The sequence below is a fragment of the Paenibacillus sp. cl6col genome (assembly GCF_900102125.1).
In the GTDB taxonomy this organism is placed as follows: domain Bacteria; phylum Bacillota; class Bacilli; order Paenibacillales; family Paenibacillaceae; genus Paenibacillus_B; species Paenibacillus_B suaedae.
Genome location: NZ_FNAZ01000004.1, coordinates 288,357 through 346,027, shown reverse-complemented (window position 1 = coordinate 346,027; position 57,671 = coordinate 288,357). Strand labels below are relative to the sequence as shown.

The 57,671-nt window shown below is 48.2% G+C and carries 50 protein-coding genes (2 of these 50 cut by a window edge); 13 read left to right on the top strand and 37 right to left on the bottom strand.

The genetic code is table 11. The annotated features are described in order from the left end of the window. Positions 1-478, bottom strand: the 5' portion of a protein-coding gene (locus BLS15_RS13405; protein ID WP_028533583.1) for a TetR/AcrR family transcriptional regulator. Its footprint begins 449 nt before the window's first position; 478 of the gene's 927 nt are visible here — the first part of the coding sequence; it begins with the start codon at positions 476-478; its stop codon lies beyond the left edge, outside the window. A 236-nt stretch (positions 479-714) separates the two neighbouring features. On the opposite strand from BLS15_RS13405, the gene BLS15_RS13400 reads away from it, so the two are divergent. Continuing rightward, positions 715-2,337, top strand: a complete 1,623-nt coding sequence (locus BLS15_RS13400; RefSeq protein WP_090511973.1) for an MDR family MFS transporter — start codon at positions 715-717, stop codon at positions 2,335-2,337. A gap of 220 nt (positions 2,338-2,557) precedes the next feature. Here BLS15_RS13400 and asnB read toward each other — a convergent pair whose 3' ends face one another. Next, positions 2,558-4,408 carry an asparagine synthase (glutamine-hydrolyzing) gene (gene asnB, locus BLS15_RS13395; RefSeq protein WP_021256184.1) on the bottom strand — a complete coding sequence of 617 codons (1,851 nt, stop codon included), beginning with the start codon at positions 4,406-4,408 and terminating at the stop codon, positions 2,558-2,560. Positions 4,409-4,994: 586 nt separating this feature from the next. Here asnB and BLS15_RS13390 point away from each other — a divergent pair. Beyond that, positions 4,995-6,062, top strand: coding sequence for an alpha/beta hydrolase (locus tag BLS15_RS13390; protein ID WP_021256186.1), 1,068 nt, complete (start codon positions 4,995-4,997; stop codon positions 6,060-6,062). A gap of 172 nt (positions 6,063-6,234) precedes the next feature. Here the strand turns inward: BLS15_RS13390 and BLS15_RS13385 are convergent, their stop codons facing one another. The 4 genes from BLS15_RS13385 to BLS15_RS13370 all read right to left on the bottom strand — a co-directional run bounded on the left by BLS15_RS13385 (position 6,235) and on the right by BLS15_RS13370 (position 10,770). After that, a complete protein-coding gene (locus tag BLS15_RS13385) occupies positions 6,235-7,977 on the bottom strand; it encodes a glycoside hydrolase family 35 protein (protein WP_090511969.1) in 1,743 nt (580 codons plus the stop codon). Between the two features lie 187 nt (positions 7,978-8,164). Next, complete coding sequence (locus tag BLS15_RS13380; RefSeq protein WP_090511964.1) at positions 8,165-9,439, bottom strand: methyl-accepting chemotaxis protein; 1,275 nt, start codon at positions 9,437-9,439, stop codon at positions 8,165-8,167. 35 nt (positions 9,440-9,474) lie between these two features. Then, the gene (locus BLS15_RS13375; RefSeq protein ID WP_021256189.1) at positions 9,475-9,891 is read right to left on the bottom strand and encodes a disulfide oxidoreductase; all 417 of its coding nucleotides are present in this window, start codon (positions 9,889-9,891) and stop codon (positions 9,475-9,477) included. A 78-nt stretch (positions 9,892-9,969) separates the two neighbouring features. After that, the gene (locus BLS15_RS13370) at positions 9,970-10,770 is read right to left on the bottom strand and encodes a DsbA family protein (RefSeq protein ID WP_231515200.1); all 801 of its coding nucleotides are present in this window, start codon (positions 10,768-10,770) and stop codon (positions 9,970-9,972) included. A gap of 245 nt (positions 10,771-11,015) precedes the next feature. On the opposite strand from BLS15_RS13370, the gene BLS15_RS13365 reads away from it, so the two are divergent. Next, entirely contained in the window at positions 11,016-11,804 is a 789-nt protein-coding gene (locus tag BLS15_RS13365) for a class I SAM-dependent methyltransferase (RefSeq protein ID WP_090511961.1), read from the top strand. Positions 11,805-11,968: 164 nt separating this feature from the next. On the opposite strand, the gene BLS15_RS13360 is transcribed toward BLS15_RS13365, so the two are convergent. Next, a complete protein-coding gene (locus tag BLS15_RS13360; protein ID WP_021256192.1) occupies positions 11,969-13,291 on the bottom strand; it encodes a cell wall-binding repeat-containing protein in 1,323 nt (440 codons plus the stop codon). Between the two features lie 205 nt (positions 13,292-13,496). Between BLS15_RS13360 and BLS15_RS13355 the strand changes: the two genes are divergently transcribed. Continuing rightward, positions 13,497-14,054, top strand: coding sequence for a GNAT family N-acetyltransferase (locus BLS15_RS13355; RefSeq protein ID WP_021256193.1), 558 nt, complete (start codon positions 13,497-13,499; stop codon positions 14,052-14,054). Positions 14,055-14,162: 108 nt separating this feature from the next. Here the strand turns inward: BLS15_RS13355 and BLS15_RS13350 are convergent, their stop codons facing one another. The 10 genes from BLS15_RS13350 to BLS15_RS13305 form a co-directional block, all read right to left on the bottom strand. Next, positions 14,163-16,484, bottom strand: a complete 2,322-nt coding sequence (locus BLS15_RS13350; RefSeq protein ID WP_021256194.1) for a heavy metal translocating P-type ATPase — start codon at positions 16,482-16,484, stop codon at positions 14,163-14,165. Beyond that, positions 16,456-16,896, bottom strand: coding sequence for an ArsR/SmtB family transcription factor (locus BLS15_RS13345; protein WP_036592279.1), 441 nt, complete (start codon positions 16,894-16,896; stop codon positions 16,456-16,458). The genes BLS15_RS13350 and BLS15_RS13345 overlap by 29 nt, the downstream gene beginning before the upstream one ends. Before the next feature lie 438 nt (positions 16,897-17,334). Further along, positions 17,335-18,273, bottom strand: coding sequence for a PD-(D/E)XK nuclease family protein (locus BLS15_RS13340; RefSeq protein ID WP_021256196.1), 939 nt, complete (start codon positions 18,271-18,273; stop codon positions 17,335-17,337). A gap of 273 nt (positions 18,274-18,546) precedes the next feature. Beyond that, positions 18,547-19,221, bottom strand: coding sequence for an SOS response-associated peptidase (locus tag BLS15_RS13335; RefSeq protein ID WP_090511958.1), 675 nt, complete (start codon positions 19,219-19,221; stop codon positions 18,547-18,549). Positions 19,222-19,309: 88 nt separating this feature from the next. Beyond that, entirely contained in the window at positions 19,310-22,336 is a 3,027-nt protein-coding gene (locus BLS15_RS13330; RefSeq protein ID WP_090511953.1) for a DEAD/DEAH box helicase, read from the bottom strand. Continuing rightward, the gene (locus BLS15_RS13325; RefSeq protein WP_090511949.1) at positions 22,333-23,961 is read right to left on the bottom strand and encodes an SWIM zinc finger family protein; all 1,629 of its coding nucleotides are present in this window, start codon (positions 23,959-23,961) and stop codon (positions 22,333-22,335) included. Before BLS15_RS13325 ends, BLS15_RS13330 begins: the two co-directional genes overlap by 4 nt. Before the next feature lie 243 nt (positions 23,962-24,204). Next, complete coding sequence (locus BLS15_RS13320) at positions 24,205-25,260, bottom strand: PTS sugar transporter subunit IIC (RefSeq protein WP_021256200.1); 1,056 nt, start codon at positions 25,258-25,260, stop codon at positions 24,205-24,207. Between the two features lie 149 nt (positions 25,261-25,409). Beyond that, positions 25,410-26,729, bottom strand: a complete 1,320-nt coding sequence (locus BLS15_RS13315; RefSeq protein WP_021256201.1) for a Ger(x)C family spore germination protein — start codon at positions 26,727-26,729, stop codon at positions 25,410-25,412. Further along, positions 26,713-27,828 carry a GerAB/ArcD/ProY family transporter gene (locus tag BLS15_RS13310; RefSeq protein WP_021256202.1) on the bottom strand — a complete coding sequence of 372 codons (1,116 nt, stop codon included), beginning with the start codon at positions 27,826-27,828 and terminating at the stop codon, positions 26,713-26,715. Before BLS15_RS13310 ends, BLS15_RS13315 begins: the two co-directional genes overlap by 17 nt. Before the next feature lie 26 nt (positions 27,829-27,854). After that, positions 27,855-29,492 (bottom strand): spore germination protein, encoded by a 1,638-nt coding sequence (locus BLS15_RS13305; RefSeq protein ID WP_090511944.1) that lies wholly within the window; start codon positions 29,490-29,492, stop codon positions 27,855-27,857. A 221-nt stretch (positions 29,493-29,713) separates the two neighbouring features. On the opposite strand from BLS15_RS13305, the gene BLS15_RS13300 reads away from it, so the two are divergent. After that, positions 29,714-30,589 carry an AraC family transcriptional regulator gene (locus tag BLS15_RS13300; RefSeq protein ID WP_090511940.1) on the top strand — a complete coding sequence of 292 codons (876 nt, stop codon included), beginning with the start codon at positions 29,714-29,716 and terminating at the stop codon, positions 30,587-30,589. Positions 30,590-30,644: 55 nt separating this feature from the next. Here BLS15_RS13300 and BLS15_RS13295 read toward each other — a convergent pair whose 3' ends face one another. Together BLS15_RS13295 and BLS15_RS13290 are read right to left on the bottom strand one after the other, a co-directional pair. Beyond that, positions 30,645-31,832: a stalk domain-containing protein gene (locus BLS15_RS13295; RefSeq protein WP_090511935.1), complete on the bottom strand. Its 1,188-nt coding sequence runs from the start codon at positions 31,830-31,832 to the stop codon at positions 30,645-30,647. A gap of 120 nt (positions 31,833-31,952) precedes the next feature. Then, positions 31,953-32,756 (bottom strand): DUF2935 domain-containing protein, encoded by an 804-nt coding sequence (locus tag BLS15_RS13290; protein WP_021256205.1) that lies wholly within the window; start codon positions 32,754-32,756, stop codon positions 31,953-31,955. A 292-nt stretch (positions 32,757-33,048) separates the two neighbouring features. Here BLS15_RS13290 and BLS15_RS13285 point away from each other — a divergent pair, with 292 nt between their 5' ends. Continuing rightward, positions 33,049-33,408 (top strand): hypothetical protein, encoded by a 360-nt coding sequence (locus BLS15_RS13285; protein WP_021256206.1) that lies wholly within the window; start codon positions 33,049-33,051, stop codon positions 33,406-33,408. A gap of 176 nt (positions 33,409-33,584) precedes the next feature. Here the strand turns inward: BLS15_RS13285 and treC are convergent, their stop codons facing one another. The 14 genes from treC to coxB all read right to left on the bottom strand — a co-directional run bounded on the left by treC (position 33,585) and on the right by coxB (position 48,265). Next, positions 33,585-35,285 carry an alpha,alpha-phosphotrehalase gene (gene treC, locus BLS15_RS13280; protein WP_302848147.1) on the bottom strand — a complete coding sequence of 567 codons (1,701 nt, stop codon included), beginning with the start codon at positions 35,283-35,285 and terminating at the stop codon, positions 33,585-33,587. 76 nt (positions 35,286-35,361) lie between these two features. Beyond that, positions 35,362-36,774, bottom strand: a complete 1,413-nt coding sequence (gene treP, locus BLS15_RS13275; protein WP_021256208.1) for a PTS system trehalose-specific EIIBC component — start codon at positions 36,772-36,774, stop codon at positions 35,362-35,364. A 243-nt stretch (positions 36,775-37,017) separates the two neighbouring features. Beyond that, complete coding sequence (gene treR, locus BLS15_RS13270) at positions 37,018-37,734, bottom strand: trehalose operon repressor (RefSeq protein WP_090511931.1); 717 nt, start codon at positions 37,732-37,734, stop codon at positions 37,018-37,020. 405 nt (positions 37,735-38,139) lie between these two features. Next, positions 38,140-39,426: an ABC transporter permease gene (locus BLS15_RS13265; RefSeq protein WP_090511927.1), complete on the bottom strand. Its 1,287-nt coding sequence runs from the start codon at positions 39,424-39,426 to the stop codon at positions 38,140-38,142. Continuing rightward, positions 39,419-40,324: an ABC transporter ATP-binding protein gene (locus BLS15_RS13260; protein WP_021256211.1), complete on the bottom strand. Its 906-nt coding sequence runs from the start codon at positions 40,322-40,324 to the stop codon at positions 39,419-39,421. Before BLS15_RS13260 ends, BLS15_RS13265 begins: the two co-directional genes overlap by 8 nt. Further along, a complete protein-coding gene (locus BLS15_RS13255) occupies positions 40,321-41,226 on the bottom strand; it encodes an ABC transporter ATP-binding protein (RefSeq protein ID WP_090511923.1) in 906 nt (301 codons plus the stop codon). The genes BLS15_RS13260 and BLS15_RS13255 overlap by 4 nt, the downstream gene beginning before the upstream one ends. 29 nt (positions 41,227-41,255) lie before the next feature. Beyond that, the gene (locus tag BLS15_RS13250) at positions 41,256-41,648 is read right to left on the bottom strand and encodes a GntR family transcriptional regulator (protein ID WP_021256213.1); all 393 of its coding nucleotides are present in this window, start codon (positions 41,646-41,648) and stop codon (positions 41,256-41,258) included. A gap of 36 nt (positions 41,649-41,684) precedes the next feature. Next, a complete protein-coding gene (locus BLS15_RS13245) occupies positions 41,685-42,410 on the bottom strand; it encodes a hypothetical protein (RefSeq protein ID WP_021256214.1) in 726 nt (241 codons plus the stop codon). Between the two features lie 346 nt (positions 42,411-42,756). Further along, positions 42,757-43,221, bottom strand: coding sequence for a DUF420 domain-containing protein (locus tag BLS15_RS13240; protein WP_021256215.1), 465 nt, complete (start codon positions 43,219-43,221; stop codon positions 42,757-42,759). 87 nt (positions 43,222-43,308) lie between these two features. Beyond that, positions 43,309-44,217: a cytochrome c oxidase assembly factor CtaG gene (gene ctaG, locus BLS15_RS13235; RefSeq protein WP_028533568.1), complete on the bottom strand. Its 909-nt coding sequence runs from the start codon at positions 44,215-44,217 to the stop codon at positions 43,309-43,311. 117 nt (positions 44,218-44,334) lie between these two features. Beyond that, positions 44,335-44,655 (bottom strand): cytochrome C oxidase subunit IV family protein, encoded by a 321-nt coding sequence (locus tag BLS15_RS13230; RefSeq protein WP_021256217.1) that lies wholly within the window; start codon positions 44,653-44,655, stop codon positions 44,335-44,337. Positions 44,656-44,659: 4 nt separating this feature from the next. Beyond that, positions 44,660-45,280: a cytochrome (ubi)quinol oxidase subunit III gene (locus BLS15_RS13225; RefSeq protein ID WP_021256218.1), complete on the bottom strand. Its 621-nt coding sequence runs from the start codon at positions 45,278-45,280 to the stop codon at positions 44,660-44,662. Then, the gene (gene ctaD, locus BLS15_RS13220) at positions 45,277-47,127 is read right to left on the bottom strand and encodes a cytochrome c oxidase subunit I (protein WP_051250016.1); all 1,851 of its coding nucleotides are present in this window, start codon (positions 47,125-47,127) and stop codon (positions 45,277-45,279) included. Before ctaD ends, BLS15_RS13225 begins: the two co-directional genes overlap by 4 nt. Positions 47,128-47,191: 64 nt before the next feature. Further along, positions 47,192-48,265, bottom strand: coding sequence for a cytochrome c oxidase subunit II (gene coxB, locus BLS15_RS13215; RefSeq protein WP_021256220.1), 1,074 nt, complete (start codon positions 48,263-48,265; stop codon positions 47,192-47,194). A gap of 546 nt (positions 48,266-48,811) precedes the next feature. Between coxB and BLS15_RS13210 the strand changes: the two genes are divergently transcribed. Continuing rightward, entirely contained in the window at positions 48,812-49,570 is a 759-nt protein-coding gene (locus BLS15_RS13210; protein ID WP_021256221.1) for a hypothetical protein, read from the top strand. A gap of 144 nt (positions 49,571-49,714) precedes the next feature. Here BLS15_RS13210 and map read toward each other — a convergent pair whose 3' ends face one another. Both map and BLS15_RS13200 read right to left on the bottom strand, forming a co-directional pair. Then, positions 49,715-50,503 carry a type I methionyl aminopeptidase gene (gene map, locus BLS15_RS13205; RefSeq protein ID WP_021256222.1) on the bottom strand — a complete coding sequence of 263 codons (789 nt, stop codon included), beginning with the start codon at positions 50,501-50,503 and terminating at the stop codon, positions 49,715-49,717. 220 nt (positions 50,504-50,723) lie between these two features. Then, entirely contained in the window at positions 50,724-50,912 is a 189-nt protein-coding gene (locus BLS15_RS13200; protein WP_021256223.1) for a hypothetical protein, read from the bottom strand. 258 nt (positions 50,913-51,170) lie between these two features. Between BLS15_RS13200 and BLS15_RS13195 the strand changes: the two genes are divergently transcribed. The 4 genes from BLS15_RS13195 (at position 51,171) to BLS15_RS13180 (ending at position 54,708) form a co-directional block, all read left to right on the top strand. After that, positions 51,171-52,199 carry a serine hydrolase domain-containing protein gene (locus tag BLS15_RS13195; RefSeq protein ID WP_090511919.1) on the top strand — a complete coding sequence of 343 codons (1,029 nt, stop codon included), beginning with the start codon at positions 51,171-51,173 and terminating at the stop codon, positions 52,197-52,199. Positions 52,200-52,277: 78 nt separating this feature from the next. Then, positions 52,278-53,453 carry an MFS transporter gene (locus tag BLS15_RS13190; RefSeq protein WP_090511916.1) on the top strand — a complete coding sequence of 392 codons (1,176 nt, stop codon included), beginning with the start codon at positions 52,278-52,280 and terminating at the stop codon, positions 53,451-53,453. Positions 53,454-53,635: 182 nt separating this feature from the next. Continuing rightward, the gene (locus BLS15_RS13185; protein WP_021256226.1) at positions 53,636-54,241 is read left to right on the top strand and encodes a TVP38/TMEM64 family protein; all 606 of its coding nucleotides are present in this window, start codon (positions 53,636-53,638) and stop codon (positions 54,239-54,241) included. 182 nt (positions 54,242-54,423) lie between these two features. Next, positions 54,424-54,708, top strand: a complete 285-nt coding sequence (locus BLS15_RS13180) for a hypothetical protein (protein WP_021256227.1) — start codon at positions 54,424-54,426, stop codon at positions 54,706-54,708. Between the two features lie 147 nt (positions 54,709-54,855). On the opposite strand, the gene BLS15_RS13175 is transcribed toward BLS15_RS13180, so the two are convergent. Then, on the bottom strand, positions 54,856-55,638 hold the full coding sequence (locus BLS15_RS13175) for a sporulation protein (protein ID WP_090511911.1): 783 nt from the start codon (positions 55,636-55,638) through the stop codon (positions 54,856-54,858). 306 nt (positions 55,639-55,944) lie between these two features. Here BLS15_RS13175 and BLS15_RS13170 point away from each other — a divergent pair, with 306 nt between their 5' ends. Beyond that, the gene (locus BLS15_RS13170; protein WP_051250017.1) at positions 55,945-56,868 is read left to right on the top strand and encodes a diacylglycerol/lipid kinase family protein; all 924 of its coding nucleotides are present in this window, start codon (positions 55,945-55,947) and stop codon (positions 56,866-56,868) included. A gap of 73 nt (positions 56,869-56,941) precedes the next feature. Continuing rightward, on the top strand, positions 56,942-57,421 hold the full coding sequence (mscL, locus tag BLS15_RS13165; protein ID WP_021256230.1) for a large conductance mechanosensitive channel protein MscL: 480 nt from the start codon (positions 56,942-56,944) through the stop codon (positions 57,419-57,421). A 133-nt stretch (positions 57,422-57,554) separates the two neighbouring features. Here mscL and BLS15_RS13160 read toward each other — a convergent pair whose 3' ends face one another. Then, positions 57,555-57,671, bottom strand: the 3' end of a protein-coding gene (locus BLS15_RS13160) for a dipeptidyl aminopeptidase (protein ID WP_090511905.1). It continues 195 nt past the right edge of the window; only the last 117 of its 312 coding nucleotides appear in the window; the start codon falls outside the window, past its right edge; the stop codon is at positions 57,555-57,557.

Genomic DNA, 57,671 nt, shown 5'->3' with positions numbered 1-57,671 from the left:
TCATGAACTCAATGGTCATACCACTAATAATTGTCGCTAAGTCCATCCAATAAGGCTCCGCTTCCTGACCGTAAACTTCAGCAACTACTTGGCGGAAGGTAAAGAAGCGCTTTGCACGGAAATCGAAAACCATATCCCGAATTTCCCGCTTCTTATATAGGTGTGCTTCCTTGCGCTGCAGGGTAAGGAACAACTTGAATCTGCCGAACTGCTCCAGAGAAATGTGAATGAGCTTGTTCAGCTTCTGGCGAGCTGGCAAATTGTCAGCGAGTGTATCCCGCGCTAATTCATACATCATCTGGTGATAATGGTCGAATATTGTGAACAATATTTCTTCCTTCGAACGAAAGAAGGAATAGACTGAGCCCTTGGCAATTCCGATACGTTCTGCAATTTCTTGAATCGAGGTTTCATGATAACCCTTTTCAGCGAACAGCGAGAGCGCTGTTTCCATGATGAGACGTTTTTTCTCTTCCATGTTCCGTCCTCCGTATGTCATGACTTTCGGTTCAGCCCTTTTTGACCGCCTAGTCAGCATCGTTTGTTACGTTATTCCTACCATACCACAAACATAATATTATGAAAAATATTTTAGTTCCAAAACAATTGACTTCGCGGTCAATCGGGATTATAGTATCAACATGCTATTTTTTGACCCGAAGGTCAGTCGTTCACACAACATATAAACGAGCATGAAAGAAAGGTGATTAATAAATGGCCACAGTGAAAGACCATACGGCATCTCGCCGCAATATGGTACTATTCGGTCTGATTATGGGGATGTTCTTCAGTTCCCTGGAACAGACGATCGTCGGCACGGCCATGCCAACGATAATTAAGGATCTCAATGGGTTCGCCATCTTCGCTTGGGTAACAACCGCTTATATGATCTGCTCTACAGCAGTCATCCCGCTTGCCGGGAAATTAGCGGATTTGTTCGGAAGCCGATTCATCTACCTGACTGGTTGGCTTATCTTCGTTGTTGGTTCAGGCTTATGCGCAACGGCAGTGAATATGGAGCAGTTAATTATTTATCGGGCGATCCAAGGTATCGGCGGCGGTATGCTGATGCCGATGTCCCAGACGATTATTGGTATGATGTTCAGTCCGCAGGAACGCGCCAAGTGGCAAGGGGTATTCGGGGCCATCTTCGGTCTTAGTTCCGTCATCGGTCCGTTCTTTGGCGGATTTATTGTTGATAATATCAGCTGGCACTGGATTTTCCTTATTAATGTTCCGTTCGGTTTATTGTCAACGATCTTAATCTTTATTGGCATGAAATCAATTGATGAGCCTCGAGACAAGAGCAAAAAAATCTCGATCGACTGGCTCGGAATTTTCACTCTTATCCCGGGTATCGTCTTATTGCTGCTTGGGCTGTCGCTCGACCATAACAAGTATGCATGGGATTCTCCAACAAGCATTCTCGTGTTTGCTGGTGCATTGGTGCTCTTCGTTCTGTTTGTCTTCGTTGAGCGCAGAGCAGCAGAACCAATTATTGATATGTCACTCTTCAAAAGCCGTATCTTCAACGTATCTGTAGCACTCGGCTTCCTCGTTGGTCTTGGCATGTTCGGTGCCATTATGTTCGTGCCAATGTTCATGCAAGGGGTGCTTGGCGTAACACCGACACAAGCAGGCTCTACGATGACACCAATGATGATTGCCTTGATTATTGCAAGCATCTTGGCTGGACAGCTGGTTCTGCGCATGCGTTATCGTGCGGTTATGACGATGGGCATGATCATTACGTCCATCGGTTTCTGGCTCATGAGTACAATGGGTGTCAGCACTTCAACTTGGATAGCTTATTCGTTCATGGTTGTACTTGGCTTTGGTATCGGTATGGTTATGCCAATTATTACGCTGGTTGTACAGAATGCATTTCCACGCGAAAAGCTGGGTACAGTCACTTCCGCTACGACGTTCTTCCGTTCTATCGGATCGACGATCGGGGCAACCTTGTTCAACGTTATTATGAACAGCGTCATTGCAACAAATATTGCGAATGCAACTGCTAGTGCTGATCCAGGAACGCAAGCCGTTCTGAGCAAGACCGGTACAGATTCCAATACGCTGTATCAGTTGCTGATTAACAGCGATTTGCTGAAACAGCTTCCTGAGGACTTGAAAGTGAACGTGTTAAATACGATCAAGGATGCTTGGTCTGCTTCCTTCTCCACTGTCTTCTTGACAGGTCTCGGCTTCATCGTGGTCGGTATCTTCGTTGCATTGCTTATCGGCAACGGACGTATCTCCCGTGAGGCGATGCAGAAGCGCAAGCCAGGCGAGAGCTCTGACGATACAATGACACAGCCACAAGCTTCTTCGAAATAATTTTCGCCAACATGCGAAATAGATGAAAAGATGAAAAGCAGCAAGCCTTTCCCATCACGGGAATCAGCTTGCTGCTTTTTTTAGCATTTTGATACAACGTTTGTTGCCATATGCAGATTAGTTATACATAGGGTTCGCAAGTATAATGCCCTTCCCATTTAACTTGAACGCAAAAAAGCAACCCCTGCTTAACAGGAGCTGCTTATCTAAATCCACTATTTTATTGCTGTTTCATGTATGTGCGGTGCCAGAGGGCGAACACATGCAATGTCCAAATCTTGCGGGAGTAGTCTCCTTGTCCATTCTTGTGACGGCGGAACATATCTTCAACAGCCGTCAAATTGACGAGGTGGTCAATACCGCTTGCGGACAACTCTTCCCACATGATGTTTGCACGTTCCGTGCGCAGCCAGTCGCGCATTGGTACCGGGAAGCCAAGCTTCGGACGGTTCAATACCGAATCTGGGATAATGCCCTGCATCGCTTTGCGAAGCGCATATTTCGTCGTACCGTCAGCAATGCGGTAATGGGCTGGGATGCTGCGGGCCACGTCGAATACTTTGCGATCCAAGAACGGAACGCGCAGTTCGAGCGAGTGCGCCATCGTCAGCTTATCCGCCTTCATCAGGATATCGCCAGGCATCCACAGGTTCATATCGATATATTGCATCCGGGATACAGGATCCAGGTGACGTGTACGGTCATAATAAGTACGGGCGATATCAAACGGCTTCGTGAAGTCAGCAATCTCAGACTGTGTCGCACGCAGCAGTTCTACCTTCGCATCATCTGTCATAATGTTCGCGTTGCCGAGGAAGCGTTCTTCAAGCGGCGTCGTTCCACGAAGCAAGTAGTTCTTGCCATAGAAGTTGAACGGAACGGACTGCACCATCTTGTGCATCGCACGCTGCATGCCTTCAGGCATCCATGACAGATAACGAAGGGAATGCGGTTCGCGATATATGCGGTATCCACCGAACAATTCATCCGCGCCCTCACCTGACAATACGACTGTAACATGCTCTTTCGCTAAGCGAGCAACCTCATACAAAGCAATCGCGGATGGATCCGCTACTGGCTCGTCCAAATGCCAAATTGCCCGAGGCACTGCGTCGAAGTACATCTCCTGTGTAATCATGCGATCATAATGCTCCGTATCCAGCTGTCTAGCTGTATCCCGAGCAATTATCGTCTCATTGTTCGCACCTTCGAAGCCCACACTAAATGTCTTGATCGGCTCCATCGAACGCATCAAAGTAGATGTAATCGTCGAGTCAATCCCACTGGAGAGGAAGCAGCCGCGTTCCACTTCACTATGAAGATGGTGTTCTACGGAATCGCGCATAACATCGCGAATTTCCTCGATAATTTGTGTCAATGGACGATCCACAGGCTCGAACATTGGATCCCAATACTTCTCGATGATCGGCTTCCCGCCGAACGGGATCGTGATAGAGTGCGCAGGTGGCAGCTTATGAATCCCTTGATACATTGTGTTCGGATCAGGTACGTATTGGAATGTTAAATAATTATAGAAGCTGTTCATGTTCACTTGGCGCTGAACACCAGGAACCGCCAGCAAGCTTTTAATTTCCGAACCAAAGACGAACATCTCGTCATTTTGATAATAATATACAGGCTTAATCCCAAAATGGTCACGCGCAATAAACAGCTCCTGCTTGTTGCGATCCCAGATAGCGAAGCCAAACATACCGCGAAGATGATGTACACACTTCGAACCATGCTCTTCGTACAGATGAATAATTACCTCTGTATCCGTATGTGTCTTGAATTGGTGCCCGCGATGGATCAAATCTTCACGCAGCTCTTGATAATTGTATATCTCCCCGTTGAAAATAATCCAAATTGAATCATCCTCGTTGCTGAGCGGCTGCGCTCCAACTGCGACGTCGATAATGGACAGACGGCGGAAGCCTAGTCCAACACGATCGCCAATCCACAGCTTCGCGTCATTCGGTCCGCGATGGTGGATCAAGTCCATCATCGAGCGTACTACTTGTTCAGAAGGTTGTTGATCATGAAAATGATATATACCAGCAATGCCACACATAATTGTTCCAAATCCTTTCGCTCGTTGCATATGGCGTAGAACGTACTCAGTTCCCGCTCAGAACAAGGCAACACCCCGCAGAGGCGGGGCTTGTCTATGCAATCATTATAAACGTTTTTGACGAAATGTGACACAGGCTTGCAGCTAAATCAGCGGCATTTCTGTGTGTAATGTTCATGAAAGTACGAATAATCAGCCTGCAGCCATTTGTTTTGCCGCATTGTTCAAGCTTTCTTATGTATATAATTCCGCTTCGGAATGTTATTCGACCCTCGAGTTCGTTCTTTCTCTTACCCCGTTCCATTGTAACGGACAATGGCTCCGAAATCCAATCCATCCTGCTCCTGCAATTCATACCACTTCACATACAGGTATATATGGTCATAGTCTATATTGATAAGCCCATTACCCGTTCAGGCATGACACGAATCTTTCCTTAGCTATTAGGTCGATGCTTCAGTACTGGAAGCATTACTTGCAACGGTTGCTTGGAGTCCGGTTAAATCGACATCAATCTGCACATCCTAATCCGTATCCGCGGACAACATGCTTGACTAATGTATACGTGATTGGAGGTCTGACAGCAATGCTGACACCGATTGCATTTGGCATTATTATCTTTTTGTTACTGTCTGCTTGGCTCATTCCCCATTATGCTGTTCACTATATGACGCGCTCCAAATGTTCCACCTACGAGCGTTGTCTGGAGATGCTTGAACAGCAAGGGGTCTTTACTCGTGAACAATTTGAAGCTTGCCGCAAAGAAGAAGTCACTATCCGAAGCCATGATGGCATTAAGCTGCATGGCTATTATATGGAGAAATTTCCGAATTCACGCCGGATTGCGCTAATTGTTCACGGCTATACAGGAGCTCTTCCTTGGTCAGCTCAATTTATGGATATGTTCACCGAGCAAGGCTTTAATGTACTACTTATTGATCAGCGCAGGCATGGTCAGAGTGAAGGCAAGTACACAACCTTTGGCTACAAAGAAAAATACGATGTGCAAATGTGGGTGGACTGGATTGTTGAACGGAAGGGGAAGGATTGCATCATTGGATTGCATGGTCAATCACTTGGTGGGGGAACCGTGCTCGAATACGCAGCAATCCGCAGGCCACAGGTTCAATTCATTGTGGCTGACTGCCCTTACTCAGATTTGACACAGCTCATTCATTATCAAGTAACGAAGCTGAATCAAATGCCTGCATGGCCTACTATGGCACTCATTAATCGATTGCTTCTGAGCAAGGCAGGATTCCGCATGGAGCAAGTAAGTCCATTACGAATTATGAAGACGTGCCCCCTTCCCGTCTTATTCATTCATGGCAAGGAGGATCGTTTCGTGCCGACATGGATGAGTGAGCAACTGCATGAAGCGAAGCATGATACATCTTCCTTGATCCTCATTGAGGGAGCCGGCCATGGTACCGCTTATTCCGTCGATCAAGAACGCTACCGGCAAGGAGTAACAACGTTCATACAGACAACTGTTGGATCTCCAAATCATGAAGAAGTGGCAGAACCATTGTCCGATGCAGTTCAAGATACAGTCGAAGTGGTAGAAGAACCTAGTTCCGTACTGGAACCCGGAATCGATCTCATTCCTGATCTCGTTCCTGCTGAAGCCGACAACATGCTTCCGGTCATTTGATTAACTTTGATCGACTTAGGCCGTAATTAACCTTATTCACACACTGCACAACATGTTGTGCTGTTCGAATGGCAATTATTTTTTATCAACCTTGTTGTGAAGCAAAATAAGTGAGCAGCCCTTCTCGGAAGAAGAAAGGCTGCTCTGTATTTCCGACAATCTACATATGGCATTATAAGGACGGAACCGCTTCAAAAATAAGCTTGTCCCCCGGTGTGTGCAGCTCAAATACGACAATTTGGTTTTCTCCTTGGCGGAGTATTGGTGCTGGAACATAGAGTGTCTGCTGCGGACCAACTTCCCAGTAACGTCCAAGATTGAAGCCATTTACGAACACTACGCCCTTCTTCCATCCATCCAAGCGAAGAAATGTATCCTGCGGCTGCTCTTGAATCGATAGCGTAGCCTCGTAGAATGCCGGCTGCTCTCCCTCCAGCCCAGAATCAGCTGTTTTGAATTGCAAGCCACTCAGAGTCTCCAGCTCCAAACTGCGCACTTCCCAATGGAACAGAAATTGCCCATTCAATCGAACGCCATGCGTAATCCCTTTGCGATCATACAGCTCTGATCCATAGTTGACACGCCCCATATTTTCTACAAAAATATCAAGCCGCGCTCCACCCTCTGGAATCGTCACCGCCAGCTTCTGGGGATCCCAGCGCTCCACTATGCCGATTAGCTTCTGATCCAAGAATACATGAGCACGATCGTGAACATCCTGAATCGTAAGCGTGCATTCTGTGCGTGGACCAGACACTTGAGTGGAGTACAAGATAAAGCCATTATTCTGATCATACATTTCCATTGGCTCCGGGCATATACTCATCTTCACATCCGTCATAGACGCAAGCGTATCGAACAGCTTCACAGCTCGGTTCACTGAGATTTCACCGTACGCTGTCTTAGGCATATTCTCAGGCAGGTCACCTTCAGGCAGCGATACATACTTACCGATTACCTCTCGGAATAACCGATACTTCGGTGTAATATCTCCTGCTTCACTAATCGCACTATCATAGTCATAGCTGGTTACCGTTGGCTCGAAGCGTCCCCCGTGATTAGCTCCACTGCCAAATCCGAAGTTCGTACCCCCATGCAGCATATAGAAGTTCACCGATGCGCCCATTCCCAGCATCTCATCCAGCACCTGCGCTGCATCTTCTGCGCTGCGCGTATGATGCTCTTCGAACCAGTGATCGAACCAACCGTTCCAATACTCCATACACATAAGCGGCGCATCTGACTGATACTGTTTCAGCTTGTCAAACGCTTCCTTCGGTCTCGAACCAAAGTTGACGGTCGCGAGCACGCCATCGGCCATCCCACCCTGCAGCATATCATCACCAGGACCATCTGAAGTGAATAATAGGACATCGATGCCACGTTCTACCAACATGCCGCGCAAAGCTTGCAAGTAAGCCTGATCATTGCCATAGCTGCCATACTCGTTTTCAATTTGCACGGCAATAATTGGCCCCCCTGCTGTCGCAAGCAACGGCTTCAATTGCGGGAGAAGGGCATCATAGTATGCGGATACCTTCTCTAGGAATCTAGGATCACTGCAGCGCAGCCGCATATCTTCCTTCAGCAGCCAAGCCGGCAGCCCCCCGAACTCCCATTCCGCACATATGTAAGGGCTTGGGCGCACAATAACGTACAGACCTTCGCGCTCTGCAATGCGGACAAACTCCGCAATGTCAGCCATTCCTTTGAAGTTGAACTGACCTTCTCGCGGCTCATGCACGTTCCAAGCAATATATGTCTCTACGCAGTTGCAGCCCATCGCTTTCACCTTGCGAAGCCGATCTGTCCAGTATTCAGGCACAATGCGGAAATAATGAACAGCACCAGAAATAAGCAGTGTAGGCTTGCCTTGAAGCATAAATTGCTGACCTTCATATGAAAGCGTTGTCAAGATTTGTTCTCCTCCTGCCTTATACCGTTTATTGTGAAGCACTTATATCTCCATCATATCAATTTCGCCGCAAATGAACATGTATTTTACATACCAGTTTATGAACAAATGTCACAAGAAAAGACTTGCATCCATTTGGCTGATGCAAGTCTACGTTCAATTGACATTAATTAGGTGATTTCCTATTTTAATTCTTAAATGCCGATGTCTGCGCCTGCAAACGAGTCGCTTGATCTCGTAGCACATCAGAGGAGGCAGCCATTTCTTCCATGACAGCTGTCTGTTCTTGTGTCGCACTCGCTACCTGACGAGTGCCTTCCGCCATCTCATTGACAATGGAAGCCATCCTCCGTGTCTGCTCCAGCGTAGTTGCGAAGCGCTCTGTCTGCTGCTCTACTTCACTTGCAATATCATGAACGGCCTTCGAAGCCTGCTTCGTTACATGTGCGATAGCACTCAGGGCATTTGCAGCTTCATCCTTCTTCGCCGCTTCAACACTTACGATGTCGACTTGCTTCGTAATCAAGCGAACAGCCTGCTCCACCTGAGACTGCATCAGAACGATGCGGTCATTAATATTATTCACCGCAGAAGCACTCTGCTCCGCCAGCTTCCGAACTTGGGATGCGATGACGGCAAATCCAGCACCATGCTCTCCTGCTCTAGCCGCTTCAATCGAAGCATTCAGGGCAAGCAAATGCGTCTGATCAGCAATTTCTCGCACCGTAGTCGAAATATCTCCAATCTGTTCCGCCTGCTCGCTGAGCCGCTGTACCGTGTCTATCGAGGCCTGTCCAGATTCAGCCGCCATCAGCATGCCATCAATGATCGACTTCAACATCTCCTCACTGTCTGCAAGCGTTCCAAGCATATCTTGAGTCATACGCTCCGTCTCTTCCGCTCTTTCCTGAACGGCAGCAGCTGAGGCGTGAATCTGTTCCACCGATTCAGCTGCTGAGGCAGTCCACATCGCCTGCTGCTCCGCTCCGCGATTCATCTCGTCAGCCGCGCAGGAGATTTGTTCGATCTGGTGAGCAGCTTGAGTCATGGCACCACTTAATGTTGAAGTATTTTGCGTCGTAATATCAACACTGCTTTTAATTTCCGTAATCATATGCTGCAAATTGCGTACCATTTGGCCAAAAGAAGCAATCAGAACATTGACCTCATCATGGAAATGGTACGACGGTAGGCTCACATTCAACTTTCCCTGCGCCGCCTCGTCTGCCGCCTTCGTCAATTGAATAATCGGCTTCACAATGAGGCGTGCTGCAAGCCAACCTAGCAAGCAGGTCCAGAATATGCCGAGCAGGAAGATGATGCCGTCATACAACAGTTCATTCATTCCCGGTGCTAAGTACGGCTTCAGCACGAAGATGAAAAATCCGCTTGTCGCATAGGTAACGCCCGACACCACCAGCATGCCAACTACCATTTTCATTTGCAATCCGAATTTCATCATTTCCTTCTCCCCCACCTCGTCGACAACCCTACGCCTTATTCCTCTGGCTCGTTTTTGCGTGCGATGATCAGCAGAATCGTGATGAGTAGAAATGCGATAAACGCCAACAACGGAATTGTAATCCAGCCTTCCATATAATCGTAATTACACGGAACCCCAGAGCGGCAAGGAGTTAAGCTTGCCATCCCCGGTACCTTCTGCAGCAAATAATGATAGGTTGATACTGACCCGCCGATAATCGATAGCGGGAGTGTATACCGAACGATACTGCGGTCATTGCGGTATGCAGCAATCCCCAGCACAAGGACGAGCGGATACATGAATATCCGCTGAACCCAACACAATTTGCACGGTTCCCACAACAATAGTTCACTCATATACAAGCTTCCACAAGTTGCAATCAGGGAGATGATCCAAGCAACATATAATGCATAACGCCGGATTACAGACATATATCATTACCTCCTGATTTAAAAGAATAACACTATTAACGAACGAATCACTTACCGCTTGTATACTCGTTGTAGATGCTATTTCGCTTCATTTAATACGTTCTCGATGAACGCTTTCAATTCACTGTAGCTGTCCCATTGACCTGTAAACTCTTTGCCATTCACATACACAGATGGCGTACCTGATACCTTCGCAAGATCCTTTAACTTCAAATCCTGCGCGATAGCGTCTTTGTGCGCCTGCTTCTCAATTGCATCTTCCAACTTCGCTACATCGATGTCTGGCGACACCTGCTTGGCTAAGTCTACGAGCAATGGGGTTGTCACCCAATTGTCTTGCTCTTTGCCCTGCGCATGATAAATTGCCTCATGATAAGGCCAGAATGCTTCCGGCTTCTGACGGAACACTTCCTCTGCTGCATTCGCCGCTAAATAGGAGTTGTCAATGAACGGGTAATTAATGAAGGTGAACTTCACTTTTCCCGTATCGATAAAGTCCTTCTTCAACTGCGGGAACACCGTTTCTTCCCAGTCCTTACATGCAGGGCATTTGTAATCACCGAATTCGACAATTGACACCTTCGCCTCTGTAGAACCAAGTGTCGGCTGTCCAGTCAGATCGAACTGAACGGCAGGTCTGTTCAAGACCTCATCCTGCTTGATCTGCTCCCCTTGCTTGTTCAATACAAATATAAGTCCGAGCAGAACCACAATGGCTACAGGAATCATGAACATGAAGATGCGGTCATTACGCTTTTTATTGCTGCGTGAAGCTGACGTTGGCCGGGATTGTCCAGCAGTGGATGCTGAAGTTGAAGGTCTAGTCTGACCAGGCTGCTTCGCACGTTTGGATTTTGAAGATTTACCCAATCTATTCACCTCTTCTAACTTTTTTTCACCTTCCTTAAATGTAATGGAAAGCCGTCCATTTTTCCATTTCTTTTGTGCAAAATGAAAGATTATTTATCAAAGATTGCCATCACTTAGCAACAACCTGGTCTTTTAATAATTAAAAACTATAAAGTATATAGATATTATATATTTCACCTATATACATCCCATCTGTCATACTAATTGAAGTGGATCAATCCTATCGAAAGTAACAAAAGAGGAGGCGTTGCCTAATGTCAATCGATCATCATTGGAATCCTGTACTGTATGACAGCAAGCTTCAATTCGTATCGCAGTATGGCACAGATGTAGTAGGATGGCTCTCGCCACAGCCAGGAGAGAGAATTCTTGATGTGGGATGCGGGACGGGCGATTTGGCAGCTAACATGGCAGAGGCAGGGGCCAGAGTAGTAGGAATCGACCAATCCGTCAACATGATTGAGCAGGCACGCAACAAATATCCCTCCCTCACCTTCATCCCCATGGATATCACCGCCGAATGCCCCGGACATTACGCAGGATCATTTGATGCCGCATTGTCGAACGCCGCCCTCCACTGGGTAAAGAAGCCTGAAGCAGCCGCACGCCATATCTACACCGCTCTCCGTCCTGGCGGGCGCTTCGTCGCAGAGCTTGGAGGCAAAGGGAATGTGGAAGTTATTGTCCGAGCCATCGAGGAGGTTCTAGAGCAACACTTCAGTATCGATCCGAAGCCGCTTCATCCCTGGTATTATCCGACTATTGGCGAATACAGCACTGTTCTTGAGCAGGCCGGATTTCAAGTCACCTCTGCGATTCACTTCGAACGCCCCACGTTATTGACTGACGGTGAGAACGGTCTGCTCCATTGGCTGCATGCCTTCACGCATGATTTTACTTCATCCTTATCATCGGCGGATATTCCAGACTTTATGGAATTGGTTCAAGCAAAATGCCGACCTGCTCTGTATCATAACGGTGAGTGGACTGGCGATTATAAGCGGCTCCGAATTGTAGCTAGTAAGCCGTCTCAACCAGCTTGAAATCACCCAGCATGTTACAACAACTGAGGGCAAGATAACAACCTCCTTGAATAGCTTGTCAACGTGTACCTGCACGTTATTCAGCTAACGTTCCGTATATAACAAGCTTCCTTCCGAAACAATCAGCGTCGGGGAAGGAAGCTTGCATGCTACGTTATTCTGAATCACGAACTGTGATGATGAGTAGATCCGTGTCCTGCCCCGCTCCTCGCTTGAATTTCAAGCAAAGCATCCAGCTCACTTTGAATTCGTGGGACAACGGACATTTCCGCTCCTGTTAACCAGGCTGCATTATATGGCCCTTCTACTGGACTATGCTCGTAATAGGGTCTGATCGACTGCACATAGTCATACACCGCCATTGGCACCTGATCCCGCTGTACCCAGAGCAGCGGGGCATGTTTGCCCAAATGCGCAAAAGGGGCTTGTGCGATCGCCAGCCACTCATTTCCTTCCTTCACGAAGGAGAAATTGTGGCCTGGCGTGGTTATTCCCCACCCGAACCCCGTTTTCTTGTCCTTATATTGCGCAAAGGCAATTGCCTGCTCGACTGGCGTCGCAGCAGCAATCCGCTCTACCCTTCCGAACACTGCAAGTTCATCGGTCACTTCCCGTGGAATAATGTTCTCCGAGCCAAGAATATACATAACCGCCTTCTTGCGGCGCTTGGCAAGCGCATCAGCCGTAGCCTGTGGAATTCCCTGCTTATTCACATACAAGACAGGCTCCTGCATATGTGCAATCCAATTGACCGCAGGCAGTGCATAAGCTGGTTCATCTGAGGAGACGATTATTACCGACATCGGCCGCTCCTTGCTCACTCTAGCATAATAATCATCAATCGCTGCCGCCACTTCTGCCGGCTTACCCCCAGCAATAACGTCCATCTTGAATCCGAGCTTCTTGACTTCATTTATAACTGCCCCATCTACCTTGCCTACAACGATAACTTGAACCCCTTTATTATCAGGAGCTCCCTTAGGCTTCAAGCGCTGCAATTCTGCTCGTGTCTCCTCTGGCAATCGATCTGTCTTGATATAGAGAAGAGGGCCATTGTTAGGGAAATGAATCAAATCAGCCGCAGCCATCGCAGTCGCCCACTGCTCATCAGGCACAAGCACGACGCCATTCGGTCGCTGCTCATCGATGTGCCCAGGCCATACTGTGCGAGATATGGTGACAGCTGCCTTCACATGATCATCTGTATTGATTCGGGTCATATTTTTCGTTGCGATCCAAGGGGAATGCACTGCCTGTTCACTAACCAATGGCTCTCCAGCATAAAACGCTGCTTCCCCCGAGGAGACGGTCATCGTAGATCCACATCCTGCTAGCAGCAAGCATGAGAATAGTACTCCCCAGCATATCGCTCGCATGACATATTTTCGATTTCCCATGCTCCCATTCTGCGCAGCCATCGCAGCATCCCTATTCTGTCTTGTATCCCTGTTATTCATCTGCCGTGCTGGCATCCATGCCTCATTCATGAACATATACCTCCAGTTGCTCCATCCATATCTTGTAAGGATGCCCGACTGATCCCATTCTTACTCTAGAAATGCTTCTGCTTCCGTGTTCCGTATCAGCAGTGCAAAAATCGAGGTTGATGCGATACAATAGCTTCAATATAATTACCGCCTTAGCACGAATAACTATTATGGACATAGGGCGTAAAAATGGAGGGGTATTGTTGTGAATAAAGGGTTGATTCGAAATCAGTCATTGCCTAACGGGCTCCGCGTCGTTCGCGCACTTCCATCTGACACGGAAGCCGTGATGGCGTTGCTGCATAATACTGCACGATGGCTTCACGAACAAGGCTCTACGCAATGGAATCCATTGCTTGAGGGACAAGACTCTCACCAGACTGCAAACGCAATTTTGAACGGCGATGTCTTCCTGTTCAAACAGGAAGAGCAGCTTGCTGGTATGGTGATGCTGTTAACAACGCCAAGTCCTTGGGATCGTACGCTGTGGGGGGATGATTCATTGGAGGATGCTGTATATGTGCACCGACTGGCTGTGAACCGCCATTATGCGGGTCAAGGGATCGGACGTGACATATTGGCCTGGGTCGAGAGCGGTATTGATTTCCCAGACAAGTACAACATCCGGCTCGACTGCCTTGCTGGTGTTGCCGCACTGGAATCATTCTATCGAGGGGCAGGCTTTGTGTACCAAGGAAGAACCGACAACAACTATCTTCTATTTGAGAAAAATTTCGCCTCACGCGCATCCAGAAGCTTGTAAGAGAGACCCTCAATTACAAAAAACCGCCTGCCCCTCCGAAAATGGAGAAGACAGGCGGTATATACGGTTTCTGGTGTTTACTTTTTTCAATAAAAGCAATCTCTCACGTTATTCCTCACGATCCCGTCCAAGGAGTACCGTCATACCGAGCAAGGTAACTACAATGGTTGCTCCCATATCGGATAGGATGGCAATCCAGAGTGTCAGCCAACCTGGAATCGTAAGCAGCAGAGCAATGATCTTCAGTCCCAGCGCAAGTCCGATGTTCCAGCGTACGATACGGTTGACCTTATGCGAGATTCGAATGGCGCTTGGCAGCTTGCCAAGATGATCTTGCATCAGGACGATATCTGCCGTCTCAACGGCACTGTCCGTTCCTTTGCCCATCGCAATACCTAGACTAGCTGAAGCAAGTGCAGGTGCATCGTTAATGCCGTCACCCACCATGGCGACCGGATACTTTTTGCCAAGCTCCTTAATCTTGTCGACCTTCTGTTGTGGCAACAATTGCGCATACCAGTCTGTCACGCCTACGTTCTTCGCTACTTGCTCCGCAGATTGAGCGTGGTCGCCAGTCAGCATGACCGTATGCTTCACCCCAGCGGCATGCAGTGCTGCTATCGTCCGTTTACTCTCTTCACGAATCTCATCGGCCAATCCAAACACACCCAGCGGCTCACCATCTTGTTCAGACACAACCACTACCAAGGTTAATCCACGTGATTTCATCTGCTCTGCAGCCTCTCGCGCCTGCTGTACGCGATCAGCAGAACCGCCTTGCAGCTTATCAATGACGCGTTCGCTGCCTACCCAGTATACAGCACCGTTGATTTCAGCCCGTATGCCTTCTCCCGGTATGGTCTCACTATGCGTAGGTTCTTCGAAGGAAGTGCGTCCCTTGGCCTCCAGATGACGCATAACAGCTTTCGCAAGTGGATGAAGAGAAGCCTGTTCAATAGAACCAGCTACGCGGTAGAAGCGTTCTTCATCATAAATTGCCTCATCTTGTACAGCAGGTTCTCCCTTCGTCAACGTACCCGTCTTGTCAAAAGCCAGTGCTTCAATCTTGCCGAGCTGCTCCAAATGGACGCCGCCCTTGATCAGAATTCCGTTGCGAGCGTTGCGTGTAATTCCGCTGACGATTGCAATTGGCGATGAAAGAATAAGTGCACATGGACATCCGACGATAAGAACAGCAAGCCCTTGATAGAACCATTTATACCACTCTCCACCCATAAGAAGAGGAGGCACAAGCATTACTAGTGCTGCAATAATCATGATAATTGGCGTATAGATACGAGCGAATCGATCGATGAACAACTCTGTTGGCGTCTTCGTATCCTGAGCTTCCTGCACAAGATGCAAAATCTTTGCCAATGAGGAATCTTCATAGGCTTTATCAATACGAACCTTCAAAATGCCGTCCGTGTTCACACTGCCCCCGAACACAACATCGTTAGCCGCTTTGGCTACCGGCAGCGATTCACCAGTGATGGCTGCTTCGTTAACAGCGCTGTTCCCCTCAACGACCGTACCGTCTGAAGGAATTTTCTCACCCGGCCGAACGAGTACAATGTCTCCTGCAACGAGCTGTTCAATCGGAATGGTTATACTTTGCCCATCGCGGAGTACAGTTGCCTGCTTCGGAGCTACCGCCAGCAGAGCTTCCATTGACTGGCGAGCACGCTCCATGCCGTAGCCTTCCAGCATCTCATTCAATCCGAACAGGATGGCAACGAGTGTTGCTTCCTTCCATTCTCCGATAACAACTGCCCCGGTAAGCGCCACGGTCATCAAAGTGTCCATATTGAAGCGCAGCCGCAGCAGATTGCGAAGTCCCTTCATGAAGGTGCCATATCCACTAAGCAGCATCGCGAGCAGATACATGCCTATCAGAACACCGTTCGGCAGCGAGCTATCTAAAATAAATGTTGCAACATAGAGCAAGCCTGAGATGCCCAGCAGCCACTTCATTCGATTCATATCCCCATGACTGTGATCGTGTCCATGACCCTCGGCTCCGTGGTCATGCCCATGGTCATGTTGATGCGCCTTGCCACCTGAGTGGCTATGGGAATGACTGTGCGAATGTCCTGCATGGCTATGCCCCTCGTGGGAATGCTCATGGTCATGACCGTCACAAGCGCATTGTATGTGACCTTGGACTGGAGCACTTGCAGCGCTTGCGGCAGCTCTTCCGCCTGATTCGACCAGCTTGGCGCCATCTGTACGCAATATCCGTTTTACGGCAGCCACATCAATGTCCTTGCTTATCTTGAGTGTACCGCTGTTATAGCTTAATGTGGCATCCTCGCCATGCTTCAACCGGCGAATCTCGCCTTCCATTTCCCTAGCGCAGTTGCCGCACGACAATCCCTGCACCCGATATGCAATTCGTTCATCAGCCTTTTCTGTGCTCCGCGTCGTCATGACAATGCTCCTCTCTCAAGTGTTCTAGTGTCATTCGAACGAGCAACCGAATATGATGGTCACTCAAGGTGTAAAACACATTTTTACCATCCTTGCGTGATTTCGCGATGCCTAGATTCTTCATCACTCGCAAGTGATGTGAAGTTGTCGCAATCGATTGGCCTGTCAATATCGCCATGTCGCATACGCACAACTCTTCCCCTTCATCCAGCAAGCATGCCATTTTCATCCGTGTCGGATCAGATAACGCCTTGAACATTTGAGCCATGCCCTGTACCTCGTTGTCTTCAACCCGACCCTTTAAAGCATTAATTTTAACAGCGTCATAACATACAATTTCACATACATCTTCTTTATCGAGCGTATGCGATTGAATGTTCTCCAGATCTTCCGTTGAACGTTGTGCAACCATTGCATTCACCTCATTACCTATATTGTTGTTAATTTCCTTGAAGATTAAGCACGTTAATTCCGAATGATTGCATTGAAGGTGCTTTATCTGCTTAATCGTAATCATTACAATAATCAAACGAATGTTTGAATGTTTCTGTAGTTGTAGTATACACGGTTCCATTCATAAATTCAAACGATTATTTTAATGTTCTGCCAAAATACGCTCCTACCTAGCCTCAACCCTCTCACATGCTGCTTCTATTTCAAGAATAACTGCCTCTTTTCGTCAATAATAAACAGAACATTCTAGACCAATTTACACCTTAAAATCACTCATCTCACAGACTGCCCCAATTCGTATTCGTCAGTAGCAAACAGGTACGTCTTCCACAAAAAATGCAAAGACGCTTCCAAAACCACTATACTGGTGGAGATGGAAGCGTCTATATTCATATGGCTACGATACGGCCTCATTACGGTTCCCGTATTCGCATATCTCCAAAAAAGGGCAACGACGACAACGTCTAGTCTCTTCGGTCGGCTCGAATGCTTCAATCGAGAGCGGCTGATTGCGGAGCGGCTCCTCCAAGTAGTCACGCATGAGCAGCATGCTATCTATGACGTGGCGCTCTAACTCTTCCATCTCTTCTTCATGTACATGATCTTCTACACAGCTGCCGCTGAGTAGATACTCTGTACGAATATCAAGCTTCTCATAGGGAACCCCGTACACCCGGTGCACATATAATCCATACAGGCGCAGCTGCGTCTTATTGCGCTCATCCTCCTGCCCCGTCTTCCAATCTACAATAATGTACTGATCATCCTGACGGAACATGACATCCAGCTTCACATATACTTTCGTATCTGCTAACAATATTGTATTTAAGCGTTCCAGTTCCATAAGCCGGACACCCGAATCTTGTCTAAAATGCTGCACACTGAGACTGTTCAGAAAACGGTCGGCCAGTATCGGGATCCGAGCCTTAATCGTTTCAATGGTACGGGCTGGCAGTTGTTTGCCATAGTACATTTCATGCAGCATTGTGCGCTGCTTCGGAAGTTCTCTCCATGCCTCCACGTCAAGCGAGTCCGTATACGCCTGATTCAACAAGTTTCGTACTCGCCGAACGATGTCCTCAGCGTCCATCACCCGACTGGATTGGTTCATCTGCATCAATACAGCCTCTGCCATCTTATGCATCGCTTCTCCGAATACAAGATGCAGGTTGGTCATTTGCTTCAGCTGATAGGCCTGCCTTGCCAATGGCTGCGCATCTCGAAACCATCCATTGTGCGAGGCATAATAATGATAGAAATACTTGCGTCTGCACTCTTCGAACAGCACATGACGCGACGGCGACCATGACCATTCCGGGTAGGGCTTACGCTGCATGGAAATCTCCCCTCTCCCCAATTCACTCACCGAACTTCAGTTGTAAAAGCTATTATAGCATGCTCACCATACATAAAAGGGAGAAGTTATCCTATACCAGCTGTATCTCTATGTCAAGCTGCAACCACTTGACCATAAGTGCAGTACAGCAAAACAGCCTCGACCCGATTGTTCGAGTCAAGGCTGAACAAAGAGCATTGTTCCTTGTTGTTTCTTGCGATATTGTTCATCTGCATCCTGAACCGTCAGCAGACACCCTATTTCCCCCTGCTGTCAGGCCTTAACTCGACCAAGCCTTACATCCAATTCCTGAATGCAGTCCGAATGATCATAATGCTCATTCTCAATCAGCGAAGTAACCGGGTACAGTCTCATCCGTTCCGAAGCATAGGGCCTCAGTTGTCTGGCAAGCGCCTCAATCTCAGTCGAGACTGGGCGAAGCCACGCATCGGCCTCCTCTGGATCCAATATAGCTGGCATACGTGTCTCGAATTCCGCAATTAGCTCATTGGAACGCGCCATTAGCAGCGTACAAGTCTGCTGCACTCTCCCTTGTGCGTCGCGCCATACTTCGTACAATCCCGCTACGCCGAAGATCCCTTGCTTGCGAAGCACCACATGAACGGGGTAACTCTTTTTGCCTTCCTGCCGCCAATAATAGAGCCCGCTGCACGGAATGATGCACCGCTGTCGCTCTGTCAGCTTCCAGTATGCTGAATTCTTATGAATGGAATAAATATCAGCATTCAGTGAATCCTTGCCCCAGAAGGGTACCATCCCCCACCGGTATTCATCCAACACACGTCTACCCTCAAGCTCCCTAATAGCCGGCACCGTCTGCGTCGGACTAATGTTGAAGCGCCGTTGATAGGGGTAGAGCACCTGCTCAATTCCAAATGCCCATTCAATCTCTGATAGATTAGCGGAAATCGAGAGTCTCCTGCACATGTCCATCATCCTCCTCATGGACAATATTGTCTGTATAATTAGAAAAATTATGCAGACCATTCCACGCAGAAGAATGAGGACAAATCCCTTACTCCATGACATGCCGCCTTAAGGCGAACAACTCTCTCAGTTCGGTTGGGGACAGCTCTGTAATCCACTTCTCTCCACCGCCAATTACCTGCTCATTCAAAGTTTGCTTCTGCTCAATCATATCGTCAATTCGCTCTTCCAACGTGCCGAGTGCAATCAACTTATACACCTGCACATTCCGCGTCTGCCCAATACGGTATGCCCGGTCGGAAGCCTGATTCTCCACCGCTGGGTTCCACCAGCGGTCGTAATGGAACACATGATTGGCAGCTGTCAAATTCAGTCCCGTTCCACCAGCCTTTAGCGACAGAATGAAGATGCGCGGACGTTCTTCTGCTGGAAGTGACTCGTCCTGAAAGCGCTGAACCATGCGATCCCGTTCTGCCTTCGGTACACTGCCATGCAGAAACGGAACGGTCTCCTTCATGTTTCGCTCCAGCACCTCTTGCAACAGCTTGCCCGTCTCAGCATACTGTGTGAAGATGAGACTCCGCTCTCCCGTCGACTGCAGCTCATCCAGCATCTCTAGCAGGCGTGTCAGTTTGCCTGAACGAGCGGAATCCCGTCCAGATACTCGGTCTCGCAGCACAAGTGATGGATGATTGCATACCTGCTTCAGCTTCGTCAACGCAGTGAGTACTCTGCCCCTTCGTTCCATTGGATCGAGTCGATCCAGATCATCGAACAGTGTCTGCAGCGTCTGCTCATACACCGAAGCTTGCTCCGCGGTCAGAGGAACGTAGACCTTCGATTCATTCTTATCCGGCAAGTCAAGCTGAATCTCAGGATCCCGCTTCAGCCTGCGCAGCAGAAATGGCTGCACTAGTCGCTGCACAAGCTTCGTCCACTCTGCATCTCGACTGCGTTCGATCGGATTCACGTACGTTCTTCGGAATTGTGCCAACGTACCCAAATATCCTGGATTTACGAAATCAAAGATCGACCACAGCTCCGTCAAATGATTCTCCATTGGCGTACCGGTCAAGGCAATCCGGTGCTTCGCGCGCAGCTTCCGAATGGCCGCAGACTGCTTCGCATAAGGGTTCTTAATGTTTTGCGCCTCATCCAAGCATAGCGAGTTCCACATGATTTGCCATAATAACTCACGATCCATCAAGGCCAACGTGTATGTTGTGATGACCACATCAGCCATGCGAATCTCCTCTGCAAATCGCTCATCCCGAATTCGGTCAGCACCATAATGCAAATACACTCGAACATCCGGCGCAAATCGTTCCAACTCTCTCTGCCAGTTCCCAATGAGCGAGGTTGGACATATCAATAGAGAAGCTCCCGACGCCGGTTCTATTTCCTTTACTCTCAGAACATAGGCTATCCATTGTATCGTCTTGCCAAGCCCCATATCATCCGCAAGACAGGCGCCAAGGCCGAATTGACGAAGGAACATTAGCCAAGAGTATCCATCAGCCTGATACTTCCGCAGTGTTCCCTGCAATCCTACCGGCAACTCACTAGGCGGGATCGATTCATGATGCTGAAGCATGCCTAGCCAATGCTGCAACTGCTCATTCAGTTCCAGTTCAAGCTGTAGGCTATTGTCACGCTCAATATCTTCATCCAGCAGCCCTTCCTCCAGACGCTTCCGTTCCATGGCCATATGATGCTCAAGCACCTCGCCGAATGTCATCCCACCGCCATCGACTTGCTTCATCAAGCGGCGAATTTCCTTCACGTCATCCGGATTCAATTGAATCCATTGGCCATGGAGTTGAACCAGCCTGCGATCTTGTTCGATGAGCTGACGGAATTCCGCTTCACTTAAGTTCACGTCACCTACCGCGAGTCTCCAATCGAACTGAATCATCTGATTCAATCCCATCGCAGAAGCGGAGAAGGAACCTGCGGAAGAAGGAACCCTCGCCTTTAGCCGAGTTCTCATCTGGCGCACACGCTGCCACCAAGCAGGCACAATGACCCGGAACCCAGCCTCTGCTAGCTGAAGGCTTCCCTCAGCTAAGAAGCGCCATGCATCCTCTTCGCCAAGCTTCGTCTTCAATCGGAGAGAACGGTTCTCTGTGTCCTCTTGATCTTCTTGCTTTGTTTTCAAACCATTTTCTGTCTCATGCATACTGGTGCGTTCCGGCTGCTCCAATAGAAGCTTCCGGCTAACCCCGGAATCCTCAAGCCAAGGGGCGATTTGCAGCACCTTTCCGATATCTCGAATCAGCCTCTCTTGGAGGAATGGCTTCCATTCTTCCGGGAAATCTCCAGCAGCTGCTTTCACTTGACTCCTGATCTCGCCATCAATCCTATACTCGCTCAATACGCATCCAATTAGAGCATTCGGATCCATCTTGTCCTGCAGCAAGATGCGAAGCGCCCAAGGCATCCGCTCCTGTTCCGGCTCATCAATACGAAGCACAACACGGAAGGGTGTCTCATCTCGGGTCCAGCCTATCATTTCGAGCCAATCTTGCTCCCCCGTCCACTGCGATGATTGCAGGGGAATGCGCAGCTCCTCCAGTTCCGGGCGTGCACGCAGAGCGGCAGCGCGCAATGAGTCTCGCTCCTGATTATCCGTTAGCAGTTCTGTCATCAACACATCGAACCAATGGACAAGCTCGGGATGCTCGATCTGTTGCGCTTGGTGAAGCAATTCGCGCTGCTGCTTCTGCTCGGATTCGCTTAGCAGCAGTTCCCAGCCGAATGCACCCGCTCTCCATTTGTCGTAAGACGGCTCATATCGCCCCTCTTGCAGCAGAGCCATATACAGCTTAGCCGTTTCACTTAGAATGCGGAAGCTGTCTCCTGACTTCAACTCTGTCCAACCTACGTGCGGCGTCATCGCTATCACCTCCAGCATTTCAGCCGCGGTAACAACAATCCCTTCAATACGCCCCTCTCCCTCTACAGGGAGCATCGTACCGTAGAAGGAAGGAGCATGCCAACCGAACAACAGATGCTTCAGTGTTCGCACGTCCCGCCTCATTCCACTATGAAATACCAGGAATGTACCGTCGCTTCGTCTCAAGCATTCTACGTTCCAAGGCGATTGTTCGATCATGTAAGCAGTGCCCCTCCTCTCAACTCTTCTTGAAATGCTCTTAACCGAGAATACCGTTCCAGCAAGTTATCCATGTACCGCTCCCACGTCGAAAGAGAGCCCTTGCGTTCATACATCGAACGCAGCTCATGCAGCAAGGTAACCGCTATCCTGTATTGATCGCGATTGCGTTCCTCAATATGCCGTTCAATGGCCTGATGATATAACGGCAGCAGCATGTCTGGCGCCGCGGCAGCGACTTGCCTCCATTCAGCAGCATCTGCCTCCTCCGGCGATATGCGGCGTGCGATCTGAATATCAGCCCAATCACGATATCTTCCCTGCTCTAGGAGGAAAGAAGACAGATACGGGTATATACCAGGCAGCAGTGCCAGCAACAGCGAATCAAGTTCTTGATGCATACCTACGTGTGCATCATAAGCCTGTTTCCACAACATCCAATACCGTTCCAAATGCTCTCGTTGGCGGGATTGGCTGACCATCGGAGCCAGCGCCTTCAACCACATCAGCAGCTTCTCGTGATCTCCACTGTGCATCCGAGCGTTAGCATACTGTACAAAGCGCTCAGGTTCATTATAGAAAGTAAGCGAATGCACATGAGCGATTGCATCCTCGTCACAGCCAAGCAACGATTCAATATGGATAAGCGCGACCCGAATTGAATCACGCAGGCGGGGACGAAGCTCGGATAACGGCTTCAACCTCTCCTTAAGCCGTGTACGCTCAAGCTGCAGCTCTTCGGGATCGTTCAATACCCCCGACCACACGAGTGCAAAGGCAGCTAGTCTATCTACAGGGGACTCCTCTTCAGATAGCGCCACCTGCTCTGCCACGACACCTAAGTGACGAAGATGCTCCTTAAAGGCCTTTGGTAGCTTTGAGCCTGCGAAGCGGCGGCTTAATTCTGTAAGCTCCTCCATACAAGGACGAACAGCATCATCCGCGGATATATCGCGAGAATGGTAGCCTCGTGCAGCTTGCGTATAGCGCTCAGCCAATTGCTGAATCAAGAACAACTGCACATGCATGCGCAGCAGCGTCCGCACCGGCTCAGCCATCGCTTCGCTGTCACGATACAGCTGCTCCTTAACCCACTTGGTAATATCCACGACAGAGGATTGGAAGTCTGTAAACGGCCGTGCGTATTTTCTATGAAATAAGAGATGCCAGTCCTTGGCGGAAGCATCTGCTGATAAGGTCATCTGACTCGCTCTAACGCGGCGTTCCCGTTCGGCCTTCTGTTTTTCACGCTTGCGAGCAGCCGTACGTTGTCTCTCAAGCTCAATGAAGGCTTGACGGAAATCAGACAGGTACAGTTCAGGCTTCTTCCCTGCTGCCTCGCATAATTGAAAGAACAGCGCCGCCCTATGCTTGCACTCATTCCCAGTTCGGCAAGTGCAAGTACTCGCCTCGACACGTTTCATATGGAGGCTCACATGATAGCGTTCCGTCTCATGCACTTCAGCCCTGATTACCCGAGCTTTTCCCGCGTCCTCATGAACATGGGATACTGCATTCTTGCGGTAATAGCGCCATCCCTGCTCCAGCGTCGCGTACGAATAGTGCTCCTTCATTTGACCGGCTAAGCGGTTGATGTCGTCCACAGATACGTCCGGTTGCTGCAACGTCAATACCCTCCATTACTGCGGCAATGCTCTTCCAAGACCTGTCCGATCGCAAGCATCCGCGAAATTCTGTATCCTTTCAGTTTACACAAAAAAACGGGAATATAGAAGAAAAAGAGCGTCTCCCATGTGGAAACACTCTCAATCGATCAGATCCGCAAGTTCCTCCCTCGCCTGATTAACGTATATCATGCCTTGTAGATTGGGGGTGTTCAAGTCATCATGATCCTGCTTCTCCCCGATTTATATTGCTGATTCACTGGTTGAATCAACCTGAATAGGATGTGTGCCCCGAACCTCAGCCACCGTACGAATCGGATACTGACGGAACAGAATCGAGCCAAGAAATCCTGCTCCAGCTCCGGCTAATGCACATAACACGGCTGTAATCGTAACCCTAACAGGATCATTGAAACCGTACATCACCATAAGCCCCGCAATCGGTGTTGCAGTCCCTGTCGCATCATTGACCAGCCCGAAGAGCGCCACGACCACCCCAGCGGCTGCACCCCCGATGAAGTTCGTGACATACACCGGGATTGGGTTGGCTGAGATCAGATCCGCTTGTGTCAGTGGTTCAATAGCGACTGCAAGTGTTGTACGACGGTCACCGAACTTCATGCGATGGAAGAACACGAAGTTCATAAATGATGACCCCATTACGGACAAGGCTCCGATTGCCATCGGCAATCCTGTTAAGCCGAGCATAGCCGTTAAGGCCATGGAGCTAAGTGGTGCAGTCGCAACGACTGTAATCACACCACCCAAAATAATGCCCATAATAATCGGATTATTGGTAGCCGTAGCCGAAATAATGCTGCCAATGTTGAGCAGCGTCGCATCTACGATAGGACTTATGAACTTCGCCAAATAACGCACCAGTGGCGCAGCGACCACAATACAGGCGATAAGATCAAGTCCCGCCGGCACCTTCCGCTCGAATACTTTAACCAGGAACGAGACGACGTATCCCGCGATAAAGCCAGGAAGCAGCCCCTGTCCGCCACATGCAACACCCAGCATAAGCGCATACACAGGCGACACTCCCATTGCCAGAGAAACCAGTGCAGCGGCAGCCACGCCTCCCATGCCGCCGGCTGTCACCCCTACCTCTCTTAAAAATTCCAGCTGCAGCATATCGCCGCCAACATAGCGCTGGAATGCTTCAACCAAGAAGCTGGCAACTGCAGCATTCGCCAAGGCTCCCATCGCCTTCATTCCGTTAGGTGCTTTGAAGCTGAACAAACTAAATAAAGAAAGGACAAGTAACAGCAAGGCTGTCCCTTGAATGATTTGCATCTTCTCTCCCCCAATGCACGTGCTGCGGCAAATCATGTGTGTAAACATGTATTTTGAATCCGAAAGACTATATGTGCATTCATTGTAACAATTGGAGAGCAGGATTTTCACTGTATATAATACCCAACCTACGAATTGATAGAACCCGACTAACCCTCCTGCCCTTCTACTTGCCGCGCTCTCATATTCGTCGTTCCAAATTCTCTAATTGTTACTTGGACATCATAACGTATCGGTGTCGTCGCGAACGTTTCATCCCATGTCTTCTTCTCTTTCTCCCACAGGCGAGGATATGCGATGCGCAGCTTATCGCTAAACCCTAGCACGTCTGCGTGGTATTTCTTTTGCAGCTTATCCAGCAATTTGGTCACCAGTTCTTTAATCTGCTTCTCAGCATCATCTTCTAAGCGACGAATAAACTTATTGTCAAAGTCATTGCCATCGCTAATCATCTGCTCGCCTAACCGACCGTCCGACTTTACTTTTACATCGAAAGAAATGCGGCCATTTTCAACATGCGGTGTAATTTGACTTTTCACGTTGGTAATTTCATATACAGTTACTTGGTTGGTGATGATGTCCTTACTTTTTACTACACCGCCCTTGCTACCGCCCAGAACCCAGTTCACCGCTTCCATATCCTCTTCGTCAAGATAGCCAAGCTGCTTGCCTGTACTGCCTGATATAATGGAAGCTCCCGACAGCTTCAGCTCCCCTTTGGCCGTGACGACATTCTGTATCATGAAACTGGTCATCAAATTCAACTTCTCCAGCAAGTTGGTGAGAGACAAGGGCTTCAATAAACGATTCGTTCGATAGTGATTATCAGATATCCCTAACAAGCGAAAGGCTGGAACGTCTCCCGGGAGATTTACATCTAATACCTCTTTCCCTGTTCCCCGGCTAATATAAACCAAGCAGCTAGGACGAAATTCCTGCTCCCTCATAAAGAAGTCAAGTACATCTCGCAAATTCAGTTGCTGCGCCAAGCCAGAACCGATGACCAGCGCTTTGTAGTGCTGTCCGAATATTGGATTCGTTTCCTTCAAGGAAGTCTCTCTCGAAATCTGATATAAAGAATCCCCAGACAGGGACACATTTCGATATTTTCTCTTGCTTCCTGATGCATCTTGCCCTGAAGACTGCTCTGGCTTCGCCATTTGATACGTTAATGTAATCCTCTGATTACGCGGATAATCTGCACCCTTTTTCTCAAATTCTTGCTCCTCTGACGAGATGTGGCCAATGTCCAACGCTGCAGCTACTGTAATGTTCAAATCTTCTATTTCTCTTCGGCTCCAGCACCCACTGAGCAGCAGGATGCTAAGTGAGATGATCGCAATGCGCATAGCTGTCAGCTTGCATCTCCTTGGCTTATCCTCCCGCAAATGCCCACCTGATTGTGCAGCATCTAAGACAACATTGCAGCAACGATTGGATACGTTCTGACACTTATTGTTCCTGCTCATCGCTTGCCATTCTCCTTCTCAACTTCACAATCATTAACAAAATAATAGGTAATATCCCGAACATCACCATGGCTGCGTCACCTATACGATCTCCCATAGAGAAGAGATCATTAATATTTCTTGGAGACATAGAGGTAATATAGATAACCGGAATAAGCAAGTACAGCATCGGACGAATATTCTTATTTGTCATTCGTGCCATGCCAAGCGCAGCCGCATAATGTGTAATCGCATATGTAGTAAAGATCTGAATAACCCAAATGACCAGCAGCAACGATTCATATCGTTCAAATAAGATCCCCGGATATTCGAAGCTGCGGAACAGCGTGATCGTAGGCCAGGTACGGCTGATAACACCAGCAATGGATAAAGATCCAACTGTCATCACTACAGTAACCACGTAAAAAAGCATCGGAATGAGAATGCCAATTACAACTGCACGAACAGCCTTCTTCGGAGTTGACATATATGCCTGCAGTACGAGCAATATTTCAAAGCCGGAGAAAGAAAGTCCTGTCGTCTTCACACCATTCAATACAGGGCCTATCCCTTGCCCTAGCACTGGCCTTAAATTATTCACGTCAAATATTTTAAAGCTTAGCAGAGCCAAGCCCGTAATAATCAGAATCGTCAGCGGAAATACGATTTCGAAGAAGCGAGCAATTGCGGCTACCCCACCGACCATGATATATATGCCCACCCACAGGAAGGAGATAATCACCACCCAGCGTGGAGTACCTTCAAGCAAATACAAGTTCATTACTTCCGACATGGCTCGCACCATATTACCGGATGTCGCGATGAAATAAATAATGATCGACACATTCAGCACGATCCCTAGCCATTTCCCTACAATCAGCTGACTGTATTCATAAATGGTCTTACCTGGGAATTGCTGACTGAGCTTCGCTACAATAATGCCTGCTATCATAGCAACAAGGCCGCCGAGAATGACGGTCAGCCATATATCCGGTGTCTTCACCTTCTCCGCTGCTGCTCGGGGGAGCGTTAGAATCCCCACTCCCAGTATATAATTGGCTACAAATACAGCCGCCTGCTGTGTCGTAATTTTCTCACTCGATCCAATTGATTGACTCATGGTTCTCTACAGCTCCTCCTATTTGCTTACTCCTCACGGGTCGGATTACGTGTGTCCAGCATCTTGGGACGCTTCTTCATCAGCCTTAGCGGGGCACGCAAAATGAAGTCTTTCCAATCTGACAAACGGTAAGGCACAGCAGGGCTCATATATGGCACACCGAAGCTCTTCAGCTTAACGAGATGACTGCATAGCACTAAGAAGAACAGAACAACTCCATACAAGCCAAGGATCGATGCAAAAAATATCGCGATGAACCGCAAAATGCGCAAAGAAATACCTGCACTGTATTGCGGAATAGCGAATGAGGTTATCGCCGTTACTGCAACAACGATAACCGTGAACGGACTGACGATACCCGCTCTAACCGCGGCATCTCCGATAACGAGACCGCCCACAATACCGACCGTCTGCCCAATCGGCTTCGGCAGGCGAAGACCCGCTTCACGCAAGATCTCCAGCGCCACCTCCATAATGAGCACCTCGATGATTGAAGGGAACGGAACGCCAACACGGGTGCCTGCAATGGACAATGCCAGCTTCGTTGGGATCAGACCTTGATGGAACGAGATCAAGGAAATATACAAGGAAGGGCCAAAAGTTGATACAAATGCCGCAAAATACCGCAGACAACGAACTAGCGTCCCCGCCATCCATCGTTCATAATAATCCTCCGGCGATTGAAGCAGCATGGTGAACGTCGCCGGTGCAAGCACAGCATACGGGCTTCCCTCAAGAAAAATCGCCACCCGTCCTTCCATCAAGGCACAAAAGGTTCGATCCAACCGTTCCGTACTCTGCAGCTGCGGAAAAGGAGATAAGTAATTATCCTCAATCAGCTGTTCGATATAGCTTGAATCCGGAACATCATCGATATCGATCTTGCTAATGCGATCCAGCACATCGGTAACGAGCTGCTTATCAGCTATATCCTCGATGTATGCGAGAACCATCTCACGTTGTACCCGGGTTCCGACACGGCGATGAATGAAAGTGAGCTTCTTGTTCTCACCTTGCTGCCTGAGCAGCGTCATATTGTCAACGAGGCATTCATTGAAGGCAAGCCTTGGTCCGCGTACGAGCACCTCAGATGGCGGCTCGTCCACGCCGCGCACCTTCACCTTCCTCGTATTGAACATAATGGCTCCGATATGCCCTTCAATGAACAAAGCCGTATCGCCCTTCAACACATCGTACGTACAGTCATTAACAATTCGATTCTCCTTCATCGATCCGACAGGGAGGATATGCTCGATCAAATATTCCTTCGCATACATATAATCAGGAGATGCAATTGCTCCCCCCTCAGATGGCGGCTGTAAATCGCCCATCAAGCATTCTAAGAGGTGCTTATCGATGAAGTCCCGATCCGATATCCCTCCAACGAACACCAGCGCTGCACGCTGTGTCGTATAGCCGAGACGGAACAAACGTATGTTCACATCCTCCATCTGGCCGATTTCTTCCTTGACCTTATTGAGATCCTCCTCAAAATGGCCTACAAACCCCTCGTAAGCCGTCTCGGCTTTCCGATTCCCCTGATCATTTTCATCCTTCATCGTGATAGACATAATCTTCGATAATACAAAAGGAACAATGCCTGCAATCGCCCCTTGCACGAACGCTTGCCAGCTTGGTATATAAGGCGCAATCGCCTGCCACATTTTTCATCACCTTCCCGTAATATGCCCCGCTCTTTCCTGAGTATGCATTTCGTGGAAGATGATGAGGACTACCATGGTAAACCAGGTATTTTGACATCCAAGCTTTCATGATTCGATAATTGAGGATATCCTAAATCATACGTAACGACCATTTCCATATGCGAAATGTCGGATGTCGATTATTCAACCTCGATACAATGAAGAGGAGAGGAGGGCATGACATGGATATGCTGAAGGATATGAATCTTGCTTTAGCCTATATCGAAGACAATTTGGATCAGGACATCGATTACGCCCAGGTGGCTCGGCTTGCAGGAACTTCGGAGTATCATTTTCGAAGACTCTTTTCCTATTTGGCCGGTATGTCTCTGAACACGTATGTTCGCAACCGCAGGCTGTCTCAAGCCGGTCAGGAATTACACAAGAGTAACGTTAAAGTAATTGATATCGCGATCAAGTATGGCTACCATTCGGTGGACGGATTCACGAGAGCATTCAAGGATTGGCTTGGGGTTGCTCCTTCGGAAGTGAGAGGTCTGAAGCATCTGAAGGTATTCCCGCGCATGACCTTCCAGCTCACTATTCGAGGAGGAATCGACATGAATTATCGGATCGAACGGAAAGACGCCTTCAAGCTTGTGGGTGTGAAGCGCCGCGTGCCCATCGTATTTGAGGACGAGAATGCTGACATTCTGAAGCTAGCTCAATCGATTACCGTAGAACAGCGAACAAAACTCCAAAGCTATCGAAATACTGACGTCACCACTGTGGTTAATGCGTCCTACCATTTCGGCGAAGAACGTCATGAAGAAAAAGGCGAGTTAGATCATCTCATCGGATCGATTACGACGCTTGATGCTGATTTTGACGGCTTTGAAGTAGTTGAAGTGCCAGCCTGTACATGGGCCATATTCAGCTCAGTTGGTTCCTACCCTCATACCCTACAGCAGACATGGGCAAAAATCGCCTCCGAGTGGCTGCCTTCATCTTCCTATGAGTTAATCGATGTGCCTGAAATTTGCTTTACCGGAGATATGTCCGATCCTCATCAGGTATACAGCGAAATATGGATCGGAGTAAAAGAAAAAGCAGAATAAGCAGAAAACCCTTGATTCGGTAGTATAACCGAATCAAGGGTTTTTTCAATTATCATCAATACACTTCAACAACGATTTCTGCCCAAGCTCCGCGGTCAAATGCTGGAACATTGTCGGCGCTAAACAGTGTAATCAGATAGTAGCCTTTGTGCTGAAGCTTCACCGATCCTTTAAAGGCTTGTTCTTGGATAGGCAGCTTTCCTTCCTTGATGTCCTTATAAGGATTAGATTTTACAGCTTGCTCGTCATCATATTGCTGCACGGTGAAACTAAGCGCTCCAAGCTTCTCGTTACCAGCAACCATCCGACCGGAAATGTCAATCGAACCTCCCTGCGGTGTGCGAACATAACCCGATGCAGATTGATCAAAAGCGATGTACTTTTTCCCCTCATCAGACAGACGAACAGGGGTGGCACCTTCACTCGAAACTTTCCGCATAACCGAAATAGACTTCTCACCACCTGACAAGGCTGTAATTTTCAACGCATTTGGTCCGGGGCGGAGCGGTAGAGTAAACTCGATTCGATTATACTGTCGACCATCAAGCGAAATGTCTTTTTTCAAGACCTTGGCATGATCATTGCCTCCTAACCATCCTCCTCCGCTCAAGGCGGTCACGACTGATGGCGTATTCATATCCTTTTGATAAAGCATCGTAAAGGTTGTGCTGTCCTTGTCCGTTTTCCGCTTTGGTTGTAGAAGTTCGATGACTTTATTGCTCCATTTCAGCGTCACCTTCTGTTTCGCAGTAGCTGGGCTGATGCCCACATAAGTCAAGGCTTGAATCGGTATGTAAGTGACGCCTTTGGCAATGAACGGCTTAGCAATGGTTGCTCCAGGCAAGGCAGATCCGTCTTCCATATAAACCTTATCAGAGCCTACCCGAAAGAAAAGCTGTTCAAAGGGGGGCTTCAGTTCGCTATTCATGATGACCTGGACTTGCTGGGTAGAAGCGTCAAACATCAATAGGTTAACAGCTTCAATTGCACGCAGTGTGCGCAAAGGCACAAAAACACGCCCGTTTTCCATGATTGGCTTATCAAGAGATAAGTTTCTCCCATCCAACACGGCTTGTCCGCTGTTAACATCCATAATAAGCTCATGGGAAACACGATACATCTTGGCTACATCAAGCGTCTCATTCTTTGTATGGGCTGACGGAGCTGACTCCTGAGCAAAAACAATCGATCCACTACCAATTGCCAGCATAACAGACATAAGTAAAGCTATACATTTTTTCATGTAATCGCCTCCTACATTATCTAGTTACTTGGTTAGACGAATCAGTAACCGAAAGAGTTGCGCATAGCTTAATCGTAATGAAGTTCGAGAAACGTAAAAAAACCGCTTTGCAGCGGCGTATTACACCTTCTCATCTATCCTCGGATGATCTGGATTGCATTCCGGATCGGGTACTAAGCCTAATTGTGCTAGCTTCATTAAATAATAGCACTCTTCCCTCATCATATGATCTGGTATGAGCGGGGAAATGCGACTAAGCACTTCGGCTGACAATTCTAGATCCTCCAGTTCCTTCAAAAATGCTCTGAACAAATTCATCTCCATATCGACGTCAGTATGAAATCTGCGGAACGCTGGAAAATCCCGAAGCTGTGTCCGCATGTACCCTGCCATTTCGATACTCTTTAAATAGAACTGTTGAAAATGCTCTTCAAAATCCTTACTTTTCTGAATCAATCGCTTTTCTACAAAATCCAAATCGCTGGAAATAGATGCAGCATGACCCGCTGCGTCAGGCAACCAAAGGAAATCGTGGTGCAGTGCATCAAATTGGGGAACCGGCTTTCCTTCCAATAGGTTGGTTAAAATACGTAAGTATTCCTCAAGTTCATTCACCATGTGATTGATAAAGGTTGGAGTGAACGCAATTGTAACACGCCCAAGCAACAGACGCTCAAGAATGCTTAGCTTAAATTGCCGCAGGTTGATGGTTAGCGTGTAGGCTTGCTGATTCAGTGCTCCGATCTCTGTATCCGATTGCAGCTCTCGTGCTTGATGCAGAAGCTGATCGAACGCTTGAATAAATTGTTGTGCAGTCTGTATATCTGACGTTTCTTTCGGGGAGAGCGCATTAAAGATGAATCTTGCATGATCGCCTAAAATTTGCAGCCAGAAGCGATGCTCAAACAACGCTGGTTGATTCAACGGGATGACCTCCTTTATCGTTCTAACAAAGGTTTATGAAGGAGGCTTAAAATTAATAACTTAGATCTCCGCATCTGCTATATCTGATATCTTTAAGACTGGTACTGTAGTTCACCAAACCGCCTATTACCTCATTTATGGAACAAAACGCTTAGTCGCTCACGAATCCCGAATAACTTACTTTACATGTAACGATTTATGGTCAGCGCCGCGATGCATAAATAACAATTAAGTTAGACAATATAAGGAAGATGAAACCATACGAAACTATGGATAAAAAGGAGTCTGCCCAATGACACATACGAATACCGTGCAAATCGAACAACTAGCGCAACAATTGATTCAACAAACCAATGCAGCAACGCAAAAATACCAGCAGCTATTGCATCAAGAGCAGCAAAATGCTGCACGATTACAGGAGCTTGCTAAAATCGAACAGCATGCGGCCCATGTGATTCAGACTGCGCTTCAAGGTCATCAAACAGCTGTACAACAATTGCAGCAAATTATCAGCCTCGCCCATCAATCACATACTGCACCAACCAGTTATGCAGCGGGGTATGTGGCTCATACGTATCCACAGGTGAGCGATACGCAACATTACGTTTCACAAGTAAACACTACTCCCCAAACAGGATATAGAGGATATTAAAAATAGGCCGTTACCAACCTAATTTTCAAGCCAGCAAGCAGACAGCCGACTGACAAGATTCTGTCTTCATTAGAAGATGTCAGAAGAAGCTGTCTGCTTTCTTTTCCCCCTCTGTCTCTCCCATTAAAAAAAAGCAATGCCCGGCAGGATTCTGCCAAGCATTGCTTCTATTTTCTCTAGTCATGATTCCCGATAAGAAAGGCCACAGACTCATAAGGTCGGAGTGTAAGCTGTTGGATCGTACTCGGTGTATCCTTATAATTGCTGATAAGGATATGCGCTTCACCGTGTAGTGATACTTCCACTGGAAGCGTGAACTCCGCCTCTTCGCCATAGAAGTTGCTGATGACGAGCAATCGTTCTGATCCGTGTGTGCGCATGTAAGCAAATATGCGCGGATCGTCCTTCAGCAGCAGGCGGTAGTCGCCATGCACGATAATGTCATACTGCTTGCGCAGTGCAATCAATTGGCGATAATGGTGGAAGACCGAATCCGGATCGCGCAGTGCCGCCTCGGCATTGATGTCTTGATAATTCGGAGCCGAGCCGATCCAAGGGATACCCGTCGTGAATCCTCCGTGATGCGAAGCATCCCACTGCATTGGCGTGCGCGAATTGTCGCGCGACTTCTGCTGCAGTGCAGCCATAATATCCGCTTCAGGAACGCCCTGCTTCTCCAGCAGGCGATGCGCATTGATCGATTCGATGTCCCGATACTCGCTAATATGCGAGAAATGCGGATTCGTCATGCCGAGCTCTTCCCCTTGATACACGTACGGTGTGCCCTGCATCAAGTGCAGCGTCGTAGCGAGCATTTTCGCCGATTGCACACGATAGGCGCCGTCATTGCCGAAGCGAGATACTACCCGCGGCTGATCGTGGTTGCACCAGAACAAGGCGTTCCAGCCCCCGCCTGTATTCATGCCAACCTGCCACTCGCTTATGATCTGCTTAAGCTGAAGGAAGTCGAAGTCGGCTTTAACCCATTTCTCCCCATTCGGATAATCGACCTTCAGATGGTGGAAGTTGAACACCATGCTCAGCTCGCACTCATCCGGGTGCGTATACTTGATGCAGTTCTCCATCGTCGTCGACGACATTTCGCCAACCGTCAACATGTGCGGATACTGCGAGAATACACGAGCATTCATCTCCTTCAGAAACTCATGAATGCGCGGCCCGTCTGTGTAATATTTGCGCCCATCAGCCGTAGCTGTTGCCAGCGTATCGTTCGGATAGTCCTGATCCTTGGAAATCACATTGATAACGTCCAGCCGGAATCCATCAACGCCCTTATTCAGCCAATAATGCATCATGTCGTACACTTTATCCCGCAGCACTGGATTCTCCCAGTTCAAATCTGCCTGGGTAACGTCATATAAGTGCAAATAATATTGCTCCGTTTTCTCGTCATACGCCCAGGCGCTGCCGCCAAATTTAGACTGCCAATTGTTCGGCTCCCCTCCGTTCACGCCATCCTTCCAAATATAGTAGTTGCGAATCGGATTGTCCGTACTTCTTGCAGCCTCCTTGAACCAGACGTGCTCCGTCGAGGTGTGGTTAACGACGATGTCCATAATAATGCGGATATCTTTGTCGTGCGCTTTCTGTAACAATTTCTCGAATGTATCCATCGTGCCGTATTCCGGCTGAATACGGTAATAATCACTAATATCATAGCCGTTGTCTTTCTGTGGGGATTCGTAAATCGGCGTCAACCAAATGACATCGATTCCGAGCTCCTTCAAGTAGTCCAGCTTGTCGATAATCCCTTGCAAATCCCCAATTCCGTCACCGTTTGTGTCGTTGAAGCTCTTCGGATAAATCTGATAGATGACAGATTTCTTCCACCACTCCTGCTCCAATTGTTGTGTCATTGTCTTGCACCACCATGTAGTTCTTATTTTTAGTACGATATAGGTATCGCTCTGTGTATCGTTATGAATGCCCTAATTATGCCTGACGCTTCGTCTTCCCGATAATAAGCGTAATGACGAACGGTACAATCAACGCCACCGCCATGCCGAGGAAGAATGGAACCCACTGCTGCGGGAAGATAGATAGGAAGCCTGGCAATCCGCCAACGCCGATAGACACGGCCTTTACCTGAAATGCTGAGATAACGACTGCGCCCAATGCAGAGCCGATCATCGCTGAGATGAACGGGTACCGCAGCCGCAGATTCACACCGAACATCGCAGGCTCAGTAATGCCCAAGTAAGCAGATATCGCCGAGGTCACGGACATCCCTTTCAGCTTCTCGTCTTTAGTAACGAACACCATCGCAAGCGCCGCCGAGCCCTGCGCAATGTTGGACAAGGCGAGAATCGGCCATAGGAACGTGCTGCCCGTGCTTGCAATGAGCTGCAGGTCGACTGCCAGGAATGTATGATGCATACCTGTTACGACAAGCAGCGCATACAAGCCGCCGTAAATAAGTCCACCCAGTACAGCCGCATGCTCGAAAATTCCAACGAAAGCCGATGTGATGGCGTTGCCGATTGTGAAGGTCAACGGTCCAATCACGATAAAGGACAAAAACCCGGTAAGAAGCAGCGTAGTCGGAGCGACCAACAGCAGCTTGAAGCCGTCCGGCACACGCTTGTTCAGAAAGCCCTCGATCTTCGCCAAGCAGAAAGCAGATACAAGTACAGGAAGCACTTGCCCTTGATAGCCAATCTTCTCAAATTCAAAACCAAACAAGTTCCAGTGCGGTACCGTACCATTCGCAACTGCATCCCCATATGCCCAAGCATTCAGCAAATCCGGATGGATAAGCATTAAGCCAAGTACAATCCCGAGCAGTTCACTGCCGCCGAACTTTTTAACCGCTGACCAGCCGATCAGCCCCGGCAGGAAGACGAAGGCGGTATTGGCGATCAGATTGATCATCTCCGCGAAACCCTTCCACTGAGCATATACATCAATGAAGGCTTGATCCGCGAAGAAGATGCCCTTGCCAGTCAATATATTGTTGATCCCCATCAATAGACCTGCCGTAATAATAGCAGGCAAAATCGGAATGAAGATATCTGCAAGCGCCTTCACTGCACGCTGCAATGGGTTTAGTTTCTTGGATGCCACATTCTTGATGTCCTGCGTAGACGCCCGTTCCCCACCGCTAATCTCAAGCAGCTTCTCGTACACCTTCTGTACAAGTCCTGGACCGATTATGACTTGGAACTGCCCGTTCGTCGCAAATGATCCTTTGACAAGTTCATTCTTCTCCAAAGCTTGCTGATCAACAATGCTTTCGTCGTTCAATGCAAAGCGAAGTCGCGTCACACAATGCGTAACCGCAGAAATATTTTCTTTTCCACCAATGGCTTCTAAAATCTGCTCAACCGAACGTTGATCAACTGCCATATCGATGTACCTCCCCAATGGAATCGCTTCCACGTTTGTTGAGACCATTATAACTTGTATAGACAGGTTTGTAAACACTTGTATAGACAAGTTGCTTCGGAGATCGTGAAAAAACAGCGGTCACTCTAGGATTTCTTTTCTCATCCAAGACTGCCGCTGTTTCATTTCGTTAAGTTACGTCAACTATAAAATTCGCAACATCGGTTTGTTTTATCAATTGAATACGAGATGCTTAGTACTTCGTCATCGTCTCCGCGCAAAGTCAGTAAACACAAATCGTTCAGGATGATGGCGCGATTCCGTGTACTCGAACAACTCACCATCATGCATATATACATAGTTCTTCACAACGACGACGAAGCCGTACGATTTCATGATCAAGTGTTCCCGATCCTTGGCCGTCGCAGGCTCCACCTGGATCACGCGCTGGGCAAAGCCTATTTTGTGCCCTAACTGCTGTTCGATATAGTCGTATATCGAGCGCTCAGCAATTTCCTTTGTTAGGCCCTCCACCTTCTCCTTTAAAAAATAATTGATATCTAAAATAATGCGCTCTCCGCCAAGCTCGCGCACCCGATGCAAACAATATGCTGTTGCGCCCAATGGCAGCTTAGTCCGCTCATGCAGCTTGTCCGTAATCGTTATTTCCTCAAAGTAAGGTACGGTCGTCTCGAACTTCTGCCCGCTGCTCTCGCTTGCTTCCTTGAAGCTGACCAATCCGCCGAACGAGAATGCGATGGCATTATTGTCTAACACATATACGCCCTTGCCAGGATGGCGATTGACAAGCCCTTCTTCGACAAGCAGATCGAGCGCGTTACGAATCGTTCCCCGGCTCGTGTCATAGATAACGCAAAATTCATGCTCCGAAGGAAGCTTTGTTCCCGGTGCGTATTCACCTGAAGCAATCTTCCCCCTAATATCTTCATAAATGGCCATATACAGCTTATTTGTAGTCATCTTTATAACTAACCCCCAATAATGCTTCCGTCCTAACCTTCCTTGCTTGCCTCTATCATATCACGATTGCTGCAGCAGTTAAAAAGAAGGGCACCACACTACACGGTAACCGCTAAAGCCCAAGAAAAAGACGCTGTCCGCGCAGCGCCTTTCATGTTTTCACCTCAATCAGAGAATGTCATGGATAGAACGACAAATACGCTCAATTTTCATACTACCCACGTGGTAATGAATTGAATGAAACACACTCAAAGAAAGCTGGTTGAATAGAAAAAAACCTGATAAACCAAGGTATGGCTTATCAGGCAATATACATCATTTTAAATCTATGCCTTCATTTGTCTCAAATATTGTGGTATCCGTCTCAATTATAACTGTTACTCACAAGGTGATTTGAAGCTCGGACTAGATTTTGTACGCCTTCATCGCCTTGCGAAGTTCCTTCCACGATGGGCGCTTGCCGTACATAAGCACGCCTGTGCGGTAAATCTTCGCAGCGAGCCAGCCGAAGAACAGGATGGATACGATCAAGATCGCAATGCTCACCCAGAATTCCCACCATGCAGCATTTCCCGTACCAATCCGCAGCAGCATCGAGGTCGGTGTGAAGAATGGAACAAAGGATGTCGCTTTTACCAGCAAGGTGTTCGGTGACGACACGCTAAACATTACAATGTAGAATGCCGCCAACGATAGCATCGTAATCGGCATAATCGCTTGTGCCAAGTCTTCAGTCCGGCTAACGAGCGAGCCTACTGCTGCGAACAGCGTTGCATATAGGAAGTAGCCAAGCACATAGAGCAGCAATCCACCACCAACCACTGTCCAATCAATCATCGAGATATCGAAGTTGAGTGCCTTCAGCGGGGCTGAATTGTGCGGCAGCAGCAGATTAATCACAACCACAGCGAAGAACACAATAATTTGTATCAGCCCAAGTATGAACATGCCGATAATTTTCCCGAACATTTGCGCGAGCGGCGATACGCTTGTAATGAGAATTTCCATAATGCGCGAGCTCTTCTCTTGCGTAACCTCGGATGCAATCATGTTGCCTGTCATCGTATTCGTCATGAAGAACAGAACGATCAATATCATAACGACGATAATCGAAATCGCTTTTTGTGTCGGATTTTCTTCCTCCGCTTTCTCGCCTTCCTTCACGATCTTCTGCGTATCAATCATAACCGGCTTGCTCAGCTCTGCCTTCTGCTGTTCGGTAAGTGAATCCTTCACGAGCCACTCTGTCTTCACTGCACTTAATGCACCTGTAACCGTCGCCTCATCGCCATGTCCAAGCTCATCCTTGCCATGGAACACAACCTGCGGGAACGATTGCTTCTCCACATTGCCCGCTTCGTCCTTCTTCGGCTCGAACTTCAAGTATCCTTCCAGATCGCCGGACTCCGCTTTCTTGCGCAGCTCCTCTTCTGAAGCGGACGGAACAAGTTTCAAGTCGCTCCCGCCATGCTTCGCCAATTGATCTTCAAATGATTTCACAATGCCCGCGTACTCTCCACCCTGTACCAGACCGATTGATGTAGGTTCATCGCTCGAAAATTGTGAGATCAGATACGGAATATTAACCCCAACTGACATAATGAGTGCTAAAATAATCGTCGTAATGATGAACGACTTCGTCATCATCTTCGTCTTCAATGTGAATCGAATGACCGTCCCCAGGTTATGCATTAGATTCGCCTCCAACTGCTTTAATGAAGATCTCGTTCAATGTCGGCTCCTTCAGCTCGAACTGCTGAACTGTCGATTGTGCCATCGCCAGCTGCAGGATATCCTGTGCGGCCACTTCATTCGTAATGTGCAGTTTATAACCGTCTCCTGTTCGGGAAACGGATTGGACGCCTGCGATGCGATCCAAACCATCCACATCTCCACTCGTGCGCAGGATGACATGCTCTCGTGGATATTGAGATTTCAATTCACGCAGCGACCCTTGCAGCACCGCATTACCCTTTTGCAAAATCGTCAGGTTCTGGCACAGTTCTTCTACATGCTCCATCCGGTGCGTAGAGAACAGAATGCTCGTGCCTTGATCGCGCAGCTCCTTAACCGTCTCCTTCAACAATTCGACGTTAACGGGATCCAAGCCGCTGAACGCTTCGTCCAAGATGAGCAGCTTCGGCTTGTGAACAATAGCTGCAATGAAGCCGATTTTCTGCTGATTCCCCTTAGACAGCTCCTCAATTTTCTTGTTGTAGTTTTCCGGTACATTGAACCGTTCCAGCCAATACTTTAGGTTCTTGTCTGCTTCCGCACGCTTCATCCCGCGCAGCTGCGCCAAGTACGTTACCTGCTCGCTAATCTTCACCTTCGGGTACATTCCCCGTTCCTCCGGCAAATACCCGAGGATGCGAGTCAGCCCTTCATGATACGGCTTCCCATGATACGTAATAGATCCGCCATCTGGATAAATAAGACCAAGAACCATCCGCATTGTCGTCGTCTTGCCCGCACCATTCGCACCAAGCAATCCGTAGATTTCCCCTTCTTCTACCTTAAAGCTAAGACCATTCACGGCTGTCTTGTCACCGTACTGCTTCACGACTTGCTGCAACTGTAATGGATTCATTGCGCGTATACGCTCCCCTCAATATGCATCTCAATCATATAAGCTAATATGTCATCCAGCTCCAATGCGTGAGTCTGAACAACCTCAATCCCTTCTTCGTGCAAAAAACGCTCCAAACCGGTAGCATTATGCGCAATAAGTCTTACCCCGAAGCGCTCCTGCATAGCCTTCATCAGACCTGGTGCACCTTCGTAATCCGCTGCCTCGCCATCCACGACGAACACCTTCCACGCATCGAACAGGGCGTCCTTTTCCGTAAAATGAAGCACCTTGCCCTTATGCATGACCAGAATATAATCAGCCAACCGCTTTACCTCATCCACGATATGTGTCGCGATTAAGACGGTCCGCTTCCCATCCTTTAAATACGCATGCAAATCCTTGATCATCATGCGCCAAGATAGTGGATCGAACCCGGAGGACGGTTCATCAAGCACTAGCAGCTCTGGCTTCGGACATATCGCAACGATCAAATCCAGCTTACGGCGCATTCCCTTCGACAGCTTGCTCAGCTTCTGCTTCGGCGGCAGCTCATACTTCGCCATAAGCTGATGGTAGAGCTGCCAATCCCATGATGGATACCACTGTGATACAAAGGATACAAGCTGTTCCGCTGTCATATCGTCCATCTCCGAATCGGAGTTCTCCGCTACGTAGCCAATACGCGCCTTCACAAGTGTACTTAGCTCTGGCTCTGTCTTCTCCTGCAGCACGATTATCGTCCCTTCATCAGGATGAACAAGCCCCAGGCTCATTCCGAGCATCGTCGTCTTGCCTGACCCATTTGTACCTATGATCGCGGTGACACAGCCTTGTGGTATGCATAGATTTAACGGGCCAATGCGGAAGTTGTCACGCTGCTTCACTACCTGTTTCATCTCAATTATATGTTGATTGTCCAATGCTTCTCCCCCCTTGTACGCACCAAATGCTAGCTCCCGCTGTGCTTGCGCTGGATGACTTCCTGAAGCATCTGCATGAGTTCATCAGTGGATACATCCACATGCATTGCAGCTTCAACGGCTTGCTCAAGTGCCTGCTCGATTGCTTCCTTCCGATACCTGTCGCGTTCTGCCGCTTGAACCGGTGTCACAAACGTCCCCGTGCCCTGCTTCGTCCGCAGCAGCCCTTCGTTCTCCAAGTCTTGATACACCCTTCTTACCGTGATGACGCTGCATTGGAGCTGATTCGCGAATTCGCGTATAGACGGGAGCAGCATCCCCTCTTCGACCTGTCCGCTCAGGATAAGTGCGCGAAGCTGATGTTTAATCTGGGCGTACAACGGTTCAGAACTGTTCGTATTAATTTGAATCGGTATAAACACCGCTCCTCATCACCTCCTGACTCGTTCTGTTCTTCTTCACATCCAATCTCGCTTCAGAACGATCTTATGCAAACGATTCATTCCGATCACTATCGAATTGACGATGATAACGATGGACAACACGATACCCATCCAAGGGTACGATCGCGCTACGTCTACCACAGTCTGTAAAATACTTCCGTCCGCTACCGCTATCAGGACGGACACCATGGTTATAACGCCTAGTAGAATAAATGTATACCTCATATATAGTCGCCCGCTCATGCTCAGCTCACACGAGATATACAACCAATTAACAGCAACAGCGTACGCTACCAGCATGAATACATAGGATAAGATGCTGATCCAGCCAAGACTTCTCAATGTCTCACTGAGTAAGTAGTGCCCCACGATAACAATGCTCATATTAATCAGCAGAGCCACACACATCTGCATCGTACGTGAATACACTATGGTTCTCGCATCGATTGGGAGTATGCGCAGCTTCCTCATCCATTTCGTATACGAGTCATCCTTCATATATCGCATCGATCTTCGAGAGATAAAGAAGCCAAGATTCGGGATCGTAAAAAGAAACACAAAATCCGCAACCCCCTTGAAAGCTCTCGTCAAGACCTCGTCGCCACGAAATAACTCTCGCAACACCAGACCGCTCATCGTGGCCATATAAACACTGAACGCTACCGTCATCAACAAGCCCCACTTGAATCGAACAAGATCGCTCTTTACAAGCATCCATGCTTCTCTATATGGTCTGCGCACTGTAAGACCCCCTTTATATCAAACTGATTCACACTATAGATCGGTAAATCAAGTGTGCTTGCTCGCTCATCACTGTGCTTACTGTATATATCTTTATACACAGTATAATGAGTGACTACTTCCCTGTCAATTCATCATTAGGAAAAATAAACATTACCCTATCCAGACTCATCTTTATTTGCACCGTTAAAAGCCTACTATGCTGAAGAATCTAAGCATGCAAAAAAAGCTCGCCTTTCGCACTTAAAGTGCAGAAAGAACGAGCTTCTTCTAAACTAACCATCGCACTCAGAACAAACCAGCGATTCGTGGAAATCCTCTTCACAGATCGCCGTCTACTAGTTGATTACAGACCAAATATAGCATCTATTACTGGCTTTGTATGACCACCTGGATACAAGATATACAGCAAAAGATATACGGTTGCCCCTGTTATTGCAGTAATGAACCAGATGACAGAGGTGAACTTACCCAGCTTGCGGTGCTTCGCATAACTCCCTTTATACCCTGTATACAGTGTCGTCAAGCCGAACACAGCTGCTACAGCTGCAAGGACAATATGGAACAACAGGAAGACCAGATAATATACCTTAAGGTCATCCGGGCCGCCCCATGCGGTATTGCCAACGAAAACCGTGCGAGACGCATAAATAATGAAGAAGATTGTCGCAGCTACGGCCGCTGCCAGCATCGTCTTCTTATGCTGTTCCCGCTTGCCCTTAATAATTTGAGCCCAACCGATAGCCACCAATATGGCGCTGACGACGATGAACGTCGTGCTGATAGTTGGCATAATAAAGTACAGATCCACGAATGAAACGCCCTCCTCATATACATCGGCAACGAAGCAGCCAATAACTCTCCTGCTTCTGCTTACGCTACCCATTATAGAGCATTTTTACGAATTCAACTGCCCTTCTGCTGTGGTGTCCACAAAATCGTCATCATCTTTACTTTCACGTCTGAACCAGTGGACGAATACGTAGAAGAGAATACAGCCATACATCGTTTCTTGAATCAGCTTCATTAGAATGCCTCCGAGCTGTTGATCTTCAATCGGAGTGAACCAATTAAAGAAGCTAGGCCCATCAAATGCGGCGAGCATCTTTACAGGATCCCCGGATATGCAATAGCCCATTGCCTGCACCCAGGCTTCCTTGTCCACATACGTAGCATAGAGAGGTTCGCTTGCAAAGATGATTAATGCACAGGCAGGAGTAATTAGAACGCCATTCAAAAAAACATAGCCCATCTTCTTCACATCTGTCAGCGAGTTCCACTCTGGTACCGGAACGACGATTGGCCACCACATCAGCATAGCAGCAATGAACAATACAATGTAGTAAATAATATGTTCCGTATAATGAGTCATGACGTAATCATGCACTGCCGGCACATGATAGAAAGAGAACAAGGTATTGAATAGAACAGCGCTAAGAATCGGATTCGTTAACAGCTTCAATCGCTTCAGCGGCTTGCGATCCAATAGATATCGCCATAACCAGGACGGAATAGCTAATAATAGAAGCGGCGGTACAATGATGTATGATAATGCCATCATCGCCATATGGAAGGTGAACATCATATGACTCATCATATTAATAGGTCCGCCTTGAGCTAGGTAGAGCAAGCCTGTCCCAATTACGAACATTAGCTTCTTCGACGCTGGCACTGGCTCAGAAGATGAGAATCGATTGCGAAAAGGCCCTGTCAGCCCGAAATATAACACATTAATAAGCACCGTTGCTGTAAGAAACAACGGACTCCACACATCATAGAAACTAAAGTACTCTGTCAATCCGAACATAAATGTTCAGCCCTCCTCATCCTGCAACACCCGAGGCGCCACCATTTCGCCACATTTAGCCCTATTACGGAAAAAGAGGCGACGCTCTTCGCGTCCCCTCTTCTCACTTATCCGACTTTACCACCATACCCAATACACAGCCATTATAATGGCCGTGAAAGCAATGACGGCTCCACCTATCATGAACAGTATCGGAATCATATGTCCTTTATCTTTCATATGCATCCAATACCCCATCTGAATGACAACCTGCAAGACAGCCATGACGAGAAGGATGATAACCGTGAACGTTGGGTTTACTTCACCCGCTGAACCTACCGTAGCAAATGCGATCAACGTAAGCACAATAGAGAAGATGAATGCAATAATATGCTTCTGCTTGCCCTCATGCTTATGTCGACGCTTCGAGTTGTCTGATGTTACTTGGTGTGTTGTCACTTGGTTAACCCACCTTTCCCATGAGGTATACAACTGTGAAGATGAATACCCACACAACGTCGATAAAGTGCCAGTACAGTGCGGAGACGTAAATCTTCGGTGCTGTAACCAAATTCAAGCCCTTCTTCATTGTTTGCAAAATAACAAGTGTGATCCATACGACACCAAAGGCAACGTGCGCGCCATGGAAGCCGACCAGGGTGTAGAAGGATGAACTGAACGCACTCGTCGTAAACGTGTGACCTTCATGCACATATTCTACGAACTCGTATATTTCAAGACATAAGAATCCTAGTCCCAATGCAACCGTTACTGCGAGCCAGCTGAGCATGGCTTTGACTTCTTTGCGATGCATCGCTTGAATAGCGAACACGCTCGTCAAGGAGCTGGTCAGCAAGATCATTGTTGCAGCCGCAATCATTGGAAGCTTGAACAGCTCGGAAGCGGCAGGACCATCACCGATTTGGTTGCGTAGCGCAAGGAATGTTGCGAACAGCGTACCGAACAATACTGCCTCTCCGCCAAGGAACAACCAGAAGCCGACGACCTTATTGCGGCCTTCTAGGGTTGCTTTTTCCGGCTCATGTGGCCATTCGCCTTCTGCGTGATGTGCATGTGCACTCATGCTTTAACCCCCTTCTGCTCCAACTCTTCCGGTTCGATATGATATCCATGGTCGTCCTTAATCGAACGCAGGAACATACAGCCGAATGTAATCAGCAGGCCGAAACCTGCAACGATATGATTGTTGAACAAACCGTTCAGCAGTGCATTATTGAAATCATCCTTCGCGAACATAAAGCCGAAACCTGCCACGAACAAGCCAACAGACATCATGAACGGGAGAATAGATGGCGATGGCATATGAATGGAACCAATCGGCTCTGCAGCCGGCATTTCCGTGTTGCCCTCCATCTTTTCTTTCCACCAAGCATCATAGCCGCGCACAAGCGGAGTTTGCTTGAAGTTGTACTCTGGCGGTGGAGATGGAATTGTCCATTCCAGCGTACGTCCATCTTCCCAAGGATCGTTGCCCAGGTTCTTCGGATCTCTTGATGTAATTACAATGTTGTACAAGAACATAAGAACCCCGATACCCATCATGATTGCCCCGATCGTACTTACCAAGTTCATGAGGTCGAAGCCTTGATTCGGCAAGTACGTAAAGACCCGACGCTGCATTCCAATCAAACCAAGGAAATGCTGAACGAAGAATGTCAATTGGAATCCAATCCAGAACATCCAGAAGGTAGCTTTGCCTAGTCCTTCACGAAGCATGCGTCCGAACATCTTTGGCCACCAGAAATGGAGCCCTGCGAACAAGCCAAGCACCAAACCACCAACAATAACGTAGTGGAAGTGCGCTACGACGAAGTACGTATCATGGAACTGGAAGTCAGCAGGCGCAGATGCCAGCATGACGCCTGTAACCCCACCCATAACGAATGTTGGAATGAAACCTACTGCGTAGAGATTGGCCGCGGTGAACTTAATCGAACCGCCCCACATCGTGAATAGCCAGTTAAATATCTTAATACCGGTTGGTACTGCGATAAGCATCGTTGCAATCGAGAACAGCGCATTCGCTACTGGCCCAAGACCAACTGCAAACATATGGTGAGCCCATACCATGAAGCCTAAGAAACCGATCAGGATCGTTGCGAATACCATGGAGCTGTACCCGAATAGGCGCTTGCGAGAGAACGTACTGATGACGTCGGAGATAATCCCGAACGCCGGCAAAATCAGAATGTATACTTCCGGGTGACCGAAGATCCAGAAGATGTGCTGCCAGAGCACTACACTTCCTCCATTCGGTACATAGAAGAAGTTCCCGCCAAACAAGCGGTCGAACATGAGCAGGATCAATCCTACCGTTACAGCAGGGAAAGCGAACAGAATTAATGCAGACGTAATAAAGGACGCCCATGTAAACATCGGCATGCGCATGAAGGACATTCCCGGCGCGCGCATGTTAATAATCGTTGCCAAGAAGTTAATGCCCCCGATGAGTGTACCCAAACCAGAAATCTGCAAGCCGATGGTGTAGAAATCCACACCGTGCGTTGGGCTATAATCCGTATTTGATAACGGTACGTAAGATGTCCAGCCTGCATCAGGCACACCGCCCATCAGCCAGCTCAAGTTCAGCAGCAAGCCGCCGAAGAAGAATGTCCAGAAGCCGAGTGCGTTCAAGAACGGGAACGCAACGTCACGAGCCCCTATCTGCAGCGGAATAATGGCATTCATTAGTGCAAAGATAATCGGCATTACACCGAGGAAAATCATCGTGGTGCCGTGCATGGTAATCAATTCATTAAAAGTTTTTGCGTCTACGAAATCATTCATAGGCTGAATTAATTGTATCCGGATCAAGATGGCTTCAATACCGCCAATACCGAAGAATAAAGCCCCGGCGATAAGGTACAGAATGCCGATCTTCTTATGGTCGACCGTCGTCAGCCAATCCATCAAGCCGCGATGTCGCTTCACCGTGTGAGCCAAGGTCGTTACCTCCCCTAGAAGATGCTGAAATCTACTGCTTATTGATTGCTTTCAAGGAATCAAGCTTGTAATCTGCCAAGTATTTCACGATGCCATCGAGTTCTTGCTCGGACAACTTATCTTTGAATGCTGGCATCTTATTGCCAGGCTTCACCTTCTCCGGATCCTGAATCCATTGACGGAGATGATCCTCGATCTTCTTCTGATCCAGCACCTCATCAGCGGTTTCACGGTTCAGCATGATGCCGGCTATAGCCTCACGACTACCCATCCCTTTCAGGTTAGGTCCCATGGACGGCTTATTATCGATAGCGTGGCAAGACAAGCAGTTCTGCTTGAAGCTCTCAGCAACTTGTGTGTCACCTACGAACGGTTTTGGTTCGGCCTTCATCTCATTCACCCAAGCCGTGAATGTAGCTTCACTGACTGCCTTCACCTTAAATTCCATAAATGCGTGGGAGTATCCGCATAGCTCAGCGCACTTCCCTCGATACACGCCTTCCACATACGTCTCAATGTACATCTTGTTGACGTTGCCGGATGGGTTCGTATCCATCTTGCCTGCAATGGATGGAAGCCAGAAGGAGTGAAGGACATCAGCTGTCTTCAACTCAAGCGCAATCTTCTTCCCGTTCGGAACAATCATGTCTTGTGCTGTTGTAATCCCGTACTCAGGATATTCGAATTCCCACCAATATTGATGACCTGTTACCTTAACCTTAATTGCATCTTTGTCTTGGCTATAGTCCTCAGCGAAGGCAAATACATACTTCACCGTTGGAACTGCCAAAATAATGAGGAGGATGATCGGAATGACCGTCCAAATCACTTCAAGCTTGTGGTTCCCTTCGACTTGCTTCGGAATCTCGTTCTGTCCCGGTCGTCTGCGATAGCGAAGGACGACATAAATGGAAATACCGAATACGACAATAACGACTAGCGTCATAATCGTAATCGCCAACTGCATTAATCCGAACTGCTTGTCTGCAATGGGCCCCTGCGGATTGAGAGCCGATATATCAGCACGACCGCAAGCACTTAGGAGCAGGACGAGTCCGGCGAACAGTGGAAGTAGTCGCTTCACTGCGTGCCACCGATTCATCATTGATCAACCCCACTTTGTACGTTTTCGCTGATTACCCCATCGCATGCTGTGTCGAAATCTCAATGCAAGTGCCCCTATGGCTTAGAAGTGAGTACAAGCTGCCGTCCATCCAGATAAGCCAATATTAACCAATCATTCATCGCGCAGAGAATCCATTGCGCAATGAAGGCGCATGCATATTCGAATTCAGACCGGTAAGAATCCTTCTTCGGAAGTCATTCTCATGCTCGAATGCCTTCAGGCAGGCCCCGGTTTAAACACGGATGTCGTAATCCTGTCAATTACTACAATCACTTACCTAAATATAATTTCCATATATTTATTTGTCAATGTTTCCCGGTCAGTTCACAAAGTGTTCAAATACTCTGAAAAACGGCTTTATATCAGTATTTGTAAACGGTTACAAAATACAAAATGAGACTGCTCTCCTTTGTCGAAACCACTCAATTTCTGGCAGTTTCCTGCCTGTTTTGATCACAAAAATCTATATTCCGCATACTCACATGTTGATTTTTGAACACTAATGGAAGTAAATAAGGAGGTTGAATGGAGTTGTCAAATGATGTTCACAACAACGCAAATCACGTTCACTGGATTGTCACATTTATAATCGCCGCTGTCATGCTGGTCTCTTCCGGCTGTGCTGGGATGGAGGCTGAGAAGTCAAGGTCGCCGGGAGGCAACACGAAGGCGAACTATGCAGATCGGAAGGTCAAGGAGCAATCAGCACCTTCTGGAACCCCGTTGCCCCAAATGGGCACCGAAAGCAACCATCGTACGAAACAGAACACAATGCAGTCCCATTCCACATCTCAGCCGCAGGCATTGTCTAATCCGCGTCCCCTGTTCATCAATCAATCTGTCAGCGATGCTGTCGGACACCTGGATGGAGTCAGTGTAGCCTATGTCTTGCAGCATAAGGATACCGCTTATGTCGCGCTCACGCTTGATGGCACAGGCCTAGGTACAATCGGCAGCGGAGGCAAGCATGAGCAATCCCGAATCGGCGCCCCAAATACAGCTGGACATATGGAACGCGAGGCGAATCGCTGGCCCCCGCGCTTCATTACATCGGATAGTCCGGTACGTACAGTGAAGCAGAGCGACAAATTATCAGATGAGCTCCTTCACACCATCGACAAGACGGTTCGGAGTCAGACCTCTGGGGTGAAACATGTTCGAATTAGCGCCAATATGGACTTATTCAACGGATTAACTCCTTATGTCATGCACGCTTATCCTGGAGATTCTCTGCAATTCGCAGAGGCGGATATTATGAAGCTTATACACCGCACAATGCACTAACAACTCATGAGACGTCGAACAACTCTAACTGACGTTGAGAATGATGAGAGTTACTTGCACTAGTTTTAGGGGGGGGTGCAGGCCGCATCGCTCCCTCATATTTCTACCTATATAATTATGGGTATATAGTTGATCTGCCCTATCCTAAGTCCATGACGAATTATTCTTTCCCCCTGGTGTAAATGGAAGACAAGTCAAAATACGCGGTCCATCTGCAGTCACCGCTACGGTATGCTCGAAGTGCGCTCCCCAGGAACCGTCACATGTAGCAACAGACCATCCATCTGCACCCAGAATCACATCACCAGATGTACCTAGCGTAAATATCGGTTCAAGCGTTATGACCATCCCTTCTTCCAAATTAGGCCCACGTCCAGGCCATCCATCATTCGGAATTTCAGGAGGTTCATGAATAGACTGCCCGATACCATGCCCCACAAGCGCAGTAACGACTCCATAGCCCGCATCACGCCCCATTCGTCCGATCGCAGCCGCTATATCCCCAACCGCCCTTCCAGGGGTCGCCAGCTTCGCTGCGTATCGTAATGCATGAAGTGTCTGTTGCATAAGACGCTTGGCCTCAGGTTGTATGTGGCCAATTCCATAGGTCCATGCCATATCTGCGAGCCATCCTTTGTAATTCACCACAAAATCTATCGTAACGAGGTCACCTGATTTAAGAGGTTTTGCAGACGGGAATCCATGGCATACAACCTGATTCACTGATGCGCATGTTGCATACGGATAACCATAATACCCTTTCTGCTCAGCAGTTGCTCCCTGCTGCAATAACCAGCTCTCTACGAACTGGTCAATTTCCACCGTTGTAACGCCAGGTGCGAGCCTTGACGCCACTTCACGATGGCAGCGGGCTGCCAAGTATCCTGCCTTCTGCATCAGCTCTAGCTGCGCAGCAGTCTTCGTATTCTCCATCGCTTACTCCCCCAACGTTACATGTCCCAATGATAAGTATATGCACGGGATCATCTGTTATAGAAGCACTATTGGAACCCCTTCATTTAACCCATACATACGCAAACAAGGCGCCCCGATTTACCGGCGCGCCTACTCTGTACGTATTCTCAGTTATTCCTTACATTCGCAGGTTAGCACTTCAGTTCCTCGTAATGTCTGATCAGAGACGGTTATGACGTTACGACACACTGGAATCCATTTTGCACATTTCCAACTCTACAAGCTGAGTTAATTCATCTTCATAGCCACCCATAATCCGGTACTTCCGGATGTACTCCTTCACGAATTTCCGAGGATTCTTCGGACGGAAAATACGTGTCATCTCCAACAAGCTTTCTTTCACTTCGTTGTGACCTTTTGTTGCCATGAAAATTCCCTCCCAAAGCGTTGTAGATCATGCCCCGCAACGGAGAACCAATTGGACTATCGCTTCACTTACTGGAATTTGCAACCTTTTAGTTCTAGTATATCATATTCAGCCGAGCTGCAAAATCACACCAACATATCTTAATCATTTCTCCATTGGGTATGCTAGTAACAACATTAGAGTTAACATACAACGCGTAATCATGCTGTCGTAAGGCTTAAATTCCATTACTACTACAATAAACAGGAGCAATCTCAAATGAATCAGCATCCCTCAAGTCCAATTCAAGCTTACGCAGCGGAACAGGCTGGATTTGACCATGGTAAATTGCAGCAGGCATTGGGTACGCTGCCTAAATTGTTCCCCCGTATGTATTACTTCGCGTGTGCGCGTCATGGACAAGTAATCGCAGAGGTGTATGCCGAAGGGGTAAGACCTGGGCAATTCTATGATCTGCGTTCCGCTACCAAAAGCTTTATCTCAACACTCGTGGGCATTGCCGTTCATCGTGGGGACATGCCTTCGCTGCATGAACCAATTGCTGACTATTTGCCGCAAGACATCGTGGGCAAACGCCAGAAAGATACTTGGTGGCACCGCATTACCTTCAAGCATTTGCTTACAATGACATCAGGCTTGCTATGGGAGACAGGCAATCGACTCGGAGAGCGCTGGATACGCAGCTTCCATAACAGCAGCAGCTGGGTAAAGTATGCGCTGCGACTGCCCGTCCATCCCGAACGGTTCGGACAATTTCAATATCGGAGCATTGATTCCCATCTGTTATCGGTTCTGCTCACCTCTTGCACTGGGATACGTGCAGATGAATATGCAAGAGCGCATCTCCTATCTCCAATAGGCATCGATCATTACCGCTGGGACTTATCTCCTGACGGGCATGCAGCAGGCCATATTGGACTCTGGCTGACTGGACCAGATATGCTTCGATTCGGCCAGCTCATACTAGACGGTGGTTCCATCCAACCTGCTGGTAATGAAGGATCAGACGAGCGCTTTCACGTCATACCCTCTACATGGATTACGGAATCGCATCGCCCCTATTCACCTGGCATGCCTGCTTTTGGCGCCTACGGCTACCAATGGTGGCTCCACCAATTAGGCAGCAAGGAGGCAGCTTGTGCAGTTGGTCATGGCGGACAAGTTATATATGTAGTGCCGTCGCGCTCCCTTACTGCCGTGTTCGCTGGCAATCCACATGTATGCCGGTGGAGACATCCGAAGCGTTGGATGGAAGAGCAGCTGTTGTCTGCTGCTACATTTTCTTAATATTCAATCCGACTATCGCTGCTGGCGAGGGCTTGTGCCGCACGATATAATGGTACAATCAGGAAAGGGGCGTTGTATGTGAAAAAAATTCGTGCATTAGGCATGGGAAGGGACATCGTGCTGCTAGCCGTCATCTTATTCTTCGTTGAATTTGTGCGAGGAGCAGCGCTCGTTTCATTCATCCCTATCTATGGCCAAAACATACTGTACATTAGCCTTGCCATTATCGGGGCCGCGACTACCGCACATTACTTGACGGATACGCTGCTTAAGACAGCTATCGGATATTTGCTGGATCGTTTCCCCGCCAGATTGATTATTAATATAGGATTGCTTATTTCACTGACAGGGATTGCTCTGTTCCATTACGGAAATATTCCATGGGTGTTCATCTTGGCAGCTGCCTTATATGGCGTTGGAATATCTCCCGTATGGATTGTCTGCTTAACGAAGGTAAAAGAAGATCAACGAGCTGCCCAAATGGGCTTCCTCTATATGATATGGCTAGTTGGGATGGGCGCCGGCCCTGTCGTGTTGAACCTTATCCTAGACTATAAGCCTGCAATCTCTTATTGGCTGCTTGTTGCCTTGTCCACTGTCGCTTGGCTGCTCAGCTTTTTCGTCGCAGGCGGCAAGCAAGCCGAACGTATTTCCGTTCCATTTCGTGAGCAGTGGGAGGCACTGCGCGAGAAGCTGAAGGCGATCAAGCCGCTGCTGCCCGGCATGATTCTGCAGACACTCGGAGCAAGCATGCTCGTGCCGATTCTGCCCACATTTGTTGCAGAGTCTTTATCATTCACCGAGCACAGAGAATACTCACTTCTTCTGCTCCTCGGCGGCGGCTGTACAGTACTTGGGCTAGTCCCGATGGGCAAATGGTCAGATAAGAGCAGCCGCAAGCCATTCCTTGTGATTGGATTCGGCATATTCGCCTTGACGCTTGCCTCATTGTCACTGCACCCGTCGAAATTGATGGCTTACGGACTGGCCGTGGTTCTCGGCCTGTCATATTCCGCAGTGCTTCCCGCGTGGAATGCACTGCTCGCCCTCTATGTCCCACCTGGTCAGAAGGGACTAGGATGGAGTCTGTTATCCACTGTGGAGGGCATTGGCGTCCTCATTGGCCCCGTTCTCGGGGGCTTTATTGCGAGCGCTACGTCTGCCAGCATGGTCGTATGGATTAGCGCAGCATTGTTCGGCATCGTCTCCATCGTGTATTTGCTGTTTCCATCACGCTGGTTTGCCGAGCAATAGCTTCAACGAACCATTATGCAGCGAGTTTCAGTGAGTTCCGGAAATTGTAATGAGGTTTCTATTTTATCTAATTCATGAACCGCAGTAGATTCAAGACAATGAAACTATTAGAACGCTCATACGTTACATGTACTAAGCAACAGCGTAAGGAACTGTAGTTTCAACATCGGGGGGAACTTGTTTTGTGGGAGTGGATACATAACACAATCAGTTGGCTTAAACATTTGGATATCAATCAAGTCGAGCATTGGATGCAGCAATATTCGAACTTGGGGCCGTTACCTGGCATATTGCTCCCGCTCGTGGAGGCCATCCTGCCTTTCTTGCCGCTTATCGTATTTGTTATGGCAAATGCAGCAGCATACGGCTTAGGGCTTGGCTTCCTCTATTCCTGGATTGGCGCAAGCCTAGGGGCTTGCCTTGTATTCTGGTTGGCTCGTAAGTTCGGCGGCCGGTTCAGCGCTTACCTGCAGAAGAACATGCCTTCATCGCAGCGATTCTTCTCATGGCTGGAGACCAAAGGATTCACACCGTTGTTCATCTTATATTGTTTCCCATTCACACCATCAGCGCTAATCAATATCGCAGCAGGAATTAGCACGATCCCGTTTCGTACATTCATTTGTGCCGTATTTGCCGGGAAGTCGGTCGTCATATTCATCATGGCCTTCATCGGCCACGACTGGCAGGGATTTATCCATCAGCCATGGCGCATTCTAGTCGCGGTTGCTGTTCTGTTCCTGCTCTGGCTCGGCGGGAAGAAGCTCGAAGCTCATTATCAACTCTAGAAGCTGTAGACATCATTTACTAAGGAATCGAATCGCTCATTCTTTGAAATGTTTCCTTTGTATTCATCACAGGATATTTTCAAGTAGGCAGGGCACCTTAATAAGAGCATTCAATGAGGTGATGATCCATCACCTGAAGCTTGACGCTTGCACGCAGCAAACGAAAGGAGCTCATGACCTGCATGACTGAAAATGACCATAAGATGAATCCGATATCGAGGGAGCATGTTGAAGTGGACGGCATCTATGCCAATGAATGGGGACGCGAGGAAGTATTGCACCGCGGTCAGACCTTCCCATCTGATCCTCAGCTTGGTGCTTCGGAGTGGGAGCTCCAGCAATATTTGTTCGACAATCACCACACAGGTGAGACGGATCAGCGGCTTATTGCCAAATCAGATGAGACAAGGCAGAAGCAGTCCAAGCAAACCAGTCCGCGCAAGCATACCGACCGTGGCGATAAATAAGCCGCATATGTTCATACTTCCTTAAAATGATAGGGAGAAATTCCAAGCTGTCTACAGCTCCGAATCTCTCCCTTCGTTATGTATATTCGATTCATATAGCCAATCGGTTGAAGCGTGAGGCAATCTTACCTTGCACATCTGGAACAATTACAAGTGCTGTCGGATCATTTCTGCCAGTTCACCCGCGAAGCCTTCAGCCCCCATGCTGCGCCATTCGAGGTTCGTAAGCGGAAAGCGAAGGAAATGATCAACTGTCGTATCCGTATCTACAAGTATCCCCCGCACATTACGCGCACGTCCATTGAGATAAACGAGCAGTTCTGTCTGGTGTTCTGCCGCCAAAAAGATGAGCTCCATCTCTTCAACTTCTCCGCGAAAATAAGAGGTAGGAATGAATTCGAATTGCTGTACAAATGGGAATTTACCGCCGATTCGTGGGGCATGAATACAGTCCGCAGTCCGCAGTCGGAAGCCAAGTCGGTTCACACCGTCAATTACAATGCTCTGCTCGACCGTAGGGATAATTTCGATTCGATCGTGGTCATTTGGCTCGATGTCGCTAGTACGGTCTATGCCTAGCTCTATCATCAGCCATACAGGGGTGTTATCAATCGTAAGTGGAACCCGACTCGGCAATACAATGGAGAATGACTCATCCTTCGTCTCACTCGTACTTAGCGTGAAAGATTCACAGATTGTATAGCGCTCAAGCTCACAATAACTGCGCTCACTTCGGCCATCCAATTGGCGCGCATACTCCGTCATTAATACAAGCTCAAGGCGCTCGACATACTGTGGGATATGGCCTCCCCGCAGCTTCACAATTCCACGCAATTCCTCGCCCGGTGCATATCTTCCACGTTCCAGAAGCGTATCGATCTGGGCCGTGCCAAGACCAATGCTCCCTAGGAAACGGTTGAACATGGACATTACCTTGTCCCTCCCCTGAACTATTCACATGAGCAAATATGGAAAATGTTTCTTATATCCATTCGACGGCTTCCCCATTTTCCCTTTTCGACACGAGCAAGAAATACTCAATTTTGAACGATGTTCATGAATCTCTCTCACAAACATTTACATTTGATATAAACTTCCTGCCCGAAAATCACCCCAAACAGAAAACGTTCTGCTATTATGGAATAGCAGTAAACAGAATAATAGTCAGTGCAATCTTAATATAGTGCCCGTATGAAACGTCTTGGATTCGGCAAACATGGGAGAGATGGAATCTTGATGCTCTTTGTAATCAATCAACATGCAGGCAATGGAAAAGGGCTGCGCACATGGCAATTGATAGAGTCGCGTATGCAGCAGCTAGAGATCGAATATACCTCCTGCGTGACAGCAACACCCGAAGAAGCAGAGATGCACGTAAGTGCTCATCTTACGAAATACCCTCGTTCTACGATTGTGGTACTCGGCGGAGATGGAACGATTCATCGACTACTGCCAATTCTAGCAGGTACCCAAGCTGCATTAGGAGTTATTCCTGCTGGCTCAGGCAATGATACCGCTCGAGGATTTCATATACCTACTGAACCATTGCAAGCATTGCATACCATTCTTCACGGGCAGCGAAATGCTGTCGATCTGATCGAGATCAACGACAAGTGGACATTGACCGCTTTGGCGACAGGATTTGATGCGGAAGTAGCAGAAGCCGTCAACCAGAGCCGTTATAAGCGTTGGTGCAACCAACTTCGAATAGGCTCCGCTGCCTATTTGATCGGCGCGGTCATTGCGATGTTCACGTTCAAGCCCGCAAGAGCCTCCATTACAATCAACGGTACCATACATCATTTTGACAACGTGTGGCTAACGGCTATCGCCAACTCCTCTTCCTACGGGGGAGGAATCCGTATCAGTCCACAAGCTGACCCACATGACGGAGAGCTGGATATATGCATTGTACACAGCTGCACCCGTTGGACCTTAATGAAGCTATTCCCGACCGTATTTTCCGGCAAGCATGTGAATCTGCCTTATGTCTCGATGCTGCGCGGACATGATGTTCATATCACTTCATCGAACGATCGCGTTGCTTATGGTGATGGGGAACGGATTGGCACTACTCCGCTCCAAGCTGCAATTGGTAGACATAAGCTGCTCATGCTTCAGCCTTCATCAAGTCATCATTACGAATCGAAGATTGTCTAAAAAAACTGTTTCTGTATCGCGATTAAGGGTAAGTATTACATGGTAATGCCTACATGAGAAAGGGGAACCATTCGTGGGAGAATCAAAAGTCAAATCATTTTTCGGAGAATTTAAGCAATTTGCAATGCGAGGCAACGTTATCGATCTAGCAGTCGGTGTTATTCTCGGCGGTGCCTTCAATAAGATCGTGACTTCGGTTGTCAACGATCTCATTATGCCTCCACTCGGACTGTTGATGGGCGGAGTCAACTTTAAGGATTTGTTCCTTAACTTGAGTGATCAAGACGTATCGTCATTGGCGCAAGCACAAGCAGCGGGAATTCCCGTTATCGCATACGGCCAATTTATTAGTATTATTATCGACTTCATCCTTGTGGCCTTCTCCGTGTTCCTGCTTATTAAAGGGATCAATGCGCTTCATCGCAAGAAGCCCGAAGCACCAGCAGAAGAGACAACAAAGTCTTGCCCGTACTGCCTGTCGGAAATTCCGAAGGAAGCTACTCGCTGCGGACACTGTACTTCTATCCTGAACGAGTCCGAAGCCAAAGCGTAACGAGCACGTACGGCAAGTTCTCCATTTAAGATCATTCAACAAAAGACCTTCTTGCTGCACCACACCATCCTCGTGATGATGTCTGTAGGAAGAAGGCCTTTTTTGTCCAATCGGATATAGCGAGACTACATGGCTATATGGAACGGTTCGGCTTGCTCATAAGCTGCTCCGCAATCGCGCGAAGCTGCATATCTGGCGTATATACTTCCTCGCCCATATCCACTTTTTTAATCCGAATTTCTTCTACATC

Bases quoted from the DNA above. Each gene is read 5' to 3' on its own strand.
- BLS15_RS13350 (WP_021256194.1), bottom strand. From the start codon at position 16,484: ATGACGACGCGGAGCACAGAAAAGGCTGATGAACGAATTGCATATCGG.
- BLS15_RS13400 (WP_090511973.1), top strand. From the start codon at position 715: ATGGCCACAGTGAAAGACCATACGGCATCTCGCCGCAATATGGTACTA.
- BLS15_RS13260 (WP_021256211.1), bottom strand. From the start codon at position 40,324: ATGAATCCATTACAGTTGCAGCAAGTCGTGAAGCAGTACGGTGACAAG.
- map (WP_021256222.1), bottom strand. From the start codon at position 50,503: ATGGAGAATACGAAGACTGCTGCGCAGCTAGAGCTGATGCAGAAGGCA.
- BLS15_RS13210 (WP_021256221.1), top strand. From the start codon at position 48,812: ATGGAGTTGTCAAATGATGTTCACAACAACGCAAATCACGTTCACTGG.
- BLS15_RS13330 (WP_090511953.1), bottom strand. From the start codon at position 22,336: ATGATCGAACAATCGCCTTGGAACGTAGAATGCTTGAGACGAAGCGAC.
- BLS15_RS13175 (WP_090511911.1), bottom strand. From the start codon at position 55,638: ATGTCCATGTTCAACCGTTTCCTAGGGAGCATTGGTCTTGGCACGGCC.
- ctaD (WP_051250016.1), bottom strand. From the start codon at position 47,127: ATGGATTGGCTGACGACGGTCGACCATAAGAAGATCGGCATTCTGTAC.
- BLS15_RS13200 (WP_021256223.1), bottom strand. From the start codon at position 50,912: ATGGCAACAAAAGGTCACAACGAAGTGAAAGAAAGCTTGTTGGAGATG.
- BLS15_RS13170 (WP_051250017.1), top strand. From the start codon at position 55,945: ATGCTCTTTGTAATCAATCAACATGCAGGCAATGGAAAAGGGCTGCGC.
- BLS15_RS13360 (WP_021256192.1), bottom strand. From the start codon at position 13,291: ATGAATGAGGCATGGATGCCAGCACGGCAGATGAATAACAGGGATACA.
- BLS15_RS13340 (WP_021256196.1), bottom strand. From the start codon at position 18,273: ATGCAGCGTAAGCCCTACCCGGAATGGTCATGGTCGCCGTCGCGTCAT.
- BLS15_RS13335 (WP_090511958.1), bottom strand. From the start codon at position 19,221: ATGTGCAGGAGACTCTCGATTTCCGCTAATCTATCAGAGATTGAATGG.
- ctaG (WP_028533568.1), bottom strand. From the start codon at position 44,217: ATGTTCGGATTGACAGAGTACTTTAGTTTCTATGATGTGTGGAGTCCG.
- BLS15_RS13180 (WP_021256227.1), top strand. From the start codon at position 54,424: ATGACTGAAAATGACCATAAGATGAATCCGATATCGAGGGAGCATGTT.
- BLS15_RS13320 (WP_021256200.1), bottom strand. From the start codon at position 25,260: ATGCAAATCATTCAAGGGACAGCCTTGCTGTTACTTGTCCTTTCTTTA.
- asnB (WP_021256184.1), bottom strand. From the start codon at position 4,408: ATGTGTGGCATTGCTGGTATATATCATTTTCATGATCAACAACCTTCT.
- BLS15_RS13305 (WP_090511944.1), bottom strand. From the start codon at position 29,492: ATGTGGCAGGCGATTGCGCCTTATATACCAAGCTGGCAAGCGTTCGTG.
- BLS15_RS13380 (WP_090511964.1), bottom strand. From the start codon at position 9,439: ATGATGAAATTCGGATTGCAAATGAAAATGGTAGTTGGCATGCTGGTG.
- BLS15_RS13300 (WP_090511940.1), top strand. From the start codon at position 29,714: ATGGATATGCTGAAGGATATGAATCTTGCTTTAGCCTATATCGAAGAC.
- BLS15_RS13390 (WP_021256186.1), top strand. From the start codon at position 4,995: ATGCTGACACCGATTGCATTTGGCATTATTATCTTTTTGTTACTGTCT.
- BLS15_RS13195 (WP_090511919.1), top strand. From the start codon at position 51,171: ATGAATCAGCATCCCTCAAGTCCAATTCAAGCTTACGCAGCGGAACAG.
- treR (WP_090511931.1), bottom strand. From the start codon at position 37,734: ATGACTACAAATAAGCTGTATATGGCCATTTATGAAGATATTAGGGGG.
- BLS15_RS13315 (WP_021256201.1), bottom strand. From the start codon at position 26,729: ATGAGCAGGAACAATAAGTGTCAGAACGTATCCAATCGTTGCTGCAAT.
- BLS15_RS13265 (WP_090511927.1), bottom strand. From the start codon at position 39,426: ATGCATAACCTGGGGACGGTCATTCGATTCACATTGAAGACGAAGATG.
- BLS15_RS13345 (WP_036592279.1), bottom strand. From the start codon at position 16,896: ATGGTTGCACAACGTTCAACGGAAGATCTGGAGAACATTCAATCGCAT.
- BLS15_RS13375 (WP_021256189.1), bottom strand. From the start codon at position 9,891: ATGTCTGTAATCCGGCGTTATGCATTATATGTTGCTTGGATCATCTCC.
- treP (WP_021256208.1), bottom strand. From the start codon at position 36,774: ATGGCAGTTGATCAACGTTCGGTTGAGCAGATTTTAGAAGCCATTGGT.
- BLS15_RS13285 (WP_021256206.1), top strand. From the start codon at position 33,049: ATGACACATACGAATACCGTGCAAATCGAACAACTAGCGCAACAATTG.
- treC (WP_302848147.1), bottom strand. From the start codon at position 35,285: ATGACACAACAATTGGAGCAGGAGTGGTGGAAGAAATCTGTCATCTAT.
- BLS15_RS13310 (WP_021256202.1), bottom strand. From the start codon at position 27,828: ATGAGTCAATCAATTGGATCGAGTGAGAAAATTACGACACAGCAGGCG.
- BLS15_RS13295 (WP_090511935.1), bottom strand. From the start codon at position 31,832: ATGAAAAAATGTATAGCTTTACTTATGTCTGTTATGCTGGCAATTGGT.
- BLS15_RS13365 (WP_090511961.1), top strand. From the start codon at position 11,016: ATGTCAATCGATCATCATTGGAATCCTGTACTGTATGACAGCAAGCTT.
- coxB (WP_021256220.1), bottom strand. From the start codon at position 48,265: ATGATGAATCGGTGGCACGCAGTGAAGCGACTACTTCCACTGTTCGCC.
- BLS15_RS13225 (WP_021256218.1), bottom strand. From the start codon at position 45,280: ATGAGTGCACATGCACATCACGCAGAAGGCGAATGGCCACATGAGCCG.